The sequence below is a fragment of the Bacillus sp. NEAU-CP5 genome (genome assembly GCF_026420705.1).
Classification (GTDB): domain Bacteria; phylum Bacillota; class Bacilli; order Bacillales; family Bacillaceae; genus Bacillus; species Bacillus velezensis.
In genome coordinates this window covers 115,217-172,887 of the sequence record NZ_JAPMOV010000007.1, presented here as the reverse complement: position 1 = coordinate 172,887, position 57,671 = coordinate 115,217, and the positions used below count along the sequence as shown (strand labels likewise).

The following is a 57,671-nucleotide window of genomic DNA, read 5'->3' as shown; positions in this document are numbered from 1 at the left end:
GGCGAATGAATGTGTTTTCGGCGGCAGCGCTGGTTCATTGCCTTGCTTCAGCTGCGTATAAACGGACGTGAAGTCCTCCAGTAAAATCCGCCAAGATACACCATCCACGACTAAGTGATGGATTGCGAGAAGAAGGTGGTCTCCATCTTCAGCCCGGAAGAGCCCGGCCTTCAAGAGATGTCCTGTTTCCAGTGAAATACTGCTTTGAAGACGGTCTGCTTCCCTTTCGATACGGTCCTCATGGTCTTCAGCAGGTCCGTTCAGCTCAAAGACGTTCAGTTCAACAGACGCATCCTCAAGCCCTCTGTAATACGGTTTTTGTTCACGATAAATCATCCGGAGCGCATCATGGTGCACCGTCAGGACATGTAATGTTTTTTCTGTTATCTCCGGATCAAAGCCGTCTTTCGCGTGAAGCATGACGGATTGGTTCCAGTGGTGTTTGTCCGTGAAGTTTTTCTCAAAGAACCAGCGCTGTATCGGCGTTAACTCCGCTTTGCCTTCGACAGGTCCCTGGTCGGCCTGCTTGCCTTCCGTCCGCTCCACATAAGAGACGAGCTCTTCGATGGTCGGATGCTGGAAGAGATCTTTCATCTCTAGCTTGTAGCCGTGCTGGTTCAGACGGCTCGCCATTTGGATGCCTTTGATCGAGTCGCCGCCGAGCGTGAAGAAATTATCGCTTACGCCGATCTGGTCAAGACCGAGCACTTCCTGCCAAATGTCTGAAAGCAGCGTCTCCATCTCTGTTTCCGGCGCTTTGTAAGCGGCGCTTCCCGCTTCAATGTCCGGTTCCGGCAGGGCTTTTTTGTCAATCTTTCCGTTTGCGGTGACCGGAAGCTCGTCCATCTCCACCCAGAACGCCGGCACCATGTAGTCAGGCAGCGTGTCTTTCAGCGCGGCTTTGAGCGCTTCAATATCGTCCTGCTGAGGCGCGACATAGGCGCAAAGCGCGGTATTGCCCGCTTTGTCTTCCACGGCCGTCACCGCTGCGTCATGAACGTCCGCAAGCTGGGCGAGGCGGACTTCGATTTCTGAAAGCTCGATCCGGTAGCCCCGCACTTTGACCTGCTGGTCGATACGGCCGATGTATTCAATGCCGCACTGCGCGTTCCATTTGACGAGGTCGCCGGTCCGGTACATGCGCTCGCCGGGCACGAACGGATCTGCGGTAAACCGCTTCGCCGTTTCTTCTTCACGGTTCAGGTATCCGCGCGCAAGACCGCGGCCGGCCACACACAATTCACCGGCAATGCCTTCCGGCTGCACCTGATCGCCGTCGCCGAGAATATAAACTCTCGTATTGGCAATCGCCCGTCCGATCGAAAGCGATCCTTCCTCCGGATTGATGACGCCGCTTGTCGCGACGACGGTGTTTTCCGTCGGGCCGTAGTTGTTGACGATCGTGTACGGCTGTTTCACCGCCCGCTTCAGCTTGTCGCCGCCGACGAGAAGCATGCGGAGAGAGGTATTTTCCAGCTCCATAAATTGTTCGGCCAGCTGCGTCGGCAGGAAGGTGATGGTCACGCCGTTCTCCTCGAAATAGTGATTTAAGCGGGTGATATCCAGCCGGATCGCTTCGTCAATGACGTGAAGCTCCGCGCCGATGGTCCATGCCGGGAACATTTCCCAGATGGAGGCGTCAAAACCGAAGCCCGCGTATTTGGCGCTTTTATCATCCGCCGTCATGGCGAATGCGTCGTGATGCCAGAAGCACAGGTTCACCAGCGCATGGTGTTCGACCATGACACCCTTCGGCTGTCCGGTCGTTCCTGACGTGTAAATCATATAAGCGAGATGATCCGCCGTTGTTTCCGTCTGCGGGTTCGCTTCATCGTTTTCATCAAGCGGCAGGCTCAGAATGGAGCGTCCGCCGTCAAGCAGAATCGTTTCTCCGTTGTAGCTTTCCGGCACGTCCAGCGCTTCCTGTGTGAGAAGAAGCTTGGCGCCGCTGTCCTGCAGAATGTAGCTGATCCGCTCTTCCGGGTATTCGGGGTCAATCGGCACAAATGCCGCGCCCGCTTTCAGGACGCCGAGTACGCCCGCGGCCATTTCCAAGGACGGCTTCGTCAAAATGCCGACACGTTCGTCAGCCGTGACGCCGCAGTCCATGAGAATGCGCGCGATGCGGTTCGCCCTTGCGTTCAGCTCGCCGTACGTCCACTTCGCGCCGTTGTATGCCGCGGCCGGCCGGTTCGCGTAGCGGGCGGCCGTTTCCTCAAAGAGACGGTGAACTGTTTTGTCCCGCGGCACAGAAATTGTTTTTCCTTTCCATGCGTCAAGGAGGGCTTGTTTTTCTGTTTTATTCACCAATGAAAGCTCAGAAAGCTTCGCAGCCGGATTTTCCGCTGCTGCTTCTAACAGTTGAAGCCAGTAATGCTTCCATGTCTCTGCCGTTTCCGGTTTAAACAGCGCGGTGTTATATTCAAGCACAAACGTTAAGCCTTCGTCTGTGTCCTCAGCCGTCATTGTCAGGTCAAACTTGGCTGTTTTTCTGTCAAACGGATGGTGCTTCAGCTCAATTCCTTCCATGACCAGATCTTCCGCATTTGCATTTTGCATTGAAAATACCGCATCAAACAGCGGATTTCTGCTCGTATCACGCTGCACCTCAACCTTTTGCAGAAGGTCTTCAAGCGGATAATCCTGCGCGTCAAATGCATGTAAAGCGGTTTGTTTCACTTCTTTAAGATAGTCCGTGAACGTTTTGTCCGCTTCCGGATACGTACGAAGCGCGAGTGTATTCACAAAAACACCGATGACGTTTGCGAGATCCGCATGTGACCGTCCCGCAACCGGCGAACCGACAATGATGTCATGCTGTCCGCTCAGTTTTGAGAGAAAGGCGCTGTATGACGCCAGCAGCACCATGTACATGGTAGAATCCGTTTGTTTCGCAAGACTGCGAAGAGCCGACGTCTGTTCCCCAGTCAGAGAAAAGACCAGCTTGTCTCCTTCAAAGGTTTGCACGGCCGGACGGCTGTAATCAGCCGGCAGCGTCAATACCGGAAGCTCGCCGTCAAGCTCCCGAAGCCAATGCTCCTCCTGCTTGCGGTACTGCTCTGATTGAATAAATTTCTGCTGCCATACCGCATAGTCTTTATAATGAATCCGCAGCGGCTCAAGCATTTCGCCGCCATACAAGCGGGACAGTTCATCTATCAGCACGCCCACTGAAGCGCCGTCCGAAATGATATGGTGCATATCAAACAGCAGCAGGTGGTCATGTTCAGCCAGCTTGACCAGTCCCGTTCTGACGAGAGGAAGCTGATCCAGGCGGAACGGCCGGATAAAGCTCTGAATAATCCGTTCAGCATCTTCTTCAGAGGCTTCATAATATTCCATGTCGATATCAGCTTCCGCCCATATGCGCTGAACTGTTTCTCCATCCTTTATGTCAAATGTCGTTCTGAAGGCTTCATGGCGTTCTGTCAGCTGTTTCATGACGGATTTCAGCTTTTCTGCATCAAGCTTTCCTTTTAAGCGGAGCACAGACGGCATGTTATAGCTTGTTTCAGCGCCTTCCAGCTGCTGAAGCACGAACATCCGCTTCTGCGGTGAAGAAACCGGATACGTTTCCCGCTCGGCAGCCGGTGCGATGCTCACTGCCGTTTTCCGCTCAGCCCCTTCAATCAGCTGCGCCAGCCCCGCAGCGGTCGGAGAAGTGAACAGATCCTTTAAGGTAAGCTGCACGCCGAATGTCTTCTGGATAAGGGCCAGCAGTTTCATCCCCGCTAACGAGTGGCCCCCGATCTCAAAGAACTGATCATGGACGCCGACCCGCTCCATTTGCAGCACCTCAGCCCAAATATCCGCCAGTTTTTGTTCTGTTTCATTGCGCGGCGCCGTATATGACACGGCATTCGCTGCGGTCACATCCGGCATCGGCAGCGCCCGCCTGTCGATTTTTCCGTTCCCTGTAAGAGGCAGTTCATCCAATTGAATAAAGACGGACGGAATCATATAAGCCGGAAGATCCTTCGCCGTATGCTCCCTCAGCTCCCGGGAAGAGATTTCCCTGAGGCCGACAACATACGCGCAAAGAAGTTTGTCACCCGCGCCCTGATCCACAGCGAGCACAATGCATTCCTGAATCTGGTCATGACTTTGAAGCTGATGCTCAATTTCGCCAAGCTCAATCCGCTGACCGCGAATTTTCACCTGATGGTCGATACGTCCGATAAACTCGATATCGCCATTCGGAAGCCATCTGGCCAAGTCGCCCGTTTTATACATCCGTTCACCTTCCTTAAACGGATGCTTTACAAATTTTTCTTCCGTCAGTTCAGGACGGTTGTAGTAGCCTTCTACGAGACCTTCACCGCTGACGCACAGCTCTCCCGCGATACCCGCCGGCTGAATGCGTCCGGCTGAGTTCATGATGAAGACTTCCGTATTGCTGACCGGTTTCCCGATCGGAACGGAGAGCGTATCCTCTTCAATGACATCCACCGGATGGTATGTCGCAAACACCGTGCTTTCCGACGGACCGTACATATGAAGCAGTCTTCCTTTTCCGACTGCCGCCAGCGCCTTTTTGACATGTTCTACAGACGCTCTTTCGCCCCCGAACATAATTTTCCGAAGTGTCGTCAGACAAGACGGCTCCATATCAACAAGCAGGTGGAACAGGGCCGTCGTAATCATCAGAATGCTGACGTTCTCCCGTTTGATCACACGGGACAGACGTGACATATCCAGCACCGTATCTTTCGGGACGATCACAAGCTTTGCACCGTTTAACAGCGAACCGAACATATCAAACATAAAAGCGTCAAAGACGTAGTTTGACAGACCGAGCACTGTGTCCTCTTCAGAAACGGTCAAATAGTTCGTGTTCTTTACCGTCCGCAAAATGTTGGCATGTGTGACGATGTTTCCTTTCGGCGTTCCCGTCGTGCCAGATGTATAAGTGAGATTGGCAATCGTTTTGGAATCAAACGGCAATGCTGGATTGTGAGAGCCCTTTTCATAGCTCGCCTCATCATCAGCAAGCACAATGACGCCTTGAAAACCGGCCTTTTCCGCAAGCGGCTTGAGACTTTGCTGAGTCATAAGCACATTCGCCCCGCTGTCGCGGAAGAAATGCTGAATCCGCTGAACCGGATGCTCAGGATCAATCGGCACATAGGCGGACCCCGCTTTTAACACAGCCATAATGGAAACAATCATATCCATTGACCGTTCACACAGAACAGCCGCGGTTTTCCCGCCGCCTCCGACTGAAAGAATATGCCGCGCAAGCCTGTTGGCGCGTTCATTCAGCTGCTGATAAGACAGGGTTTCCCCTTCGAACTGAAGAGCCGTCCGGTCAGGGTTCTTTCGGGCCTGTTCTTCAAAGATCTGCACGATCGTTTGCTCTTTCGGGTACGCCGTGCGCTCCGGATTGAACCGCTGTAATTGAGTCAAAGCCTCCCGTTCAGAAAGCAGATCATATTCGCTGATTTTCACATCCGGCTGAGCTGCCGCGCTCTCCAGCAGACGGACATAGTGCGCAAGCATGCGATCCGCAGTTGAGCGCTTAAACAGCTTCGTGCAATAATCCAAATCAAGCGCAAGGCCTTCCGCTGTTTCCCGAGCCTGCATGGTCAGGTCGAATTTGGCGATATTGAAGTTTGTTTCATGAAGAGACAGCGTCAGATTACCGATCTCCGGAATACCGTCCGAAGCATTTTGCAGACTGAACATCGTATCAAATATCGGATGCCTGCTCATATCCCGGGGCACATTCAGCTCCTCGGTCAGCCACTCAAACGGATAGTCCTGGTGAGAAAACGCGTCCAGCACCTGCTTGCGCACATGACCTAACAAGCCGGCAAATGTCTGATCCTGCTTCACGGAGCTTCGCAGCGCAAGCGTGTTGACAAACATCCCGATAAGCCCCTCGGTATCAGAGTGATTTCTTCCCGCTGACGGTGTTCCCACGATGATGTCTTCCTGTCCCGAATACTTAGAAAGCAGCGTATAGTAAGCTGATAACAGCACCATGTAAAGGGTGGCTCCGTTTTTCTCGGCAAGCTTCTGCAGCCGTTCCCGCAGCATTTTCGGCAGCTTGGCGGACACGCGGTCACCTTCAAAGCTTTGCACCTGCGGCCGCGGATAATCAGGGAGCAGCTGAAGCACCGGCAGTTCGCCGCTGAAGACTTCTTTCCAGTACGCCCGCTCCTTCTTGTAGCCTTCTTTCGCCCGTTCCGCCTGCCATACGGCATAATCTTTATATTGAATGCGCAATTCAGGCAGCTGATTTCCGCCGTAGATGTCAGCCAGTTCCTTCAGCATGATGGAAATAGACACCCCGTCAGAAATCAGGTGATGCATATCAAACAGCAGCATATGGCGATTGTGATCGAGCGTTTGCAGGCCGATTCTGAACAGCGGCGCCTCAGATAAATCAAAACGGCGCACAAAGTCCTTCATGACCTGTTCATTCGTTCTTCCGCGCGCTTCGATCATTTCAATATGAAACGGAACATGTTCGTGAATCACCTGTCTCGGCGTGCCGTCCTCTGATTGAAACGATGTTCTGAGCGCCTCATGCCTGCTGATTAAGGCAGAAAATGCACGCTCAAGCTTTTCACGGTCTAAAGCGCCCTCAATCATGGCCGCAGCCGGCATGTTATATCCGACTCCCGCGTCTTCAAATTGGCTCGCGATATAAGTCCGCTGCTGAGCGAGCGAAAGCGGATAGCTCGCCTGCTTCTCAGCCGGCTCAATCGCACTGAATGCCGGTCCTTCGTTTCGGTTTTCCGCATAATCGGCAAGCGCTGCAATCGTCGGATGCTCAAACAAGTATTGCAGCGGAATTTCAACGCCCATTTGCTTATGAATTTTCGTCAGAAGCGTCATGGCCTTTAATGAATGACCGCCTGACTCGAAGAAATGATCATAAATGCCCGCCTTGTCCATTCCGAGGACTTCCTGCCAGATGACGGTGAGCGTTTCCTCCGTTTCATTTCTCGGCGCGGCATATTCGGACGAGCTGACAGCCTGCACATCAAGCGCAAACAGCTTTTTGCGGTCCGCCTTCCCGCTCGGCGTGAGCGGAATTTCGTCCGTTTTTGTAAAGTAAGCGGGCACCATGTAATCAGGAAGGTGCTTTGACACATACTCTCTGTACTCGGCAGGGTGAAACTCGGTTCCTTTTTCCTGAACGATATATGCGCAGACATCTAAGCTGCCCTGCTGATCCGGCCGTGCCAGCACGACGGCCTGCGCCGCGCCCGGAGCTTTTCTGAGCACCGTTTCAATTTCTCCCAGCTCAATGCGGTAGCCGCGGACTTTCACCTGATCATCTTCACGGCCGATATATTCGATCGTCCCATCCGGCAGCCAGCGCGCCATATCACCCGTGCGGTACATGCGGCCGCTTCCGTTAAACGGATCCTGCAAAAACTTCTCTGCGGTCAAATCCGGCAGATTTAAATAGCCGCGGCCTACACCGTCACCCGCGATATACAGCTCACCGGCCGTGCCGTCGGGTTGAAGCCGCTGGTGCTTATCCAATATATACAGACGGGCGTTGCCGAGCGGTTTTCCGATCGGAACGTACGCCGCCTGTTGATTCATTCCGTTATCGGCTGACACCTGATGCACGGACGCATCTACGCACGTTTCTGTCGGCCCGTAGACATTCGTCAGACGCGGCGCCCTGCCCGATTGATGAAAGAGCGTCATCAGCTGCTCGGCAACAGCCGCGGACAGGCCCTCTCCCCCAATGAGCATGTGGCGCAATTCAATTCCGCTGACATCTCCCGCCGCAACCATCATCTGCAGATGCGCAGGCGTTCCGTCAGTGGCTTCAATCCGGTTTTGACGATAATAGTCCAGCAGTGCCGAGCCATTCGTTACAGTCGTTTTCGGCACGATATAAAGCGTCTGTCCCAAAAGAAGCGATGCAAATATCTGTTTGACGGACGCATCAAAATGAAACGGAGCCAAAAGCGCCATTCTTAACGTCTGCTTACCGCATTGATAAATCTCCTGCTGCAGTGATTGCACCAGATGATGAACTTGTCGGTGCTCAATCATCACGCCTTTCGGCCGCCCCGTTGTACCTGACGTGTAGATGATGTAAGCCAGCCGGTCTGATTGTGTGCTGACACCGTCCGCAGCCGTTTCAAACTGAACAGCCTCGTCAAAATCAATCCGTTCGGCATCCGCTGCAGGCACCTGTATTCCGGCCTCTGTCAGAACAGCCTTCGCTCCGCTGTCCTCTAAAATGTACTGAATCCGATCCGCCGGAAAGTCAGGATCTATCGGCACATAGGCGCCGCCCGCTTTCAAAATTCCCAATATTGCCGCAATGACACGCTCAGAACGGCCAAGCACCACCGCGACAGGAGAATCGGCTGATATCCCGGCTTGAAGAAGGCGTCCGGCAATACGGCCTGATTGTTCATGCAATGTGCGATAGGACAATGTTCGGCCTTCATACACAACCGCGGGTTTGTCAGACAGTGACTTCACTTTCTCTTCAAACAGCCCCGGTATCGTCATCTCCTTGCGGTAATTCACCGGATTGCCGGAGGCCCGTTTCAGCAGCCGCTCTTTCTCGGATTCAGAAAGAAGAGTAAGTTCATCAATTATGCGATCAGGAGATGAAATCGCATCTTCAATCAGCGTGATCAAACGTTCAGAAACAGATTCAATCTCTTCCCCCTTGAAAATGTCGCTGCGATAGTCAAAATCAATCGTCAATTTCCCGGTGTCCCATCGTTCCTTCACATGAATCGAAATATCATTTGTACCGCTTCCGCTGAAAATAGGGTCTGTCAGGAAGGACAGATTCTCTTTTTTCTGCCACTGCATCACCTGGTACTCCAGAGCCACCGTAAACAATCTGCTCAGCGAACTTTTCGAAGCGCGCAAATCATTGACAAGCAGGTTATACGGATACTTTTGGTGGCGGAGAATTTTCATCAGATCCTTCATCCGGCCTTTAACGAATTCCAAGAACGACTGTCCTCCGTCAACGCTTGTCCGCACAGGCACCGTAGATACGAACATCCCGAGCATCTGCTTTTCTTTCGCATTCGTCCGGTTTCCCATAAACGTACCCGTGACAACGTCATCCCGGCCGGTCACTTTGTAGAGATAAGTGATCAGAGCTGACTGGAACAGAGATAGTACGCTGACTTTATGCTCCTCGCAGAATGAATGAATGCGGCCATATAAGTCGTGAGGAATTTCTTGAGAAAACCGTTTCGCATCAAGACCCGCATCTGCCCGGCTCCGTTTCAGGGACACAAGCTCCGGCACGGTCTCAAACTGCCCGTTCCAAAAGTCCCGATCCTTCTTAAACCGCTTCGACTGCACATATTCCTGCTCTGTCAGCACGTGCTCGATAAAAGAAGGAATCTCCGTCTGTTCCTCACTTGTCCCGCCTGAAAGCTCCAAATAAATATCAGTAATCGCATTGCCCAGAATCGTCATGGAAATCCCGTCTGAAATAATGTGATGCACATTAGCGTAAAACCAGACCTCATTTTCACTGATCGTGTGCACGGAAAAACGGAATAAATCCTGATCATATAACGCCAGAGGCTTGCCAGCTTCTTCACGCCCCCATTTTGACAGCTCGTCCGCAGAGCAGCCGGCTTGCCTGATATCCGTGTGCCCGATGGAGAGCGGACGGTATTCGCTCACATATTGAACGGGCTCCCCCTCATCATCAAGCCGCAGACGGATTCTCATCGACTCATACCGCCGGACGAATTCCTGTATCGCTTTCTCAACGTAATGAGCCTGTACGCCGTCTTCAGAAATGAGTTTCCCGAACCCCGCAAGATTTGAAATACTTGTGTTCGGATAGAATTTTTCTGTATACCAGATACGTTTTTGAGCATTTGTTAAAGGATAAAAAGTTATTTCCATATGTGTGCGCCTCCCCTTTTTAAGATATAGTTGTCAATTCTCCCTTAGAAACAGCCTCCCTCTATGTCCCTAACTCATTCTCAAGCCAAAAGAACCACTTACCTCAAAAACGATCCCGATTCAATCACCGCCGAAATCCGTCATCCGTTCACCCGCGCAGTCCGAAATACGGCATCAAATTTATGAGAAATCAAGACAAAAAGCCATTGATTGTAAGCACGAAAGGTTTACCTATTTCTGCATGTATTTCTATATATCTACTTACGTTCACTTTATATGAAAATATTGTTTTTATCACCGAAAAATGGGTGAAAAGTTTCATGCGGCACACCGAAAAAAATCCGACAAATCCAGAGGGTATTTTGCGGCATCCCGCAATTTATTTTCAAAAATATTATTTACGTAAAATTAAAAATCTTTAAACTATAATGAAAATCTGTCGAATATCCAGTTATGGCAGAAATAAAAAAAATTTACGTACGTAAGCTGACCCGGAAAAAACAGCGCAAGAACCGAAACAGACAGTCCGAATGTTCTCAATATGATTTCATTAAACCGCAAAAAAAGCACTCTATTTTATATAGAGCACTTCAAAAAGATTCCTTTATTGCAGTTTTATCAATGTTGATTAATTCCATATAATCTTTTCCCCACTTATACATGGCGTCCAGAATCGGCATAAGGCTTTCTCCTTGCGCCGTTAAAGAATACTCCACTTTCGGAGGGACGACAGGGTAAACTTCCCTGTGAACGATCAGATCCTGCTCCAGCTCCCTGAGCTGATTCACAAGAATTTTGTGCGTAATATCCGGAATTAAAGCTTTCAGCTCATTAAACCGCTTCGTCCCTTCTTTTCCCAAGTGCCACATAATCAGCATTTTCCACTTCCCGCCTATCACGGCAAGCGTCAATTCCTTTTCGCAATTAAACGTTTTCTCATCCATTCGGCTCACGGACAATTCTCCTTCCTCTTACTTTTTGTACGGTCATCATCTATTCATACACGCTTACTTTTTCACACAACTTTCATCAGTTTATACTACCACGCTGTTTTGCTGAAACAAAGCGCATTGCCTGCGGGGACAGTATCCTCAAAGTAACTATTAGACTTCAAAGTGCGTACTTCTCAACATGCGGGCCACTCTATAGAATGGAAATACATGAAAAAGAGGAGTGGATATAAAGTGGAATTACAGCTGGCATTAGACTTAGTAAATATCCCGGAAGCAATTGAACTTGTGAAAGAGGTCGAACAATATATAGATGTTGTAGAAATCGGTACTCCCGTTGTCATTAATGAAGGACTGAAAGCCGTGCAGGAAATGAAAACAACCTTTCCTCACTTGAAAGTGCTTGCCGATCTTAAAATCATGGATGCAGGCGGTTACGAGATTATGAAAGCGGCAGAAGCGGGAGCCGACATCATCACCGTTTTAGGAGCGACAGACGACTCAACGATCAAAGGGGCGGTTGCCGAAGCAAAAAAACAGCAGAAAAAAATCCTCGTCGACATGATTAACGTAAAAAACCTTGAAACACGGGCAAAAGAAATTGACCAGCTCGGTGTTGATTATATTTGTGTTCACACGGGTTATGATCTTCAAGCAGAAGGAAAAAATTCATTCGAGGAGCTGACGGCGATTAAAAAAGCGGTCAAGAGCGCTAAAACCGCAATTGCCGGAGGCATTAAACTTGATACGCTTCCTGAAGCCATCAAACAAAACCCAGATTTAATCATTGTCGGCGGAGGCATTACGGGAGCTGACAATAAAGCGGATACTGCTGCTAAAATGAAACAGCTGATCACACAAGGATCATGAAAACGACTGAATACTTACATGAAATACTAAATGAAATATCCCGCACCGCAGCATTAATATCCGACAGTGAAGCTGACAAGCTTGCGGATCAGATTTTATCGGCAGATCAAATCTTCACGTCCGGAGCGGGGCGTTCCGGCTTTATGGCTAAAGCGTTCGCCATGAGGATGATGCACATCGGTCTGAACGCTTACATCGTCGGTGAGACGCTTACCCCTCCCCTCCAAGAAGGCGGTCTCGTAATCATCGGCTCAGGCTCAGGCGAAACAAAAAGTCTGCTTCATACAGCTGAAAAAGCCAAAAGTCTTAACGGTATCGTCACTGCATTAACGATTAACCCCGGCTCAAGTCTCGGCAAACTTGCGGATCTTACAATAACGATTCCCGGCTCTCCTAAGGAAGAGACCGGCGGAGACAGAAAGACGATTCAGCCGATGGGTTCTTTATTCGAACAAACTCTTCTGCTGTTTTACGATGCGGTTATTCTAAAAATCATGGAGAAAAAAGAATTGAATTCAGCAGACATGTTTACAAAGCATGCGAATCTGGAATGATTTGCTGACGGCCTTTTTATCAGATGGCCGTCTTTTTATCGTCTTGTTGCGCACGGTCATACAGGCCAAGGTTTTCGGGTCGGACACTCGCAGACGAAGATATCCTGCCGGTGAGCTTATCGCTATAATAAGTCAATTGACGATACGGCCGCAACCGCTCATTCTGAATAGGGAAACGGCAAAAAACACTTTCTGATCGAATTTTTAATGAATAAAGTTGATTTGTGCGGATGGTTTTACAGATATTCAGCTGAATTGCGGCTGAGAAATATATTTTAACAGCTTTACAGCCGGCCGATTCTGCTTTATTCTTGGACCAGCTTAACAGCAATTTATAACTGGAGGTGATTGATACTCTTGAAAACATTAAAAGCACTGCTGCTTGTTCTTATCATCATTGCCGGAGCAGTCGCGGCCCTGATCAAGGGTGATCTTTTCTCAGATAACGAGCAGACCGTTCAGAAGAATGATTACGACAAGGTAATCCTATTTCCGTCCGATCGATATCCGGAAACAGCAAAGCATATTAAGGACGCGATAAAAGAAGGGCATTCCAGCATATGCACCATTGACAGAGACGGAGTACATAAGCGTCGTGAGCAATCTCTTAAACATGTACCTGTAAAAACGGGATACGATAGGGATGAATGGCCGATGGCGGTTTGTAAACAGGGCGGAAACAACGCCTCCGTAGAATATATTTCTCCGGCAGACAACCGCGGAGCCGGCTCATGGGTCGGACACCAGCTTACCAATGATCCCGACGGAACGAGAGTATTATTTAAAATTAAGTAAAAAACAGGAGGAACAGCGCATTGATTAAATCATGGAAACCGCAAGAACTGGCCATTTCTTATCATCAATTTACAATCTTCCAAAAAGATTCAGAACCGCCTGTTATCGATTGGACCGATGAAGCCATTGAAAAAGGATATGCGGAAGCTGACGGAGCTGTTTCATTTGAGGCAAGGAGAAATACGAGGGCATTTATCGTTCTCAGGCTTAACACAAGTGAACCGGTACCATCCTATGAGAAAAAAGCGACTGTTCCCTTTGAGGCTGTAAAAGATGGAATTGAGATTGAAAGCGTGATGTCAAAGCGGCTTTTCTTTCATATTCCGAAAGGCCGATACAGCCTTACCTGTTATTCAGTGCCTGCCGAAATATCCGATCTTCATGCGGATACGTATATTATTGATGCAGCCGCAATGTAAAAGAAACCCCTGAGAGAATCATATTTCTCTCAGGGAACTTTTATAAACTTTTACCGTTTGTTTCAATTACATTCCGGTACCAATAAAAACTTTTTTCCTGATCCGTTCAGAGCAATCCCGATAAAACAAAAAAGCATCCGGCTTGCCGGATGCTTAAGAATGATGATGCCGCTTTTCCAATTTATGAGGCGGAGGCTTCGGGACAAACCCATTTTGTTTCATCATGTTAAAGCGCCTGTCCATATGCTGTTTAATATGTTCTGCTTTTTCTTTCGGCAGGACCCCGTACTCGACATATTTGGATATGACATGTTTTCGTTTTTCGAGCACTTCTTTTTCAAGTGATTCAATTTCTTTTTTCTGCTGTTCCGTGAGTGACATTGTTGAAGGCATTTTTGTTCCGGCGGCGTGTGCCGGCATTGTGAAAACCATTGCTGTAATGAAAAACGCAGCTAAAGACAATGCAGCTTTTTTCATGATTCTTTCCTCCTTTAACGTTTGTTATATGTTTCTCCCTCATCCATTTTTTATGCAAAAAAAGAGCGAAATTATTCGCTCTTTTCAATCGATTCGTCCGGCAGCGCGTACGTGACATACGTTCCCGCTACAAAATCGTGGATTGACCGTTTGTCTTCTCTCATTCCGACCATGAATACGCTCACGATCACACCGATTCCAAACGTCACCCCATATATCAGGCCGCCTACAAGCACTCTCAAAATCATAGTGAGAAAGCCTACCTGAGTTCCATCTTTTTTGACGATGCGGATACCGCAGATCTTTTTGCCGATAACATAACCGTTCCAGTATACAGGGAGCAAAATACCATAAAGAGTCAAAATAATGCTGATCATTGCGCTCTCATTCGGATCTTTTCCTGTTGCCAGCATAAAAATAATCGCCAAAGGCACTGAAGTAATTAAATAGTCGAGTACCACGGCTCCCAATCTGATCCAAAATCCCGCCGGTCTGTAAATATTCATCGTGTTTCTCCTCGCTATGGCTTTAAAATCACTTTAATGTTGCCATCTTCTTTTTTGTCAAATATATCATATGCAGCAGGAGCTTCCGCAAGACTCATTTTGTGTGTAATGATGTCCGTCGGATCAATTTCATTTTGTTCGATCATTTGATACAGCATCGGCATCAGATGAATAACGGGTGCCTGGCCCATTTTTAAAGAAACGTTGCGTGTGAAAAAATCACCGAGCGGAAAGCCGTCCGCTTCAGAAATGTATGCGCCCGTGAGCTGCACGGTTCCGAACTTCTTAACGGCTTCTGATGCTGTAAGAATCGGACTGATCGTTCCGAACTGATTCGGTTTTTGCTCTGTTTTTTCTTTTGAAAGCGGCGTGCCGTCCATTCCGACACAATCAATCACTACATCCGCGCCCCCTGACGTTTGTTCATGCAGCAGTTTCCCGATCTCATCATGTTCTGAAAAATTGAAGGTCTCTGCTCCGTTTATGCGTCTCGCATGTTCAAGGCGATGCGGGACTTGATCGACTGCGATAACCCGCTTTGCTCCTTTTTTCCACGCGAATTTTTGCGCCATTAAGCCGATCGGACCTGATCCCAGAATCACGACTGTATCCCCTTTTTTCACTCCGCTGTGCTGGACGCTCCAAAAGGCGGTCGGCATGACATCTGACAGAAGCAGCACCTGCTCATCTTCAAGCTCACTGTCTGCCGGAACCAGAAAAGAAGAGAAATCAGCATAAGGAACACGTAAATATTCAGCCTGCCCGCCGGGATAATTACCGTTAAACTCCGAAAAACCGAATAAGCCGCCGGCATCTGTATGAGGGTTTGGATTTGATTCATCACACTGGCTTTCCATCTGATGCTTGCAATAATGACATTCTCCGCAGCCGATGTTAAAAGGAATCACGACCCGGTCGCCTTTTTTCAGCTTTTTGACTTGACTGCCCGTTTCTTCAACGATTCCCATCGGCTCATGCCCGACGATATAACCCGGATCGGCGGGTATTCCGTTTTTATATAAATGAAGGTCTGAACCGCATATCCCGGTTGCGGTGATTCGAACGATGACATCTCTCTCATCTTGAATGGCGGGTGCCGGGACTTCTTTCACTTCCATATGTTCTTTTCCTTGGTATGTCAGTGCTTTCACACTTGGTCAGCTCCTTTTTCATCACTCCTTCCCTTTTCACCTGCTTCTAAACTTGGCCGGTATGTTATTCGGCCCGCTGAATATCCCATTGAAAAGGATCTTCAAGCTGCGACCAATCGGAATCGAACTCAGACGGCGTGAGCAGGCACTGATCCAATTCCTTTGTAATGGCTGCTTCATCTAAATCTGTTCCGATAAACACCAGGTTCGTATGACGGTCTCCGAATTGGTCGTCCCAATCTTCCAAAATCTTCGGTTCCTGCTGTTTGATCTGCTCCTGCTCAAGTTTCGGCATTGCCGCCACCCAATAAGAAACAGGCTCAATCGAAACTGCCGGACCCGCCTGAGACATCAGCAGCGCAAGGCTGTTGCGGGTTGCGCACCAAGCAATTCCTTTTGCGCGCACAATGTTGTCAGGCATTGATTGATGCAGCCAGCTGTCAAAACGAACGGTATGAAACGGCAGACGCCGCGAGTACACAAACGAAGTGATGCCGTACTCTTCCGTTTCCGGAGTGTGCGCTTCATGACCTGCCGTCAGTTCCTTTATCCATCCTGCTGATGAACTCGCTTCCTCAAACTCAAATAAACCGGTATTCAATATGTATTCGGCGGGCACTTCTCCGCGGACGGACCGGATCAGTCTGGCACGGGGCTGTAATGCGCGAAGAACCGTTTCCAGCTGTTCAAGCTCTTTTTCGCCCACCATGTCGCATTTATTTAAAATGAGCACATCACAAAACTCGATTTGGTCAATTAATAAATCGGCAATCACCCGTTCATCCTCTTCTCCCGCCGCTTCCTTCCGGTCAAGAAGGCTGTCACCGGACTGGAAATCATGCCAGAAGCGGTTTGCATCCACCACGGTCACCATTGTGTCCAGCCTGCAGAAAGTTGTCAGATCAATGCCCATTTCTTCATCTATATAAGAAAATGTCTGGGCAACGGGAATCGGTTCGCTGATCCCTGTTGATTCAATCACTATATAATCAAATCTGCCGTCTTTCGCGAGTTTCTCAACTTCGACTAATAAATCTTCACGCAGCGTACAGCAGATACAGCCGTTAGATAATTCTACGAGTTTCTCATCCGTCCTTGACAAGCCGCCTCCCTGCTTCACCAAGCCCGCGTCTATATTTACTTCGCTCATGTCATTGACGATGACGGCAATTTTTAAACCGTTGCGGTTTTGTAAAATATGATTCAAAACGTTCGTCTTACCGGCACCAAGATAGCCGCTCAATACTGTAACCGGAATTTTTTTCATAAAATAGCCTCCTGACAAAATAGAATGATTACGATTTATATCCCGCACCTGCCTTATTTTCATCATGATGTACATTGTTATAAATCGTAATCGTTACTATTTATTCTGATATATTCTCCGTTTAAAATCAAGTGGAAAATAATCAATCATAAAAAAGACACGCTGTCATACGTGTCTTCCACCCAAACTTAAACATCCGCAGGACTGTTTTCAGTGCCATAGCTTTTTCTCCAAAAATAGCCTGCGGCCAGAACAAGCACAAATGCGAGCAATGCGATACATGAAAAAGAGATAAAACCGATCGCATAAGTTCCCGTCATCTGCTTCAATGATCCTAAAATATTCGGAAGGAAAAAACCCCCTATGCCGCCGGCTGCTCCGACGATCCCCGTCACCATTCCGATTTCTTTTGCAAAGTGCTGAGGGACAAGCTGAAATACCGCTCCGTTGCCCATACCGAGCGCCATCATTCCGATAAACAGCAGAACGACAACCGTTGAAAGCGGAGGCAGGCTGCTGACTCCCGCCATACACAGAGCCGCGATGACAAACAGTACAGCGAGAACTTTCGCACCTCCCGCACGGTCTGAAATCCAGCCTCCTGCAGGGCGAAAAAAACTGCCCGCTGCGACACATATTGTGACGAAATCACCGGCATGGATTTTTGACAATTGATATTGATCAACGAAAAAAATCGCCAAAAAACTTGATAATCCCACAAAACCTCCGAAAGTGACGCCGTACAGAAGACAGAAACACCATGTCTCCTTCTGCCTGAAAACGTGAAGGTAGTTTTTAAGCGGCTGCGGTGCGGGCTGTGCAGGAGAGTCCTTCGCCATGACGATAAACAGAATAAAAACGATCATCAACGGAAGAAGCGCAATTCCCATTACACTGTGCCACCCAAACTGTTCTGCAAGGCGGGGACCGAACAATGTCGCAAACAAAGTACCGCTGTTGCCGGCACCTGCTATCCCCATCGCAAGCCCCTGCAAGTGAGGCGGATACCATCGGCTCGCCATCGGAAGCGCAACAGCAAAACTTGCGCCCGCCACGCCCAGCAGAATGCCGATCGCATACAGCTCAGTCAAAGAACGGCCGCCGAATGCCCCCAAAAGCAGCGGGATCATCGTGATCAGCATCCCGATCACGGCTGTTTTCTTCGGCCCGATCCTGTCCGTTAACACACCTAAAATGATCCGAAACACAGATCCTGATAAGATCGGCAGAGCCACGACAAACCCTTTTTCAAAAGAAGATAACCCGAAATCCTGAGAAATATAAACGCCGAGCGCTCCCAGCATTACCCAAATCATAAAACTCACATCAAAATATAAGAAGGAACAGAGCAGAGTGAGCGGATGGCCGCTTGTTTTTAATTCCGACAGCTTCATAACATTCTCCTTTCCGGTCTTCTATCATTTCAAATTGCTGAATCAAGAATATATGACCGGCATTCACCGGAAAAGACATGTGTAAGATAATGCGACACATTTAATGCGTTAATCAGGCAATGTGCCATAATTTCTCATAGAGAAGCAATCTTACAGGCAGCTGCAAAGGAGGTTTGGCGAATGAAGAAACAACGATTAATTGCAGCAGGGAACGGAATGGCCGGAATCCACTGTATTGAACACATTTTAAAGATGAACCGTGACATGTTTGAGATTGTCATTTTCGGAAGCGAACCTCATCCCAATTACAATCGCATTCTCTTATCCTCCGTTTTACAAGGTGAGGTTTCGCTTGATGACATTACGCTGAATAGCTGCGAATGGTACAAAAAAAACGGAATTACGCTTTACACGGGAGAAACGGTTGTAGACATTGATACAGAACGGCAGGTTGTCACAACGGATCGAAAGCGCAGCATGACTTACGATCAAATCATCCTTGCAACGGGCTCCTCTCCTTATATTCTCCCCATACCCGGAGCAGAGAAAGAAGGCGTCTGCGGCTTTCGGACAATAGAGGACTGCCAATCCCTTATCAATGCGGCCGGCCGGTATCAAAAGGCGGCGGTCATCGGCGCCGGTTTATTAGGTCTTGAAGCGGCCGTCGGCTTACGGCAGCTCGGCATGGACGTCAGCGTCATTCACCACTCTTCCGCCATTATGCAAAAACAGCTTGATCAAACGGCATCCCATCTGCTGCAGAAAGAACTGGAGCGAAAAGGCTTAGTCTTTCTTTTAGAGAAAGACACGGCATCCATTACAGGAAACTCACGGGCGGAAGGCATCCGTTTCAAAGACGGTTCTTCCATAGAAGCAGACCTGATTGTCATGGCCGCCGGTGTGAGGCCCAATATCCGATTGGCTGCATCTGCCGGACTTTCAGTGAACCGAGGAATCATCGTCAATCAATTCATGCAGACGAACAAACCGAATGTGTATGCCGTCGGTGAATGCGCGGAGCATGACGGGATTGTATACGGATTGGCGGCGCCGCTTTATGAACAGGGAAAAGTGCTCGCGCAGCATCTATGCGGCGTCCCGTGCGAAGGGTTTCAAGGCTTTGCACAATCTGCAGCCTTAAAAATAGCCGGTATTGATGTATGGTCGGCAGGAAAGGTGCACGAGGATGAACACACAGCCGGCATTTTGTTCCATGATGAGCATGCAGGCATCTACAAAAAAGCGCTCTTTGAGGACGATAAACCGGCCGGCTTTATTTTATTCGGGGACACGCGGGGTAAACAGCGGCTTCTCGACAGTCTTGTGAAGCAAAGAGATATTTCCATCGTGAAAAAACAGCTCATGGAACCGGATCAAGGCGGTATATCCTTTGAATCCATGCCTTCCCATGAAACCATTTGCCAATGCAGCTCAGTGACCAAGGGCTCCATTGAAGAAGCGGTGAACAAATATGGCTTAAAAACCGCGGAGGAAGTAAAGCACATGACAAAAGCGTCCGGGTCTTGCGGAGGATGCAGGCCGCTCGTTGAAGACTTGCTGAAGTATATGGCGAGCGATGATTACACAAAACCCTCCCGCCAGCCTTCGTTTTGCGGCTGCACCGATTTGACGGAAGAAGAAGTCATCGCGGAACTTCGGCGCCGTCCGTTCACTGATGCCGCCGAGGTAATGAAAGAGATCGGCTGGAAAACAGAAAACGGCTGCCGCATTTGTATTCCGGCGCTTCACTATTACCTGGAAAGGACGCGGCCTGATTTTATGCAGTTCAATGAAATATCAGCAGAAGAGACATACACCCTGATTCCGCAAATGTACGGCGGACTGACAAGTGCGGCAGAGCTCAAAAACATCGCAGACGTCATCGAAGCATACGGCATCCCCGGCGTTTCGATGACTGACAGTCACCGGCTGAGGCTTTCCGGAATCAGGCCAAATGACCTTGCAAGCATCAGAAAAGCACTGAACATGCCGGTTTTCTCCCCCCGGCACCGCTGGACGATTCAAATCAGAGCATGTACGTGCGGACAGCATCGCTCCTTTCAAGAGCTGGCAAGCAGGATTGAACGAGATACCGACATGCTTGCCGTACCCGCTTATGTATCCGTCAGCTTGTCCTGTGAAAACAATTGCACCGATGCTTACATTCAGGATATCGGCGTGCTTCAGACACAAACTTGCTGGGAAGTTTATATCGGGGGCGTCCGCGGAAAACAAGCCCGCGCCGGCAGCCTTTTTTGTGTGACGAATAACGAAGACGGTACCGCCGCTATGATGAAAGGCCTTATTCAGTATTATCGCGAAACGGCTCACTACAACGAAGCGATTTACCAATGGGTTGACAGACTCGGCCTCGTCCATATCAGAGAAATGCTGTTTGAAGAAGATATGCGGACACAGCTTCTGAAAAATCTCCGTTCAGACATATCCCTGCTGCAAAACCTGTCTGCCGGGAAAACGCCATACGAAAGGATGAAGCTTTTTGACTGAACCGATGCTCCGTTATTTCCGTGACAAACTGCAAGATATTCAATCGGAAAAAACATATGAGACGCAATGCCCGTTCTGCAGCATGCAATGCAAAATGCAGCTTACGGAACAAACCTTCGCGGCACGAAAGAAATACACTGCAATCGGCATTGATAATCCGACGACACATGGCCGTTTATGTACAAAAGGCATGAATGCCCATCAGCATGCCGTGCACTCTTCCCGCATTACACGCCCCCTGCTTAAAAAAAACGGTGAATTTGTGCCTGTTTCTTGGGCTGAAGCGCTGAATCGCATAAAGGAACAAATCAATCTGATTCAAACCGAACACGGCAATGATGCGATGGCCGTCTACGGGAGCGCCTCAATTACAAATGAAGAGGCCTACCTGCTTGGAAAGTTCGCACGGGTCGGCTTACAGACGAAATACATCGATTACAACGGGCGGCTCTGTATGTCTGCCGCAGCAACGGCGGCCGGCCAGACATTCGGCGCGGACAGGGGCCTGACGAATCCATTATCGGACATTCCGCATACACGCGTCATCATCCTGGCAGGCACCAATATCGCGGAATGCCAGCCGACGATCATGCCGTATTTTGATAAAGCGAAAGAAAACGGGGCTTACATTATCGCCATTGATCCCCGGGAAACGGCGACGACCAAAATAGCCGATATTCACCTGAAAATCAAGCCCGGCACAGACGCCGCCCTGGCAAACGGACTCGTCAAAATCTGCATTGACGAACAGCTTACAGACAAAGACTTTATCCGCACACGCACAAACGGATTCGATAAGCTCAAACGGCATACCGACGCTTTGGATCTGAAAGAGATTTCCGAGCAGACAAGTGTTCCTTTGGAGCATATGCGAAAGGCCGCCGTGAAGTTTGCCAAGGAAACATCCGGCATGCTGTTTACAGCGCGGGGGATCGAACAGCAGACTGACGGTACCGCGGCGGTGAAAGCTTTCTTAAATATGGTGCTGATCACTGGAAAAATCGGCAAGCCCTTCTCAGGTTACGGGGCAATTACCGGTCAAGGCAACGGACAAGGCGCGAGAGAACACGGCCAAAAAGCGGATCAGCTTCCGGGCTACCGTTCTATCGAAATTGAAGAACACCGGGCGTATATTGCGAAGGTGTGGGGGATTCATCAGGATGAGCTGCCGCGAAAAGGCGTCTCAGCCTATGAAATGATAGAAAAAATAGATAGCGGCGACATCAAAGGACTGTTTCTCATGTGTTCCAATCCGGCTGTTTCCGGCCCAAATGCGAATTTCGTCAAACAAGCAATCAAGAAACTGAGATTCTTTGTCGCAGTTGATTTATTTATTTCTGAGACCGCGGCATTCGCAGATGTGATTTTACCCGCCTCCTCTTATTTGGAAGACGAAGGCACGATGACAAATGTAGAAGGCCGCGTGACATTAAGAGAAGCGAGCCGCACCTGCCCCGGAGAAGCGAAACATGATTGGCAGATTATCTGTGACATTGCCTCGGCTCTTGGTAAAGGGCATTATTTTCCCTATACGTCAGCGGAGGAAATCTTTAACGAACTGAGAGAAGCGAGCCGCGGCGGAATTGCTGATTACGCTGGCATCACCTATGACAGGCTCAGGCGGGAAGGCGGCATTCAGTGGCCATGTCCTGAAGCGGATCACCCCGGAACCGGGCGATTGTTTGAGCACTCATTTGCCCATCCCGATCACAGAGCTGAATTAAGCGTGATTCCAAATGAACCGGCCGTCCCGAAAGAGAAGCCGAGCGCCGGCTATCCGCTTTATTTAACCACGGGAAGGGTGATGTCTCACTACTTAACGGGTGTCCAAACGAGAAAAAGCTCCGCCCTGGCTGCAAGACATTTCGAATCCTTTGTGGAAATCCACCCAAAAACGGCGGCCGACTATCATATCGAAGACCGTGTTCTCGTGAAGATAGAATCCCCCCGGAGCAGCATCACGGTCCGGAGCAGATGGTCGGAGAACGTACGAAAAGACACATTGTTTGTCCCCATCCATTGGTCTGACACGCAAAACGTCAACGATTTAATTGGTGAAGCCTTGGATCCGGACTGTAAAATGCCCGGTTTTAAGATGTGCGCGGTACGAATCAGCCCTATATAATTTTTCATAAAATTTTTAGATTTTTTAGTATTTTTTGTTACATTTCATAACATGCACCTTAAATATTTGTTTTTGCTGTGCTACGCTAAAGAAAACATAGATAAGGAGCGGATCATCTGATGGGAAAAAAACAGCTAGTCCTTGTTGGAAATGGAATGGCCGGGGTAAGAGCGATTGAAGAAATACTGCGTGTTTCAAAAGACGAATTCGAGATTACAATATTCGGGGCCGAACCTCATCCCAACTATAACCGAATCCTTCTGTCAAAAGTGCTGCAAGGCGATACCGACATTCAAGACATTACATTAAACGATTGGAACTGGTACAAAGAAAACAACATCCAGCTGTATACCGGTGAAACAGTCATCAAAGTCGACACGGAAAACAAAACCGTCATCACCGATGCAGACAGAATCCAGCCTTACGATGAACTCATCCTGGCGACAGGCTCTGTCCCTTTTATCCTTCCGATTCCGGGCGCAGACAAACAAGGCGTCACGGCATTCCGGGACATAAAAGATACCGACACGATGCTCGCCGCGTCAAAACAATATAAAAAAGCAGCCGTCATCGGCGGAGGACTGCTAGGATTGGAAGCCGCACGCGGACTGCTGAATCTCGGCATGGACGTATCTGTGATCCACCTCGCCCCATTCCTGATGGAGCGCCAGCTTGACGCAGCGGCGGGACGCCTGCTGCAAAACGAATTAGAAAAACAAGGCATGACCTTTTTCCTTGAAAAGCAAACCGAAGAAATTCTCGGTACTGACCGTGTCGAAGGCGTACGCTTCAAAGACGGCACAAGCATCGAAGCTGACCTGGTCGTCATGGCGGTCGGCATCCGCCCGAATACACAGCTTGGCACAGAAAGCGGCATTCCGGTAAACCGCGGAATCATCGTCAATGATTATATGCAGACTGACATTCCGCACATTTACGCGGTCGGTGAATGTGCCGAGCACCGCGGAATTGCATACGGTCTTGTGGCGCCGCTCTATGAACAGGCGAAAGTGCTGGCCAAACATATTTGCGGCATTGACACAAAACCGTATGAAGGCTCCGTTCTCTCCACTCAATTAAAGGTATCAGGCGTCGAAGTCTTCTCTGCCGGTGACTTTAACGAATCAGAGGACAAAAAAGCGATTAAAGTGTTCGATGAACAGGACGGCATTTATAAAAAAATCGTCCTGAGGGGCAATCAAATTGTCGGCGCTGTTTTGTTCGGCGACAGCAGCGAGGGCGGCCGCCTGTTTTCTATGATTCAAAAAGAAGCCGATATCTCCGAAACTTCCAAAATATCAATCTTACAGCCTCTTGACCAGGAAGCAGGCGCAAGCATGACCGCGGCGATGAGCGACGATGAAATCATCTGCGGCTGCAATGGCGTTTCAAAAGGCGTGATTATTCAAGCCATTCAGGAAAAAGGCTGCACATCAACGGACGAAATCAAAGCATGCACCGGGGCATCCCGTTCCTGCGGAGGCTGTAAACCGCTCGTGGAAGACATTCTTCAATATACATTGGGCTCAGAATTTGACGCGTCCGCGCAAAAAGAAGCGATTTGCGGCTGCACATCACTGTCGAGAGATGAAGTCGTAGAAGAAATCAAAGCCAAAGGGCTGTCCCATACAAGAGAAATCATGAACGTGCTCGGCTGGAAAACGCCGGAGGGCTGCTCCAAATGCCGTCCTGCCCTCAACTACTACTTAGGCATGATTAATCCGGCTACATACGAGGATGACAGAACATCCCGTTTTGTGAACGAACGGATGCACGCCAATATTCAAAAAGACGGAACATACTCAGTCGTGCCCCGGATGTACGGCGGCGTGACCAACTCTCAGGATCTTCGCAAGATCGCCGATGTCGTCGACAAATATGAAATCCCGCTCGTTAAAATGACAGGCGGCCAGCGGATTGATCTCATCGGCGTCAAAAAAGAAGACCTGCCGAAAGTATGGGCCGAGCTTGATATGCCGTCAGGCTACGCGTACGGAAAAACACTCCGCACGGTAAAAACGTGCGTAGGCGAACAATTCTGCCGCTTCGGCACGCAAGACTCCATGGCACTGGGCATTGCGCTTGAGAAAAAATTCGAAGGGCTCAATACGCCTCATAAGGTTAAAATGGCCGTGTCCGCCTGCCCTCGGAACTGTGCGGAATCAGGCATTAAGGACCTTGGCGTTGTCGGCATCGACGGAGGCTGGGAGCTTTATGTCGGCGGAAACGGCGGAACCCATTTGCGCGCCGGTGATTTGCTGATGAAAGTAAAAACGAATGAAGAAGTCTTAGAATATGCGGGGGCTTACCTTCAGTACTACAGAGAAACGGCAAACTATCTGGAGCGGACATCCGCATGGCTTGAGCGCGTCGGTCTATCTCATGTCCAATCCGTATTAAACGATCCGGAAAAACGGCAGGAGCTCAACGACAGAATGAATGAGACACTCTCTGTCCACAAAGATCCGTGGCAATACTTCCTTAAAGATAAAAAAGCATCTAAAGATCTATTCGAAAATGTCGTCACGACTTCATAAAACAGTAAGGGGGAACGGACATGGTTAATAAAGATATGACAAAGGTTTGCATAGGCAAAGTAAACGAATTACCCGAGGAGTTAGGAAAAACCGTATATATAGAAGATAAAGAGCTTGCCGTATTTAAGCTTTCTGACGGGAGCGTCCGCGCCGTCGAAAATCGCTGTCCCCATAAAGGGGGCGTCCTGGCTGAAGGCATCGTCAGCGGAGAATACGTCTTCTGTCCGATGCATGACTGGAAAATCTCCTTAGAAGACGGAAAAGTCCAAGAGCCGGATCATGGCTGTGTCAAAACATACGAAACACTGATTGAAGGAGAGAATGTATACCTCCTGTATTGAGCAAAGACCGGATCACTTTTTCAAGTGGTCCTTCATTTTTTAAATTGCTGAAGGGATGACGCCATCATGAAAAACGGAATCGTATATTTTGTCGGTGCCGGACCAGGAGACCCGGGGCTGATCACCGTAAAAGGAAAACAGGCTCTGGAGAAAGCGGATATCATTTTGTATGACCGGCTCGCAAACCCAAAGTTTCTTGAATATGCCTCACCGGACTGCCGGTTCATTTATTGCGGAAAGCTGCCCGACCGTCATTTTATGAAACAGTCTGAGATAAATGCCCTGCTGATTGAAAAAGCGGCGGAGGGCTGCACCGTCGTCCGCTTGAAAGGCGGAGACCCAAGTGTGTTCGGCAGAGTCGGCGAAGAAGCGGAGGCGCTTCATCAGCACGGCATCCGCTACGAAATGGTGCCCGGCATCACCTCGGGAATCGCAGCGCCGCTGTATGCGGGAGTCCCCGTCACCCATCGTGATTTCGCTTCGTCCTTCGCGATGATCACCGCTCATGATACATCATTGCAAGGCAGGCCGAATCTCGACTGGGAAGGGCTTGCCCGAAGCGTTCAAACGCTTGTGTTTTACATGGGCGTTAAAAATCTGTCGTTTATATGCCGGCAGCTTATGGAGTACGGAAAATCCCCTTCCGTTCCCGTACTCGTCATTCAATGGGGGACGTGGGGGCGGCAGCGAAGCGTTAAAGGAACGCTTCAGGACATCCATGAAAAAGTTCAAAGCCAAAACATCACCAACCCTGCCATTATCGTCATCGGTGATATTGTCAATTTTCAAACACACAGCTGGTTTGAAAGCAAACCGTTCATCGGGCGGCATATCATGGTTGTCACTCATGGCGATGAAGAACATACATTGACAGACAAGCTGCGCGAGTATGGCGCCGATGTTATTGAATGGCCGAAGCGGATCGTTAAAAAAATGCCCGCAAACGAAAACATCCTGAAACAGATCAGCACCTTTGAACAACTATTTTTCACATCGCGCCTTGCGGTATGCGAATTCTTTGACACACTGGCTTTCAAACAGATCGACATCCGCCGGGTGACCGCAACCCTGAATGCAGCGACTGAGGCCGCAAAGACGGAACTGACAAAACGGGGCTTTCTCCTATCCGAATGTCAAATTGATTCTCCGCATTCACTCATCGTAGGAAGCCGTCAAGCAGCAGAAAACTTGTCAAACTCAAAATCATGCTCTTTTTATATCACCCATGAACATATCGCGGATGAGCGGTTCACTTCCATGATCGAACGCACGATCAGTGAGTCTCCTCTGCAAATGATTATCTGTACGGGCAAAGAATCCGCTCAGCATTTGATCAGCGCCGGAAAACAAATCGGCATATCACCGGATCCGTCAGCAAACCGCCCTCCCGTCATCTGCATGGGCGAAGACGTCCCCGCCGGCTGCGGGTTTACCGCCGTGAAAAATCAGGAACAGTTATTTGCGTTTATACGAAATGAAATGAAAGACATGCTCGTTCACAGCTGATACGCCGGAATGCTTTTCTGACCCCCAGGCTCAACATCGGGGGTCAGCCCTTTTTTATTGTGTCACCAATTTTTTATGGTGAGTCGAATACATCGCCATCTGATCCGCCTGCGGGTCCAAATATGCTTTGGCGCTGTTCACGGCGGTCGGCCCCTCCGTGAAACCGCCGGCAATCAATCTGAGCTTGCTTTCATAATGGGCGGCGTCACCGGCGACAAACACGCCCGGAAGATTCGTCCGCATATGTCTGTCAGCTTTAATCCTGCCTTCTTCAATCTCAAGCCCCCAGTCCTTCATCGGACCGAGATCAATTTTAAACCCGTGGTTGATAATGAGCTCATCAAGCTTGATGACTTCAGAAAGTCCGGACTCAGTTTGGCAAATGGTGACGCTCTCGATCCGTTCTCCGGTGCCGTTGAGATGCTTCAGTCGATACGGCGCAAGCACCCGCACGGAAGACCGCTTCATTTTCGCCACGCTGCTTTCCAAACCGCCGAACTCCTCCCTGCGGTGCAAGACGGTAACAGACGCCGCAATCGGTTCCAGCTCATTCGCCCAGTCAACCGCGGTATCTCCCCCTCCGGAAATCACGACATGCTTCCCCTGAAACGCATCAAGCTTCTCCACTTTATAATGAAGGTTCTTTCCCGAATAACGGCTCGCATCCGCGCTGTCAAGTTCATTGACCTCAAGCGTTCCCATGCCGACGGCCAAAATCACCGTGCGCGTATAGTGCTTTTCCCCTTTGGAACTTTCCAGCACAATGGTTCCGTCTTCCAGCCGTTCAAATCCGGTCACCCGCTGATTCAACACGATATCCGGCTTAAATGTCGCAGCCTGTTCCTTCAGCTGCCTAATAAGCTGTTCTCCGACAATCCCAGGTATTCCGCCGATATCACGGATGATTTTTTCAGGGAAAAACATAGACACTTTCCCTCCGAGCCGCGGCAAAAACTCGATCACTTTCGTTTTCAGCTCACGCATCCCGCAATAAAAAGCCGCAAACAGGCCGATCGGGCCTCCGCCTATAATCGTGACGTCATACACCTCATGATTTTCCGCCATCGTTCTGCCTCCCGTTTATATCTATACTTCAAACATTTTTAATTGAGAATCAATATCAATGAAAGTATAACACATATTGAGGAGCAGTGTTTATTCATTTCTCTCTTGCGGAAAAGGAGTGATTCAGAAGTGAGGTTAAGCGGGAAGGTATTAAAACTGAAACCAGTACGGCGACTGGTTTCTTTTTTATTTCTTTTTCATCAGCATGATATCGAGGTACAGCTGGCACCTTGTCCTGAAGTCGTTTAAATTAATTGATGTCATGTCAAGAATCTGTTTGATACGGTAGTTCAATGTGTTTTGATGAATAAAAAGCTGTTCTGCGGCTGGTTTTGTTTTGCAGTTATTGAGGAGATAGATTTCTAACGTTTTCAGCAGTTCGGTACTGCTTTCTCTGTCTTTGGCTTTTAATAACGCTAAATCATCGTTTACATATTCCAGTGAGGCGTTTTTTTCTTCGATGCTTTCAAGATAGCGGTAAATCCCGAGCTTACTGTATTCGTACGGGATATTTTCCTGGTTTCCGGTTATTTCTGCGGCCTTTATGACTTCAAGGGCCTCTATATAACTTTTGCCGAGCTTCAGGATGCTGCTGTATTCATTGCCGATTCCGATATAGATGGGAGTGGGGATCTTCTGAAAGTGAAAATGAGTCAGCAGTTTGTGGATAAATTCAGATGCTGCCGAAGTGCCGGAGCTTTTTTGCGAGAAGCTTGCGACGACGATGACAATATTGGAATCAATGGTTAAGACGTGACTGACTTTATCCCGCAAATTCAAGTACGATTTGATGTTTTCCTTCACATCTTCGACTGCCTCCCCATCCCCATTTGCGGCGTGCAGGACGACTACTGAAAAAACCGACGGCAGCACGGCGTTCATCTTTTCCGCTTCCCGCCTGAACTCCTTTTCAGAGGAGAATTGCTGAAAGATCGCCCGTTTCACCAGGTCTTCCGCTCTTTCTTCTTTTTCTTGTTTCAGCCGGTTCGTTTTATAGATGATTTTTCCGACATGAAATGAAGTTTCATATAAAAAATCGAGCTCCTCGTCCGTCAAGTTTCGGTCGAGCTCCTGAATCCAGATGTAGCCCATCACTTCCCCTTTATGTTTTGCGCTTACAACCACTCTCTGATTCAGTCCGATACTGTCTATTTTTTCGACACGGAACGGTTCAGGAACGGTTTTCAGCTTTTCGATCACCCCGTCCTTCAGAAACCTTTCAAAAATCTGCACGGGGCATTTTTTTGAAAATATCGTCTGCTGGTTGGCGGAGTCGAAGTGATTAATGTAATAAGAATTATAGGCAAGCAAAAAGAAATCCGCGCTTTCCAGAATAACGGGCTTCTGCAATTCATAACTGATGAAATCAATTAATTTATCAATGTCCGTAAATGAAAAAACTCTCTCTAAAAGCTCTTCCATACCTATTTCTCCTATGCTCTTTTTATCTTTATCATACTCTGCGGGGTGACTTTTTGTATAGAAAAAAATTCACCTATTCCCAAAACGGCATGATCCGAAAGCCTGTATCGTGAAAAGAGGAAAAAGGGCGGTCCCTTCTTCCTCTCGTTCCTTGCTTTTATTGAGAAAGTGTATCACGGTAATCATGAAACTGATCTGTGACATCTTTTGACGGAGCCTGTGTCAATAAGCTGACGACAAATACAGCGGCAAGGCTTACAGCAAAGCCCGGAATGATTTCGTACAAAAAGTCTGAAAGACCGGCATTCGCCCAAATGATTACGGTAATCGCTCCCGCAATCATGCCGGCGAGTGCCCCCCATTTCGTCATCCGTTTCCAAAATAAACTGAGCAGTACGACCGGCCCGAATGACGCGCCGAATCCCGCCCATGCATAGCTGACAAGACCAAGTATCGTGTTGTTTTTCTCCCAGGCGAGCACCAAAGCGATGATTGACACCGCAAGCACTGCCATTCTCCCCAGAAATACGAGTTCCTTATCAGAAGCCGAACGCCTGAACATGGACTTATACAAATCCTCCACTAAAGAACTGGACGTAACGAGCAGCTGAGACGAAATCGTACTCATAATGGCCGCTAAAATCGCAGAAATGAGAAAACCCGTAATAATCGGGTGGAACAGAATGTTGCCGAGCTGAATAAAAATGGTTTCCGGATCAGCCAGCTTCAGTCCGTGCTGGTGGTAATACGCGATTCCCGCAAGACCCGTAAACAGCGCGCCTAGTGCAGACAAAATCATCCATCCCATTCCGATCCGTCTGGCGCGTTTGATTTCTTTCACAGATGTGATCGCCATAAAGCGCACAATAATATGCGGCTGCCCGAAATAGCCGAGCCCCCACGCAAATAAAGAAATAATGCCGAGGACGGTCGTCCCTTTGAACATGTTAAACAGTTCCGGGTTGACGGAACGGATATCGGCAACGGTTTCCCCCGGGCCGCCCGTATGGAAAATCGTCACAATCGGCACGAGAATAAGCGCCACAAACATAATGATCCCTTGAACAAAGTCCGTCCAGCTTACCGCCAAAAAGCCTCCGAACAAGGTGTAGGCGACAACGACGCCTGTCACGACCCACAGTCCCGTGTGGTAATTCAACCCTAAAATGCTGTTGAATAAGACGCCTCCTGAGACCATGCCGGATGATACGTAAAATGTGAAAAAGACGAGAATAACAAGACCCGAAAACAGTCTGAGAAGCTTCGTATGGTCACCGAAACGGTTTTCAAGGAAACCCGGAATGGTGATGGAATTCCCCGCTTTTTCGGTATACGTTCTCAGCCTCGGCGCCACGAAAAGCCAGTTCGCCCACGCCCCGAGCACAAGCCCGAGCACAATCCAAGCGCCGCTTAATCCTGTCGAGAACATAGCACCCGGAAGCCCCATCAAGAGCCATCCGCTCATATCCGCCGCTCCCGCGCTGAGCGCTGTGACGGCAGGGCCTAAAGAACGCCCCCCGAGCATGTAATCCGTCAGATTTGACGTCCGTCTGTAGGCGAAATAACCGATAAACAGCATACCCGCCATATAAATACAAATGGAAATAATCAACTGAATGTTTGCTATGGCATTTCCTCCTCCGCTTTATATGTTTATGGTGAAATGGACACCCCCCGCGAGGAGGATGCCCATTCAGTCCCTCTTAAAACATTTCACTGATTGTTTTCGCCTGCATGTGGAGGGCCAAATAATCCGGGCCGCCCGCTTTTGAATCAGTGCCGGACATTTTGAAGCCGCCGAACGGATGGTAGCCGACAATCGCTCCCGTACAATTGCGGTTGAAGTACAGGTTGCCGACATGGAATTCCTGTTTCGCCCGTTCAATATGTTTGCGGTTATTTGTAATGACCGCGCCTGTCAAACCATATTCAGTATTGTTGGCCACTTCTAAAGCTTCATCAAAGTTTGACACTTTAGAAAACGCCACGACAGGCCCGAAAATTTCTTCCTGCATGAGTCTGGCTTTCGGATCAAGGTCAGCGAAGATCGTCGGCTTAATAAAGTAGCCTTTTGAATCATCTCCGGTGCCGCCGCTTACTAAACGGCCTTCTTCTTTTCCGATTTCAATGTAGCTCATGATCTTGTCGTAAGAACCTTGGTCGATGACAGGCCCCATATAAACATCTGCACTGTCAGGTTTAGCAGTTACTTTTGATTCCGTAATTTCAATGACACGCTCTAATACTTGATCATACACTTTTTCATGGACAACTGCACGTGAACCTGCAGAACATTTTTGTCCGGCAAAGCCGAATGCTGATGTAAAGATCGATTGAGCCGCTAATTCAATGTCCGCGTCCTCGTCGACAACAACCGTATCTTTACCGCCCATTTCAGCAATGACACGCTTTAAGTGCTGCTGGCCCGGCTGCACTTTCGCCGCGCGTTCGAAAATTCTCGTACCGACTTCACGTGATCCTGTAAATGTGATAAGGCTTGTTTTCGGATGGTCAACAAGATAATCGCCTACTTCTGCTCCGCTTCCCGGCACAAAGTTGACTACGCCTTTTGGCAATCCGGACTCTTCAAGCACCTCAACAAATTTTGCTGCAATAACAGGTGTAGCACTCGCAGGTTTTAGAACCACTGTGTTTCCAGTAACGATCGGCGCCACTGTTGTTCCTGCCATGATCGCAAACAAGAAGTTCCACGGCGGAATAACAACTGTCACTCCAGTCGGCGTGTACACATATTGGTTTTTCTCACCTTCACGGCTGTTGACCGGTTTGCCTTTTGCCAGTTCGATCATTTGGCGTGCATAATACTCCATGAAGTCAATCGCTTCAGCCGTATCTGCATCAGCTTCGTTCCAAGGTTTTCCCGCTTCCTTGACGAGCAGGGCGGAGAATTCGTGCTTTCTGCGGCGGACTTTGGCAGCTGCGCGGAACAAAACGGCCGCTCTTTCTTCAGGGGATGTGTATCTCCACTCTTCAAATGCTTTCGCAGCTGCCTCAATCGCCTGCTCAGCGTGCTCCTGGGACGCCTTTGACACTTTTCCGACGACTTCTTCTTTATCAGCCGGATTGATTGAAACGATTTTCGCTTCCGTCTCTACCTTTTCACCGTTGATGACGAGCGGATAATCTTTTCCCAGATATTCATTTACCGTCGCAAGCGCTTTCTTAAATTCTTCAACGTTCGATTGATCTTGGAAATTCGTGAATGGTTCGTGTTTATAAGGTGTAGTCATTGTCATCTCTCCCTTTTTTACTTCTTAGTCATTCCTTTAAAGGCGAATGCGATGTTTGAGGGGCGTTCGGCGAGCCGTCTCATGAAGTAGCCGTACCAGTCATCCCCGTAAGGCAGGTAGACTCTCATGCGGTATCCTTCCTCCACCAGGCTGAGCTGGGTTTGCGAGCGCATGCCGTACAGCATCTGAAACTCAAAACGGTCGTTTGGAATGCCGTGCTCTTTGGCAAGCTGTTTTGTAAACTCGATCATTTTGTCATCATGCGTGGCAACTGCCGTATAATGTCCTTTTAAAAGCTGTTTGCGGATGAGTCTTTTATAATTTTCATCGACGTCGCTTTTTTCAGGATAGGCCACCTTTTCCGATTCTTTATAGGCCCCTTTGACAAGCCGCAGAAACGGATTCAGCGGGCTGAGGTCATCCAGATCCTTCTCCGTTCTGTACAGATAAGCCTGCACTACGGTGCTTACGTATTCATACCGGCTCCGGAAGTCTTTAAAGATATCCAGCGTTTTCTGGCATCTCGTTTCGTCTTCCATGTCAATCGTCACCATGACTTTATGTTTTTCAGCCGTCTGGAGGATTTTCGTCATATTTTCATAGACAAGATCGAGATCTATATCAAGACCTAAAGACGTCATTTTTAATGACACTTGGGAATTCAGCTGTTCATCAGCGATTAAGGCGATGGTCTGCATGCACTCCTCGGTGCGTTCTTTCGCGACATCACCGCTGTTGACAAATTCCCCCAAATGATCGACAGTAACTGACAGCCCCTGGCTGTTCAAATGTCGGATTGTCGGGATAGAACTGCGGAAATCCATTCCTCCGATGATTTTGCCGGCTGCCACACGGCTTCCCCAGCTTCGCGCCATCTTATTGAGAAAGCTGCTCTTGGATAAAAATAAGAAAAAATCTCTTGTAATCACTTCCAACCTTAACACCCCGCAATCTAAGAAGTATTTGTATGAGTCTATTGTAAATGGACAAAACATCCTCTCACAATATTCTAAAAATACAAAGATTCTGATAAATTTTTGTGGTTTTACCACAATCAGCTTCTTAGATAGCAGGCGGATTATGCCGAAAAATGGCGGACGGAAATGACGGCAATCGTCAATTTCCGCCTTTTTACCCCCACGCCTCTTCGACGGTCTGAATTAATAGCTGATTCAGTTCCTCCGTTATGTCAGGTTTCGGCGTTTTGATCGTTTTGACATAGTGCCCGATGCGTTCTATTTCTTCTTCTATAAATGCATGAATGATCGTATTTCTCGGTTCCGGAGCCAGCTCCTGACCGCTTTTTTTCCTTGTAAGCAGTGTATTGATTTCAGAAATGAGCGCTTCATCCGTCAATAAGGCATCGGCCAGTACGGGAAATGACATCGGCGGTACGGAGCCGAACGTTTCAATCCATCTGCAGGCAAGGAGAGGACGCAGAACATAAAAATACTTTTTAATCTTCACTTCACTGCCCCGCAATTCCGTTTTTTCATTCCGTTTTGCCATATTGAGATAATGATAGATGCCGGCTTCAGGCGAAAAGGCGCGGTTTTTCAGTTTTCGAAGCTTTTCAGCCGCTGAGAAAGCTTCATAATAGATCATCTCAGAAGAGAGCCATTCCAAAAGAGGCGGATTTGATTTTTTATAAAGCCTAAGCGCTTTTCTCAGTTCCCAGCCGCTGATGTCAAGCATGTCATGAATCGGCTCTTCTATGACATCCCTATGCGGTTCGATCGAAAAGTACCATTCTTTTTTCGGCACATAGAGAAACCGTACATCGTAGTCGCTGTCGCTTGACGGAAATCCCCATGCGCGGCTCCCTGATTCTACGGCATAAAGCACCTTGACGCCGTGCTGTGCTTCAATTCGTTTTAATTCTTCGATGATCCTTTGTTCCATCTGTATCCGTCCTTTTCCGTGATGATTCCTGAAAAAAGCCCAAGTACTTGGGCTTTTCGCTGCCGTCAGCCTTTCAGATGCGCTTTCAGAAAGGCCAGCTTTTCCGTATGGAAAGAAGGTATGTATTCATGTCCGAAATACCGGTAAACCTTCAATTCTTTTTCCGTTTCCAGATGATTGTAAGCGGCAAACACCGTCGACGGCGGAGTCACGCGGTCAATCAGCCCGATGGACATGAGCACCGGAACTTTTACGCGGTCCGCCAGATTCATGATATCAAAATAGGCCAGTGTATTCATCGCGGCCTTCTCCGTTTCAGGGCTGCCGTTCTTTCTGAAAAAGGAGTTAATCTCAAGATACGGCTCATCAAGAGCGACATCAATGGCCCGCTCAAAATTGCTTAAATAAGGATAATCGGCCGCAACCGCTCTCGGAATGTCAGATAGTGCCGCCGCGGCGATTGAAAGTCCGCCTCCCTGGCTCCCGCCGATGACGGCGATCCTCGTTTCATCCACTTCCTCAAAGCCGCTGATGACTTCCAAAGCCCGGACGGCATCTAAGTACACGCCGCGGTAATAATATGTATCTTTATCTAAAATCCCTTTTGTCATCCAGCCGGGAACGTGTCCGTGCGGTGAGACGCCTGTATCTGTGCTGCTGTGCTGACCGCGGACAAGCATGCCGAACGCGGCATATCCGTGTAGCGCCCAATTTACGATGTCATGTATATCCCCGTCATAGCTCGCGTTATAGCCGTGATATTTCACGATAGCCGGATGCGGTCCTTGCCGGTCGGGAACGGCGTACCATCCCTCAATTTCCGCCTTGCCGAAGCTTCGGTATGTCAGCCGGAATACTTTCACGCCGTCAGCCGGGTAGCTTTCAGCCTTCAATTCAGGCTTTGCCTCTTCCTTTGCAAGCTCATGTAATGATGATGCCCAAAAATCCGAAAAGTCATGAGGAGCGGTTTTATTTGGTTTATAGGTTTGCAGTTGGTCGAGCGGCAAGTCGTATAATTGCATATCCGATTATTCTCCTTTGTTTTATAAGATTTAATTTTCTGACTCTATCTTAACACGATTTTACACTCATTTTCTAAACATTTTAATAAACGTTTGTTTAAAAACAAAAAAGCCGTGCGCTCACAGCGTCACGGCTCTTTTTACATCGGCTGATACAGGTCCCAGCCGATTTTTAACGTTTCTACGATATAATCGGCTATTTCTTCTGGTTCCAGATTATCCGTCGCCACTTTTGAATTATGTTTATCATAGATGCTTTGGCGCTCGTTAAAGAGCTGCTGCATTTCATCCATGGAACGGTTATGCAGAACGGGACGGCTTTCAATCAGCAGATCAGCCCGCTGCTTCCAATTCTCCCATGATAAATCAAGATGGAGCACGAGACAGTTTTCAAGGCAGCACTGTCTGATTTCCTCTTGTTTAAACGAACCGCCCCCAAGTGACACGATCTTGAATTTCGTATTGCGGCAGATATCTAATATATAATCCTTTTCGGTCTGACGGAAAAAGGCTTCACCTTTTTTCTCAAACATTTCAGGGATGGACATCTTGAAATCTTTCTCAATCTGCAGATCAATATCAATGAAGTCTCTGTATAATTTCTTAGCGACCAGCTGGCCGATTGTTGTCTTTCCGACACCCATGAATCCGATCAGTACGATATTTCTTTCTCTTACGGGAATGGCACGTTTTGCGTTCATCTTCGGCGAAATCCTCCTAAGAAATGAAAAAGTTATGTTTATTATATGATAACTCAATATTGAAATATAGAGATAATGCAATGAAAGAAAACCCATCCTTTATTAAGAAGAGATGAGTTTTTCTTTCTATCGGAGCGTAATGCGTTCCACCTTTCCGACAATGAAAATATAAGAAAATGCCCCGATAAATGCGACAGCGCCGACAAACAGAATCGCTCCATTATATGAACCGGTCGCAGAAACGATAAACCCGATGATAAGCGGGGTGATAATACCGGCCATATTGGCGAAGAAGTTAAACACGCCTCCTGCCAATCCGATTGTCTCGCTTGGCGCCACCTCACTCAGCATCGTCCAGGATATATTGGACATGCCCTGCGCAAAAGAAGCAATGGATAAGATCGTCAAAACCGCAGGAGCAGATTCCGTAACATTCGCGAGCACGATGGAGCCTGTCAGCAGAAGACCGAGGATGACGGGCGTTTTCCGGGCAACGTTTACCGACACGCCCCGTTTCATCATGCCGTCAGACCAAAATCCGCCGAACAATACGCCGAAAAAAGCGGCGATATACGGGATTGATGCGGCGAAGCCGACTTTTAAGAAAGCCATGTGCTTTGCCTCCGCCAGATAAGTCGGAAACCATGTCAAAAAGAAGAACAGCGTGGAGGCTACGGCGAATTGGCCGATATACAATCCGACAAGCTTGCGGTATTTTAGAAGCTGGACGAAATCCGCCCACGATATCCTGCCGGCTGAATCAGACACCTCAGTCAGTCCGCCGCCTTCTTTAATATAATCAAGCTCCTCACGATTCACTTTCCGATACCCGTTCGGCTCGTGATACATTTTAAACCAGAAAATGGAGAAAACAATTCCGAGCACCCCTGAGGAAATAAATACGGCGCGCCAGTCAAATGCCGTTAACACCCAGAATAAAACCGGTGTGGCAAACGCCAGCCCGACATATTCCCCCGCCGTATAAACACCCGTCGCAAAGGCGCGTTCCCGCCTTGGAAACCATGTCGTGACAATCCGGTTGTTTGCCGGAAACGCCGGCGATTCAGCTATGCCGATGAGCAGGCGGCAGCCGAATAGAAACCCGAAACTTGTCGCAAAAGCTTGTACTCCGGTAAAAACCGACCACACAAATAAAGAAATTCCGTATGTCCGTTTTGACCCGAATTTATCCAAAATGAGCCCGCCTGGAATCTGCATCCCCGTATAGGTCCAGCTGAACGCAGAAAAAACGATGCCCAAAAGCGCGGGGCTTATGTTCAGCGAATGTTGAATTGATGGGCCGACAATAGATACACTGGCTCGGTCTATATAATTAATCGCAGTGATAAAAAACAAAAGAACCAATATCACATAACGAGCGCGAGTCGGTTTATTGCGGACGGGACTGAAGGCCCTCAGCTCCGTTTCTTTTTTCAATGGCTTCTCCCCCCTTACTCGAATGAAATTAATTGTACAACACTTCGGTTAATTATTTAATACTTTGACGCAAAAAAGCGTTAAACAATTTGTGTGCCGCACTGACCTGATGCAGACACACCCCGCTTATAAAAAAGTGTCTGCCCTTTTCACCTGTTTATCCGTATCGCACCCGGGGAAAAAGTACACATATGATAGACAGTTACGGGAGGATTACCGATGAAACTGAGTTTTTGCACGACAGGATTTAAGAAAAAGCATATTTTCGACATCATTTCTTTCGCGAAGGAGCACTCCTTTGAGGGAATCGAACTGTGGTACGGACACGCTAAACAATATATAGAGGAAATCGGCCCGCTCGACAGGCTTTATCAGCAGCTTCAGGAGGAAGGCATCAGGGTGCCTGCCGTCAGTTTGTACACTGACTTCGCCACTCAGGATGAAAGGCAGGCGTTAAAGGATGTTCAAAGGGCATTAAGCGCGGCACGACAGCTGCACAGTCCCTTGATCAGAGTCTTTGCCGGCAATCTTCCTTCGCACCGGACGTCACCGGAAAAGTGGCAACGTGCGGTTGATCAATTTCAGCAGGCGGCACGGCTCGCAGATGACTATGAAGTCGATATCGGGCTTGAGATTCATTACGATACGTACGCGGATACACCGGAGGCGGCGCTGGCATTTTTGGAGGATGTCGGACATCCGCGGGTCCGCACCATTTTTGACGGCTCCAACCTACATGTCAATCACGTTGACCAAATGTCCGCTTTGGAAAAACTGTATCATACCGTCAGCCACATTCATCTGAAAAACTATCACTGGAATTTTGACAACTGGTATCTCAGCAAGCCGGTATCCGTTCTGCAAGGGGATTTACGGCAGGAACCCTTTCTGAAAGAACTGATGAACAGGCAATACGGCGGATTCGTATCACTCGAATACTTCGGTCATCATGCTGAAGAGCATATCAAAGAATCACTGAATGAGATCAGGCACTGCTTTAAGAAATAAAAAACATCCCCTCTGAAGGGATGTTTTTTCAAATTAAGAAAAAAATTTTAGAAATACAGAAGGAATTTTATGGATAATCATCTAATTATTAACACTGTAACACATTTCATTTGAAAAGGGAGTGCTCGAAATGAAATTCAAAAAAGTGTTAACCGGTTCTGCGTTGTCTCTTGCCTTACTGATGTCTGCCGCTCCTGCCTTTGCCGCATCACCAACAGCATCCGCATCCGCGGAAAATAGTCCAATCTCAACGAAAGCAGATGCCGGCATTAATGCCATCAAACTCGTTCAAAGCCCTAACGGCAACTTCGCTGCTTCTTTCGTTTTAGATGGAACAAAATGGATTTTCAAAAGCAAATACTATGACAGCAGCAAAGGGTATTGGGTAGGGATTTATGAAAGTGTAGATAAATAAAAATGAGATAAACAAAAAACCTCCCTTTCAAAAGGGAGGTTTTTTATTCTATTTCCACCAATCATCAAACATCGATGCCGGCACCTGGCGCTTATGCTCCGTACTGAGGTAGCGTTTTTCCAGCGCCTCAATCACTTTGGAAGAAACATCCTTGCCTTCTAAATAATCATCAATGTCATTGTATGTGATGCCGAGTTCGGTCTCATCAGTCTGCTGCGGTTTTTCATCAAGCAGATCGGCCGTCGGTAATTTCAAATACAGGCGCTCCGGCGCACCGAGCTCTTCTAATAAACGTCTGCCCTGGCGTTTCGTTAATCCGGTCAGCGGCAGCAGATCAGCGCCGCCGTCACCGTATTTCGTGAAGAAACCGGTCACCGCCTCGGCCGCATGGTCGGTTCCGATGACAAGCAGCCCCTCTTGTCCGCCGATGGCATATTGAGCGATCATTCTCATTCTGGCTTTTACATTTCCTTTGTTAAAGTCAGACAGCTGATCGCCCGTGTCTTTTTTGTACTGATCGGCGAACGCGCTGACAGCGGACTTAATATCAAATGTCCACGATTTATCAGGTTTAATGAATTTGAGCGCCAATTGGGCGTCATCCTCATCCTGCTGTGTGCCGTGCGGAAGACGGACGGCGATAAATTCAGCGTTTCCGCCTTCTTCTCTGATGCTTTCAGCCGCCAATTGGGCGAGGCGTCCCGCAAGCGTGGAATCCTGCCCCCCGCTGATGCCGAGCACAAAGCCTTTGGCACCTGTTTTTTTCAAATATTGTTTCAGAAAGTTCACTCTGTCCTCAATTTCTTGTTTCGGATCAATTGAGGGCTTTACATGGAGATCATTCATAATTTGTTTCTGGATGCTCATCCCAATCACTCCTCCTGCATTGTTTCTTTATGATCCATTTCCCGTTCATGCTGAAAATGAATCATGCCACTATGTACGACTCTCTGTTAAATATAGCACAGGTGCAGATTTTAAGTGAATCAAATACACCGGGATCAGCTGATTTCCACCCGCAGCGCCGTGATGCTGTCTCCGTTGCATTTTCCTTTTTCAATCGGACAGGATGAAAACGCGACGACGAGATCCATTTCCGCACGGAGCCGTACATAATCACCCGCGTCAGAAAGAGGCGTTTCGACTGATAAGTTCCCCTTCTCATCGAGCACCGTGTTCATAAAGATGGCAAATGGGTAATGCATATGCGGCCGCGGCACCCCGAACGGTTCAAGCGCCCCGCTCATATTGTCATAGCACGTATCCTGGAGCTCGTCTTTATGCTTTCCGTATAAAAGCCTGTTCATATCCGGACGGCAGGCGGGAAGCAGCAGGTCATGCTTGCCGACTGTATCCTCAATCAGCGTCAGCATCGGCTTGTATAAATTCGAATAAATATGATCACCCGTTTTTACATGAATGGACTGGTTGGCATCAATCGTCGCGCCCTGATCAAGATGTTCATAAAAGTCCTTGGCATGATACGCCGTAAAATCAGCCACCTGCTGCCCTTCCACATCGACTACTTTTATAATCTGCCCTTTGTGAACCTTCAGGCCGAGCCCTTTTTTCGGCGGTACAATAAATTGCTGTGTCATCAGACTGCTCCTTTTTTTCTTCTATTATGAACTTCGGCCGTTTGTTTCATGTAAAGCAATTTATTGGATGTATATTCCCCTTCTGACGGCCGCAATCTAAGCTTTGATAAAGGGGTTGAACTTCATGGGTAAATCACAGGACCAGCCTAAAGGAAATCTCGCTTGGTGGCAGCTCTCCTTAATCGGCGTCGGCTGCACAATCGGGACGGGCTTTTTTCTCGGGTCCAGCATCGCTATTGTCAAAAGCGGATATTCCGCGCTGATCTCATTTCTTATTGCCGGGCTTGGCACCTATTTTGTCTTTGAGCAGCTCGCGAAGCTTTCGGCCAAACAGCCCGAAAAGGGGTCTTTTTGCGCTTATGCGAGAAAGGCTTTCGGCACTTGGGCCGGTTTCAGCAACGGATGGGTGTACTGGTCGTCCGAGATGCTGATCACTGGAAGCCAGCTGACAGCGATCTCGCTTTTTACGAAGCATTGGTTTCCGAATGTGCCGCTGTGGATTTTCGCCTCCATCTATGCGGTGCTCGGTCTCTTGATTATATTTACGGGGCTGTCCGTTTTTCAAAAAACGGAAAATGTGCTCGCTGTTGTCAAGACGGCGGCGATTTTTATGTTTATCGTCATCGCCATATTGGCGCTGTGCGGTATATTTTCTCATAAACCGGATGTGCAGGTGCCGAACGAATCAAAGGATTTGTTCCCGCACGGAGCGATGGGGTTATGGACGGGATTGATTTATGCGTTTTACGCCTTCGGAGGAATTGAAGTCTTGGGGCTGATGACCGTGCATTTGAAAAAGCCGGAGGAAGCCTCAAAATCAGGCCGGCTGATGCTTGCCGTTCTTGCGGTGATTTACGTCATTTCTCTCGGCCTGGCGCTGCTGTTAGTGCCGCTGGGCAAATTCACCGAACAGGACAGCCCGTTTATTACATCGCTGAAGGGTTTTCATTTAGATATCATTCTTGATATTTTTAACGGGATTTTTATTATTGCGGGATTTTCCACGCTCGTCGCCTCGCTGTTTGCCGTGACGACATTGCTTTGTACAATGGCCGATGACGGGGATGCGCCGAAATGCTTCAGATTAAAGGAAAACAAAAAAATCTGCTGGCCTGCGCTCGGATTGACGTTTGCCGGACTCATCGTCTCCATCATCCTGTCATTGGTGCTGCCGAAAAATATATATGAACACATGACAACCGCGGCGGGCCTGATGCTTCTTTATACGTGGCTGTTCATTTTGTTCTCGGGCAAGAAACTGCTTGAAACGACAAAGATGGGAACCGTACAGATTGTTATCGCCCTTGTGCTGATTGTCGCGGCCGTCTCCGGGACGCTGTTTGAGAAATCGAGCCGGCCCGGTTTTCTGGTCAGCCTTTGTTTTCTCGCCGTCATTGCGATCGTGACATGGATCGTACAAAAAAAGCAGGGACACAGCCCTGCCGGATCATAGCTTATTTCGTCGGTTTAAACAGTCTCTTCAAATAAGAAAAGGGACACTTTGACACTTGCGTCTCATCATCACGGAGGAAATATTGCTTCCATTCTAAATTGTCTTTTCCTCCGTACCACCCCAATCGGGGATGAAGAGGGGCTTCATCATACGCCTCTAAGCGTTTTCTGATCAGCCGGCTCATGTTTCGTCCGAACGCGGTTGAATCATTTAATCCTTCGAAAACCCATCTCGGCTGAAACGCCAGCATAAAAAACGGGAAGCTTCTGCTTTGTCTCGCTTCATGCGCAGGCGTCGCGCACAGAATAAAATACGGCTCGCCGTCAAAGCAGAACTCCCATTTATAATGTTCAGGGTCTTCCGGCATGTCTTCCGGCCAGTCATTCGGGTCGCAGCCGCTCAGCCGGTTTAAAAAAGACCAGAACAGCTCTTCATACGCCTCAACGGAATAATGCTCAGCTAAATCCTCAGGCGTATCAAAAATCACAAGCAGCGACGCGTATCTTCCGGTATCCCTTGAGATCTTTCCGTACTCGGACAGCAGCATCCCCACTTCCTCCGGGGTTCCCTCTTCGCGGGGATCACCCGCAAAAGATATCCGGAGCTGATCTGTCAAAAATCCCTGACGTCCGGGAATGCACGGAAACGTATCCGCTTTATCGCCTATTTTTTCTGATAGAAGCTCAAAAGCGATTCTCTGCCAATTTGGCAGATCCAACAACTTTTCCTCAAGGCAACTTTTTGTGTACAGCCCGCTTGTCATCGGCCCACCTCCAGTATCGTCATGATACGTTATGACGGAGATAGGCGATGGGTGACTCTTCTATTTATGAGATGAGCATTTGAATCCCCTGCCATCCGAAATAAAACCCGAAAACGATCAAAGACACACCCGCCGCTCCCGTCAGCCAGCGGAGCGCTTTTTCATGAAGGAGATTTCTGAAAGTGCTCGCGGCGACCGCCATGCAGAAATCCCAGATCAAAATGCCGAGAAGAATGCCGGAGCTGTAAATCAAAAGCTGATTTGCATCGAAGGATTCAGCGGTTTTAGCGAGGATGCTGCCGTATATGCCGAGCCAGAATAAAATGCTCAGCGGATTGGAAAGAGAAATAAAAAATCCCGCGCCGAATGTTTTGTAAAAAGCCGGTTTTCCTTTTCCGCTTCTGACATTCATGGCTTCCCTTATATTTTTTAACGTTTCGACTCCCGTATAGGTCAGCACAAAAAAACCGAAGAGCCACAAAAACGTTTTAACGAAAGGCGCCGTCAAAAATTGAGACAGCCCGAAATAGATCAGAATCATATACAGCCCGTCCGCGGCCATGGCGCCAAGACCGAAAATCCATGCATGCCAAAAGCCGTTTTTGATGCCTTTGTCAATTTGCGCCGCATTGACCGGTCCGACAGGTGCTGACAATGACAGCCCGAGAACGATGTAGCTTAAAAAGATGTTCATTGGCTTCCCCCTCATTCATGCAACTTGTACAAGTTATTCATGAATGGGCCGTGCTATGATATATTATTTTAATTTCTCAAGCTCGTCTTCCATCATGTCCGTCGCTTTTCCTAAAAAATCGAATATCAGCCGCAGTTCTTCTTCTTTATATTGTCGGCAAAGGCTGATCGTGGACTGGGATAAGGAGCTGAACAATTGCTTCACATTCGCCTTTCCGGCTGTCAGCGGCACGATAATCACCCGACGTTTGTCTTCGGGGTCTTTTTTCCTCATGACATATCCCGCTTTTTCGAGCCGGTCAATGAGCGCCGTTACCGAACCTGTGCTGAGGCCGGTTTTTTTCCCAAGCTCGCCTGCGGTCATCGGGCCTGCTTCATTTAAGATATCAGCTGATTTTAAATCGGTCGGAAACAGACCGAGAGATTGAGCGGCCGCCTGATGAAAAAGGATCGTCCTTGTGGCCATCTTCCGGAATAACTGTATCGCGGTTTCCTCCGTCTCGCTTCTGGTATTTCTTGTTGACAACTGACAGGCCTCCCTATAAAATCAATTTATCTTGACGATCAAGATAATTTTCGGCAAATCTAATATGATCATAGCAAATTTAATGATCAAAAGTAAGTATGGGAGGAAAAAGCATGGAACAAACAGCCGCGAAGGACGCCTCGACGAAGTTTGTCGTCATCGGTCTTTTGCTGGGCATTTTAATGTCGGCTATGGATAATACAATCGTTGCCACTGCGATGGGAAATATCGTGGCGGACCTCGGAAGTTTCGATAAGTTCGCGTGGGTGACGGCATCATACATGGTAGCCGTTATGGCCGGTATGCCGATTTACGGAAAACTGTCCGATATGTACGGACGCAAACGTTTCTTTTTATTCGGTCTTATTCTTTTCTTAATCGGATCCGCGTTATGCGGAATCGCCCAAACAATGGATCAGCTCATTATTTACCGCGTCATTCAGGGAATCGGCGGAGGCGCGCTGATGCCGATCGCCTTCACGATCATTTTTGATTTATTTCCGCCGGAAAAACGCGGAAAAATGTCGGGCATGTTCGGTGCCGTTTTCGGCCTGTCCAGCGTTCTCGGGCCGCTTTTAGGCGCGCTCATTACCGACTCCATCAGCTGGCACTGGGTGTTTTACATCAACGTGCCGATCGGTATTTTATCATTGTTTTTCATTCTTCGTTATTATAAAGAATCCCTTGAACACAAGAAGCAGAAAATCGACTGGGCCGGCGCAATCACGCTGGTGGTTTCCATTGTCGGTCTGATGTTCGCTCTTGAGCTCGGCGGAAAAACATATGATTGGAACTCCGTGCAGATCATCGGTCTGTTCGCTGTGTTCGCCGTGTTCTTTATCGCCTTTTTTATTGTGGAAAGAAAAGCGGAAGAACCGATTATCTCATTTTGGATGTTTAAAAACCGTTTATTTGCCACGGCACAGATTCTGGCGTTCCTTTACGGAGCCACGTTCGTCATCCTAGCGGTGTTTATCCCGATCTTCGTTCAGGCTGTGTACGGAAGCACCGCGACAAGCGCAGGCTTTATTTTGACGCCGATGATGATCGGTTCTGTTATCGGAAGTATGATCGGCGGAATTTTCCAGACGAAAGTGCGGTTCCGCAGTTTAATGCTGATTTCCGTGGTCGCTTTCTTTATCGGAATGCTGCTGCTTTCCAATATGACACCGGATACGGCGCGTACGATGCTGACGGTATTCATGCTGATCTCAGGATTCGGCGTCGGCTTCAACTTCTCACTGCTGCCGGCTGCGTCCATGAACGATCTGGAGCCGCGTTACCGCGGAAGCGCCAACTCAACAAACTCGTTTTTGAGATCATTCGGTATGACGCTCGGTGTGACGATTTTCGGAACCATCCAGACGAATGTGTTTACCAATAAGCTCACAGATTCATTCAGCGGCATGAAAGGAGCGGGCGGCGCGATGCAGAACATCGGAAATCCGCAGGACATTTTCCAGGCCGGCACGCGCGCTCATATTCCGCCGCACATTCTGGATCGCATTATTGACGCCATGTCGCAAAGCATCACATATGTATTTACGCTTGCGCTGGCGCCGATCGTCATTGCGGCCGTTACCATTTTGTTTATGGGAAAAGCGAGAGTAAAAACCTCTCAGGAAATGGCGAAAAAAGCGAATTAAAAAAAAGCAGTACATGGCGTTTGTCATGTACTGCTTTTTTATTTACCCAGCGAAATGCGGAGCGAGAATATCTTTCAGCACGTTTGCGCTGCGGCTGAATTGAGCCTGTTCTGTTTCATTCAGCTCAAGTTCCGTCACACCTGCGATGCCGTTCCGATTGATGACGGCCGGAACGCCGATAAAGACGTCGTTTACACCGTATTGGCCGTCCAGATATGTGCTGACGGTTAAAATGCTGTTTTCATTACGCAAAATCGCTTTTGTGATGCGGGCGAGGCTCATCGCCACTCCGTAATATGTCGCGCCTTTTTTCTCGATAATATGGTAGGCCGCGTTTTTCACATCATCAACGATCTGATCCAGCTCGTCCTGTTTGTAAGCTGCATTTTTCTCCAGCAATTGCTGCACCGGCACTCCGCCGATATTGGCGTGACTCCATACAGGAAGTTCGGTATCGCCGTGCTCGCCGATAATGTGGGCGTGTACGTTTTGCGGAGCGGCTCCGAAGTATTCGCTCAGCATATAACGGAATCGCGCAGAATCCAGTGTCGTGCCGCTGCCGATGACGCGTTCTTTCGGCAAGCCGCTGAATGTCCAAGTCGCATAAGTGAGAATGTCGACCGGGTTTGTGGCAACGAGGAAGATGCCGTCAAATCCGCTTGCCATTACTTCACCGACAATACTTTTAAAAATGGCGAGATTTTTTTCGACCAGCTCAAGTCTCGTTTCGCCCGGTTTTTGATTGGCCCCTGCACAGATGCACACGATATCGGCATCCTTGCAATCCTCATATGTGCCGTAAGACGTTTTGACCGGATGAGGCGCAAATGCCTTTCCGTGATTTAAATCCATGACATCTCCCATGGCTTTTTCTCTATTTACATCAATGATCACAAGCTCATCTGTGATCCCTTGGTTAATTAACGCAAATGCATAACTGCTTCCAACAAAACCTGCTCCGATTAATGCTACTTTGTTCACTCGTTCGTTCATCATGTATGCTCATCCTCCAGTGTTTCGTGGTGTCTGTTTTTATCTTGTGAAGTATTTCACATTTATATTGTGCAATACTTCACAAACTTTTGCAAGAGAAAAGTTTGATTTTTGGACAAAAAAATATCGATGATGGTTTCCAGATTGTTGACAACATCCTAAAACGGAACCGTTTTAGGATGTTGTCATCTTTTCAGCGTGATTGAAGATGCGCTGTCCCTTTCCCAGAAGCGAGGGTTTGCCGGCACGCTGATGTGATGATGGCCCTATCCATTAATGCGGAAGATAACCGTTTAAACCGGAGTTGTTATACAAACCATTCTGCACATAATCAAAGCCGGGCTGGTTCTGTCCGGGCACTTGGGCGCTGCCATTGTTAAAAATCACTTTGGCGTTGGCCGTATCCGCATTCTCAGGCAGCGTCAGCGTGTACATTCCATCTGCATTCTTAGTCATGGCTTTCCCCGGCCACGATCCGGTTAATTCTATGGCCCTGCCTCCATCATGTTTATAGATATAAGCATTTACCTGGCCCCAATGGTCCGGATTTTGATAGCCAATGATGTTGGTTTGGGACGGGTCTTTTTTGACAAACGTGTATTCTTGGGTTCTCGCTGCACCCTCGCCGTTCGTTCCGGTTAATTTAATGTTGTATGTCGTGCCGATTGGATCTTCTTTCCCGATCGTTAATCGGTCTCCATCCTTAAATGCTGTCTCCTGACCATTATTGATTTGGTAAACGGCTTTTGTTGTTTTCGCATTTGCACGCAGGGTGACCGTCAGCTGATCATTGAAAGAATGGACTGCCTCTGTTTGGTAATTCTCAAGAAAGACATGAGGCGCATTCCCAATATCATCAGAATAAAGAACAGCCGCGGATCTGGCATTGATCGTACCTGTCAGTTTGCCGTTCGCTACTTGAAATGAACCGGCGCCGGCCCTATTATCATACCTGCCGTCAGGTAATTTCGTTGAAGTATTGATGGTGACAGAAGACGATCCTGCATTTGCCAGCACAACGCCTTTTGAGCCGCGCTGATTCATAAATATTTGATTGTTCCCATTCGGATTCGAGAGTTCCTCGGGCTGCCCGGCCATTTCATTGTGAAATTGATTGACCGCAGTGATCGCCTGATCTTTAAATAAGGCGCTCCCGCGATCTCCTATTTGACTTTTTCCGGGAAATCTTACACCATTTCCTCCACCCTCAGGTCTGGAAAAGAAAAGAGGCGTGCTTCCTGAGCGGGAACCAATCACTGCCCAGCCTAAACGAATATCGTCATCACTCATCCATGTGGACTCTTCATCATCATTGGCATACGTATCATGTGATTCCACCCATGTGACTAACTTGTCCGCAGACACGTCAGATGCATAATGGGAGATATTCGACACACTCAGATTACGGTTCTTTAAAGCGGATCTGATGGAATGCCCGTAGTTAGAAGCCGTCACATTCATATAATTCGCATAAGCAGTATCTCTGGACGCGCTGTCTTGCAGGATTTCTCCGTATTGGAACTCCGCCGATGTATTTGTGATATTCGGCCAAAATTGGCTGCCGTAATTCCCATCATCCGGAAGCTCTATATGCTTGGCGGCATCATAGCGGAACCCATCTGCTCCGTCATTCAATGCTCTTTCCAAGAAACGTTTCAGATAGGCCTGCACCTCAGTGTTCTGTGTATTCCAATCATACAGCCCAAGCAATGAATTTTGAGTGACGTCCCATCGATCCGACCAATTTTTAATTTGTGTGTTTCCGTGGGTCCAGTTTGGAATACGCTTAATCTCGTCAGAAATCGCGGCATAATCGCTGGTGGTATGATTGATAACCGCATCAACAATGACTTTTACGCCATATTTTTCCGCGGCTGCACACATGTCCTTAAATTCTTGTTCAGTGCCTAAGTAACGGTTGCCGATTTGGTACGATGTCGGCTGATACAGCCAGTACCAGTTCCTCATGCTTTTATCTCCTTGGTTCCCTTCCTTTACTTGGTTAATCGGAGACGTCTGAATGGCTGCATAGCCCGCATCACGAATCTCTTTCATATTTTGTGTTAACGTATTGAACGACCAATTCCAAGCATGAAGGATGGTCCCGTTTTTGACCGATGACGCGGCCACCTCATTCGATTTGTTTGCAGTTTCAGCGTTTGCAGCCGCCGGGCCTGACAAAACCAAATGAAACAGCAATAAAAATCCGGCGAATAACGGCAGTAAAGAGGTTTTGAATCGTTTTTCAAACATTTTTGACACTCCTTATTTCATTTTGGAAGACTGACTGCGGAGTCAAAAATTCCTCTTACTCTTTCTTCAGCTCCTTTCAACTGTTGTGAAGACTGGAGAATTCTGTTAACGCTTACATTTCAACTTATCACACTCTCTCTATCAAAGCAACGCGGCAGAGTGAATTCAAATCTATATTCCTATCAATTAAAAAGACCTCCCGCTTTCAAACAAAAAAAGAAACCACCTGTCAAGATGATTTCTTTTTTATTTCTTTTATCGCTCTTCTGTAAGACAGCTTCACAATGACATACCGAAGCAGAAACAGAATGCCTCCGCAGACGATAAAAAGAAAGATCATTTTCAGCCAAGCAAAGAATGTATGGGGAAACCCCCTGTCGTACATCGTAATCGCCGCTACCGCAAAAGTGACCGCAATTGAATCTATCCGCTGCTGCTTCACCCGCTTTTGCAGTTCTTCTTTGGTGTCTATTCTCGGCATGAGCATTCCCGACGCTCCCGCCCTGATACAATAATAAACAATTATAATGAAGAAAACCGCCAAGCTACCGGCCCATTCCCTAAACGGACAGTTCAGAACAATTCCGCGTACGATGATGTCAAGCAAAGACAGTGTGCCCACAAGCATTCCGACTTCTGACCAAATCATTCGTTCTTTCTCTTTCACACTCTCACTCTTTCCATTCACGTTTGAAAGTCTGTTCCGACGCTGATTCATGACTTCCTCCCGTACTATTAAGAATGGCTTACAACTCCCATTATATCTTGCCGATTCATAATGATAAACCGAAATATCATTGACAAAAATGTTAATAAGGGCCCCAATTGATCAGGACGCCTATGCAAATAAACACAAGGCCGATGACAAACCAAATCAGCGCCAGCGGAATCATGAAGCGAAGCCACTTTACGTACGGAATGCCGCTGGCAGCCAGTACGGCCATCAGCACGCCGGAAGTCGGATTGACACAGTTTACGACGCCTTCCCCAAGCATAACCGCTTCAACCGCGACCTGTCTCGTGATACCCATCAGATCGGCAAGCGGCGCCAAGATCGGAATAAATACGACCGCCTCCCCTGAGCCCGATGAAATCAGAAAATGAAGCAGGGCGCTGGAAATATACATTCCGATGGCGCCTGCCATCGGGCTGAAACCGTGCAGCAGTGACGCAAGTCCATTGACTACCGTATCAAGCAGCTTTCCATGTTCCAGGATAACGGAAATGCTTCTCGCCATTCCGACGATCAGCGCGCCGTAAACGAGCCCCTGACAGCCTGTAATAAACGTTTTTGCAATATCATTTGCCGCCATTCCCGCAATCAGGCCTGACACGATTGAGATAAAAATGAACACGGCGGCCATCTCTGAATCAGACCAATCAAGAGTAAGCGCGCCGTATAAAAAGCCTGCAAGCGACAAAGCCGCGACAGCCAGAATCAATTTATGGCGGACGGTAAACGGGACATGCTTGTCCTCCGGCTCAGAAACCTGCGGGAGTGAACCTGCCGCCGGAAACCAATCGTTCCCCAGCAGACTGGCGTCCTTTGCTTTTCTGAGTTTTCTCGTATACCGATAAATATATAAAATAGATGATAACAGAAAACAAATGTAGACGGCAATCCGCAGGCCGATACCGGAAAACAGCGGCAGCTCCGCGATGCTTTGTGATAACCCGAGCGGTGAAGGTGATAAAATCGTCGCGTTAAACCCGGCATAGCAGCCGATATAAATGACGGCCGCTCCGGCCACGGCGTCCCATTTCAGCGAGCGGGCGACGATCAGGCCGATCGGAATAAAACCGATCACGGAATTAACGACAATACCGGTTGTGCCGAGGATCGAAAATAGAGATCCGACAATCGCAATAAACAGCAGCTGTTTTGTGCGGAACGTACTGATGACATTACTGATCAATCCATTGATGGCGCCCGTTTTCTCCAAAATCGCAATGGTGCCGCCCGTAAACAGGATTAAAAAAATAATCGGCGCGGAACTTGTCATCCCTTCCTGAATCGCGGTAAAAAAAGCGATCGGGCTGACAGGAGACTGGTCTAAAGAATGATAGCTTCCCGGGACGGCGGACGTCACACTGCCCTTTGTCACCCTGTCAAATTCCCCCGCGGGAACGATGTACGACGCTATCGCGCATAGTAAAGCGACAATGAACAGCAGCACATAAGCATCAGGCATCACAAACAATTTCTTCTTTTTCAATACAGGTTCGGCCTTCGGCACAGCCATACCATCACCATCCCGCTTTAAATTTATAAACTATTCAGAAAATAAAGATATGTGCTATATTATATACAGACCGATTGCCTGTTTTCAATATCAAAAATAAAAAACAGACAGCTTTTGAAGGAGGACTTACGGCATGAACAGACTCACAGCGCATGAAAAGCAAGTCATTATGGATATTTTTGACCACCTGCACGCCAATCCCGAAGTAAGCTGGAAAGAATATCAAACAACTGAATATCTGACTGAAAAACTGAAAGAGGCCGGCTGCCGGACCCGCACGTTTGATGATTGTACCGGGGTTGTCGGCGAAATCGGAGAAGGCTCGCCCGTTGTGGCTGTCCGGGCGGATATTGACGCGCTGTGGCAGGAAGTGGACGGTGTCTTTCAGGCGAACCATTCATGCGGACATGATTCACATATGACGATGGCGCTCGGCACGATGATGCTTTTAAAGAGTCAGCCGAAACTTCCGAAGGGCACCATCCGCTTTATTTTTCAGCCGGCGGAAGAAAAAGGCGGCGGAGCGCTGAAAATGATTGAAAAAGGCGTACTGGATGATGTTGACTTCTTATACGGCGTGCACGTGCGCCCCGTACAGGAAACGGCAAACGGCCGATGCGCACCGTCTATTCTGCATGGCTCAAGCCAGCATATAGAAGGACTGATTATCGGAGAAGAAGCCCACGGCGCGAGACCGCATCTCGGCCTTAACAGTATCGAAATCGCCGCTCTTCTCGTCCAAAAACTCAGCTTCATTCATCTTGATCCCGGCATCCCGCATTCCGTGAAGATGACAAAGCTTCAGGCAGGCGGAGAGAGTTCCAATATCATTCCGGGAAAAGCATCGTTCAGCCTTGATCTCCGCGCACAAACCAATGCCGCCATGGAGAAATTAACCGCCGAAACCGAAAGAGTCTGTGAGGCGGCGGCTGCCGCATTCGGCGCAAAGATCGAACTGCAAAAAGAACACAGCCTCCCGGCAGCCGAGCGAAACAAGGAGGCGGAAGCCATCATGGCATCTGCGATCAGCAGCATTCTCGGAGAAGAACATCTGGATGAACCTCTTGTGACAACCGGTGGAGAGGATTTTCATTTTTACGGGGTAAAGGTGCCGAACTTGAAAACGACGATGCTCGGTCTGGGGTGCGGTCTGCGCCCGGGACTTCACCATCCCGATATGACATTTGACCGAAGCGCCATCTTTACAGGTGTGGAAATATTAACGACCGCCGTCCTTAAATCGTTTGAAACATAAAAAAGCAGCCCGTTACAGGGCTGCTTTTCCTCATTACTTCTTCAAATCTTCAATTGAATTGACGTTTTTCATGTACTGAGGAACGACCAGACCCATCTTGACGCCTGTCAGACTCGTTCCTACATCTTCATATTTGCCTTTATATTTAGACGCATATGCCTTATGGGTATTCGGAAGCCAAGCAGACAATGACGCATCCGCGCTGCCTGTCGCAATCGCAGTCCACATCGGTCCTGCCTCCACTTGCGTCAGCTTCACGTCATAACCGAGGTCTTGAAATACTTTTCCGATTACATTCGTACTTGCGATTTCACTGTCCCATGCCACATAAGCCAGGTTAATTTTATCACCTTTGACTTTATGGGCGCCTTTTGTCCATTGAGCCACTTGGTCTTTGTGTTTTTTCACATATTCAGCTGCGGCTTTGGCCGGATTTTCGCCTTCCTCAACGGCAATCATGACTTCTCCCATATCGTCCTGCGTCCATTTAAACTGGCTGAGAACTTTGGCCGCGTTAGGCTGTTCCTTACTGAAGCCGGTTCTTGTAATCGTATGAATCTGCTCGGCAGTTCCGTACGTTTTTTTCGGATCATCAAGGAACTTCAGCTTGTATCTGGAGAACATCCAGTGCGGCGTCCAGCCCGTTACAATGATCGGCTTTTTCCGGTCATATGATTTCTTCAATGTCGCCGTCATGGCAGCACTTGACGCCGTGACGACATTCCAGTCTTTCAATCCGTAATCCTTCACGGCCTCATCCGTCAGGGCCATGATCCCCGATCCCGGATCAATACCGATAATGGTTTTGTTCACCTGGTCCGCAGCCGTTGCCTTACCATCAGTCTGCGAACCGCAGGCAGCCAAAGAAAGAGCCAGCGCAGCGGTAACGCCGACACCGATGATTTTCTTAAGCATCAGGCATTCCCCCTGCTCTTCTTCTTCACTTTAATGTTTTGCGTGATACGGTCGAGTGTAATCGCTACGATAACGATCGCGATACCAGCTTCCACTCCGACACCGGTTTTCAACTGAGTCACGGCGCTGTATACTTCAGAACCGAGGCCCGGCGCACCGACCATGGCCGCGATAACGACCATTGACAAAGCAAGCATGATGCTTTGGTTAATACCGGCAAGAATTGTTTTTGTGGCAAGCGGAAGCTGCACCTTGAACAGACGCTGAGACGTCGTTGAACCGAATGCTTCCGTCGCTTCAATCAGATCAGCCGGAACCTGTTTAATACCGAGAACCGTCATGCGGATCGTCGGAGGCATCGCGAAAATAACAGATGCCACGACGCCTGGCACAACCCCGATATTAAAGAAGAAAATGGCAGGCAGCAGATATACGAAAGCCGGCATGGTCTGCATTAAATCCAGAATCGGTGTAACAATGCGGCGGACCGTTTCTTTCTGAGACGCCCAAATGCCGATCGGAACCCCGATAATAATGGAAATCAAAACAGATGTGACGACAAGCGCCAACGTTTGCAGCATCGGCGACCAATAACCCAAATAATCAATAACAAGGAATCCGATTAACGTAAAGAGTGCAATTCCTCTCGTACTGATCCACCAAGCGAGAGCTGCAAAAATAACAGTCAATAAAATAGACGGGATGAAACCCAAACCGCTCACAATCGCGTTTACGAAAGCGGCCAAACCGTTTGAGATTCCGTCAAAGAAACCTCCGAACGTCATGGTAAGCCAGTCAACAAACCGGTCAACGATATCTGCTAACGGAATTCTAGGCAATCTGTCCATTTACTTCACCCCCTGAACAGAAGAATCCTGAGCTTGTTCAGCAGAATCTTCAACATTTATATAATCGTTATTTCCTGAAAGCGCGCCGATTAATGCGCCTTTTACGACAATGCCTTTCATGCGGTCCTTATCGTCCGTGACGGCGATCGGAATATTCGCATCAGACACGACATCGAAAATTTCCGTCAAGTACGTGCTTTCGTTTACAGTCGTAAATTCAGTATTTAGAATATCCTGAAGCGATAAGTCGGATTCCACCGCTTTTTTCGCATCCGCCGCGTGAATGACGCCGAGAAGCTGTTTCTGTTTATCAACGGCGTAAATAGAAGAAATACCGAGATTCTTCATGAGCTGCAGCGCTACACGAGGCCCTTTGTCAATCCGCACGGTTTCAGCGCGCTTCATGATGTGGCCCGCTGTCAGAACTTTGGATAAATCAACGTCCTCAACGAATTTCTCAACGTATTCATTGGACGGGCTCATCAGAATTTCTTCAGGCGTCCCGATCTGAACGATGTTACCGTCTTTCATCAGCACGATTCTGTCGCCGATGCGCAATGCTTCATCAAGATCGTGCGTGATGAAGATGATCGTCTTGCCGACAGAGTCATGCAGATCTAAAAGCTCATCCTGCATATCTTTGCGGATCAGCGGATCAAGCGCACTGAAAGCTTCATCCATCAGAAGAATGTCAGGATCATTCGTCAATGCGCGCGCAAGTCCGACACGCTGCTGCATTCCTCCGCTGAGCTGATCAGGAAATTGGTGTTCAAAGCCTTCAAGACCGACAAGTTTAAGCGAATCAAGCGCTTTTTGCTCACGCTCTTTTTTGTCGACGCCTTGAAGCTCTAAACCGTATTCCGTATTTTCAAGAATCGTTCTGTGCGGAAACAGCGCAAATTTCTGAAAGACCATGCTGATTTTTTTCCGGCGCACTTCCCGGAGCTGGTCTTTTGACATATTTGTTATCATGTCACCATCAATGTAAATATTTCCGGCAGTCGGTTCAATAAGCCGGTTTAACAGCCGAACTAAAGTTGATTTACCGCTCCCCGATAGACCCATGATGACAAATATCTCCCCATCATATACATCAAAGTTTGCTTGATTGACACCAACGGTTGATCCGGTCGCTTTCAGGATCTCTTTTTTGTTTTTTCCGCTGGACAGCATCTGAATGGCTTTTTTTGTCTGTTTTCCGAAAACCTTAGATACATTTTCGACTTTTATCTTAATTGGTTTCTCATCCAAATTCATATTTTCCCTCCATAATAAGCAATCTTTAATACCGTAACACGTTTGTAATAAGTCAAACAAACATCATAATCCCTTTTTATATTGTATCATTACTTTAAAAACATCCCTGTGTCTTATTTTCCTCTGGTATGCTTCTAAATACTCTCTAATCCTCCTTATTGAGGATAAATTATAAAGGAAATCGGGCTTTTATCAGGCTTGAGAACGTTTCCATCGAATGTGCTGCAAACTGATTTCCTATCCTTTTTTTACAAATAAAAGAATTTTTTTGCGACATTGTCCCGGAAAAAGAAGTTTTCGCCTCCTGAAAATAAGGAATATTAAGGAAAAATATAGGTCTGTCAACAGACAGCTCACTAAAAAAGCACCCCAAAAGGGTGCTCATTGCGCAAGCTCTGTCTGTTTCGTTTCTTTTCCGAGAATAAGAATGGTGATGACGGCAATCAGGATGGCCGCACAAAAGACGGCGAAAATCACTGTAAACGAAACGTTCCGGGCTGCAAGCGATCCGACGAGAAGCGGACCGAAAATGCCGCCGACTCTGCCGACGGCCGCCGTTGTTCCGGAACCGGTCGCTCGGATCGCCGCAGGATACTGCTCCGGTGTATAGGCGTAAAGCACGCCCCATGCGCCGAGATTGAAGAAGGACAGCAGCATGCCCGTTGTGAGCAGCATGGCCAATGAATCCGCGGCACCGAAGAAATAAGCGCTGCCCGCCGTTCCGAGCAAATAGATGACTAAGATGGTCTTCCGCCCCGCTTTTTCGATCAGCCACGCCGCAGAGAAATATCCAGGAAGCTGGGCAAGTGTCATCAGAAGGACGTATTCGAAGCTCTCAATCATGCTGTAGCCTTTCATCAGCATCACGCTCGGCAGCCATAAAAACATGCCGTAATATGAAAAGACGACGCAGAACCAAACGACAGACAGCAGCACCGTCGGCCGAATATACGGTTTCGTCCAGACACTTCCCGCCTGCCCGCGTATGCTTTTTTTCTGCGGCAATGCCTGATGCGCCGGTGATTCCGGAAGGCTTTTCCGCAAGTACAGCGCATAAAACGCGGCCAGCGCCGTTAAGAGCAGCGCGGCCTGCCAGCCGAATGACGGTATGACAAAGTAGGAAATCACCGCCGCAAGAAGCCAGCCCGCGGCCCAAAAGCTCTCAAGCAGCACGATGATCCGTCCCCGCTTTTCAGGAGGGGACGCTTCTGACACGAGCGTTGAGGCGACAGGCAGTTCCCCGCCAAGCCCCATTCCGATCAGAAAACGCAATATGAGAAAAACCGTCAATCCCGTTGCGAAAGCGGATATGCCGCTTCCGACAGAAAAGAATAACAGCGTGATCATAAACACTTTTTTCCGGCCGATCCTGTCGGCCAGCATTCCGAATACAAAGGCGCCCGCTGCCATACCGATGGAATTGACGCTTCCGATCCATTTCATTTGATCGGGCGTTAAATTCCAATCAGTGTGAAGCGCGGCGATAATAAACGATAAAATTCCGACATCCATCGCATCAAACAGCCAGCCCATTCCGGCAATCGCCAGAAGTTTTCGCGGAGTGACGGCAGGTTGTTTGTTCATAAGCAGCACCTCAAATCGAAAATGATTACCGTATAAGTTTACACCTGTCTTTACACATTGTCATTATCTTTTTTCGCAAAAAAATCCCGCTTGCCGTAAGCAAGCGGGGTGTGTGTTAATTCTTTAAAACTGCGTTTTTAATATTATCCTG

43 protein-coding genes and 1 pseudogene (2 of these 44 running past the window's edge) are annotated in these 57,671 nt (G+C 48.3%); 14 read left to right on the top strand and 30 right to left on the bottom strand.

All coding sequences use genetic code 11. The features are described from left to right. Window positions 1-9,870: the 5' portion of a surfactin non-ribosomal peptide synthetase SrfAA gene (gene srfAA, locus OTK50_RS18890; protein ID WP_224224025.1), read on the bottom strand. 885 nt of this gene lie to the left of the window's left edge; the window shows 9,870 of its 10,755 coding nt (coding positions 1-9,870); it begins with the start codon at window positions 9,868-9,870; its stop codon lies off the left edge, out of view. A 590-nt stretch (window positions 9,871-10,460) separates the two neighbouring features. After that, on the bottom strand, window positions 10,461-10,823 hold the full coding sequence (locus OTK50_RS18885; RefSeq protein ID WP_007409352.1) for a winged helix-turn-helix transcriptional regulator: 363 nt from the start codon (window positions 10,821-10,823) through the stop codon (window positions 10,461-10,463). Window positions 10,824-11,054: 231 nt separating this feature from the next. Here OTK50_RS18885 and hxlA point away from each other — a divergent pair, with 231 nt between their 5' ends. The 4 genes from hxlA (at window position 11,055) to comJ (ending at window position 13,458) form a co-directional block, all read left to right on the top strand. Next, window positions 11,055-11,690, top strand: a complete 636-nt coding sequence (hxlA, locus tag OTK50_RS18880; RefSeq protein ID WP_221664223.1) for a 3-hexulose-6-phosphate synthase — start codon at window positions 11,055-11,057, stop codon at window positions 11,688-11,690. Beyond that, window positions 11,687-12,244, top strand: coding sequence for a 6-phospho-3-hexuloisomerase (gene hxlB / locus OTK50_RS18875; RefSeq protein ID WP_038456922.1), 558 nt, complete (start codon window positions 11,687-11,689; stop codon window positions 12,242-12,244). Before hxlA ends, hxlB begins: the two co-directional genes overlap by 4 nt. A 357-nt stretch (window positions 12,245-12,601) precedes the next feature. After that, window positions 12,602-13,039 carry a NucA/NucB deoxyribonuclease domain-containing protein gene (locus tag OTK50_RS18870; RefSeq protein WP_038456921.1) on the top strand — a complete coding sequence of 146 codons (438 nt, stop codon included), beginning with the start codon at window positions 12,602-12,604 and terminating at the stop codon, window positions 13,037-13,039. 20 nt (window positions 13,040-13,059) lie between these two features. Next, window positions 13,060-13,458: a competence protein ComJ gene (comJ, locus tag OTK50_RS18865; protein WP_007609299.1), complete on the top strand. Its 399-nt coding sequence runs from the start codon at window positions 13,060-13,062 to the stop codon at window positions 13,456-13,458. Window positions 13,459-13,611: 153 nt separating this feature from the next. Here comJ and OTK50_RS18860 read toward each other — a convergent pair whose 3' ends face one another. The 5 genes from OTK50_RS18860 to OTK50_RS18840 form a co-directional block, all read right to left on the bottom strand. Beyond that, on the bottom strand, window positions 13,612-13,890 hold the full coding sequence (locus OTK50_RS18860; protein ID WP_263612330.1) for a YckD family protein: 279 nt from the start codon (window positions 13,888-13,890) through the stop codon (window positions 13,612-13,614). A 116-nt stretch (window positions 13,891-14,006) separates the two neighbouring features. Further along, complete coding sequence (locus tag OTK50_RS18855) at window positions 14,007-14,441, bottom strand: RDD family protein (RefSeq protein WP_224224024.1); 435 nt, start codon at window positions 14,439-14,441, stop codon at window positions 14,007-14,009. A 14-nt stretch (window positions 14,442-14,455) separates the two neighbouring features. Then, window positions 14,456-15,592 carry a zinc-dependent alcohol dehydrogenase gene (locus tag OTK50_RS18850; protein ID WP_007609290.1) on the bottom strand — a complete coding sequence of 379 codons (1,137 nt, stop codon included), beginning with the start codon at window positions 15,590-15,592 and terminating at the stop codon, window positions 14,456-14,458. A gap of 64 nt (window positions 15,593-15,656) precedes the next feature. Continuing rightward, window positions 15,657-16,859: a GTP-binding protein gene (locus tag OTK50_RS18845; protein ID WP_224224023.1), complete on the bottom strand. Its 1,203-nt coding sequence runs from the start codon at window positions 16,857-16,859 to the stop codon at window positions 15,657-15,659. Window positions 16,860-17,047: 188 nt separating this feature from the next. Next, window positions 17,048-18,253 carry an MFS transporter gene (locus OTK50_RS18840; RefSeq protein WP_224224022.1) on the bottom strand — a complete coding sequence of 402 codons (1,206 nt, stop codon included), beginning with the start codon at window positions 18,251-18,253 and terminating at the stop codon, window positions 17,048-17,050. A 180-nt stretch (window positions 18,254-18,433) separates the two neighbouring features. Between OTK50_RS18840 and nirB the strand changes: the two genes are divergently transcribed. The 5 genes from nirB (at window position 18,434) to cobA (ending at window position 27,270) form a co-directional block, all read left to right on the top strand. Next, the gene (gene nirB / locus OTK50_RS18835; protein ID WP_224224021.1) at window positions 18,434-20,761 is read left to right on the top strand and encodes a nitrite reductase large subunit NirB; all 2,328 of its coding nucleotides are present in this window, start codon (window positions 18,434-18,436) and stop codon (window positions 20,759-20,761) included. Further along, window positions 20,754-22,886: an assimilatory nitrate reductase catalytic subunit NasC gene (gene nasC, locus OTK50_RS18830; RefSeq protein WP_224224020.1), complete on the top strand. Its 2,133-nt coding sequence runs from the start codon at window positions 20,754-20,756 to the stop codon at window positions 22,884-22,886. Before nirB ends, nasC begins: the two co-directional genes overlap by 8 nt. 119 nt (window positions 22,887-23,005) lie before the next feature. Next, window positions 23,006-25,423 carry an NADPH-nitrite reductase gene (nasD, locus tag OTK50_RS18825; protein ID WP_224224019.1) on the top strand — a complete coding sequence of 806 codons (2,418 nt, stop codon included), beginning with the start codon at window positions 23,006-23,008 and terminating at the stop codon, window positions 25,421-25,423. 20 nt (window positions 25,424-25,443) lie between these two features. Beyond that, the gene (gene nirD, locus OTK50_RS18820; protein ID WP_007409365.1) at window positions 25,444-25,764 is read left to right on the top strand and encodes a nitrite reductase small subunit NirD; all 321 of its coding nucleotides are present in this window, start codon (window positions 25,444-25,446) and stop codon (window positions 25,762-25,764) included. Window positions 25,765-25,830: 66 nt separating this feature from the next. Continuing rightward, the gene (cobA, locus tag OTK50_RS18815; protein WP_130571633.1) at window positions 25,831-27,270 is read left to right on the top strand and encodes a uroporphyrinogen-III C-methyltransferase; all 1,440 of its coding nucleotides are present in this window, start codon (window positions 25,831-25,833) and stop codon (window positions 27,268-27,270) included. Window positions 27,271-27,324: 54 nt separating this feature from the next. On the opposite strand, the gene OTK50_RS18810 is transcribed toward cobA, so the two are convergent. The 9 genes from OTK50_RS18810 to OTK50_RS18770 all read right to left on the bottom strand — a co-directional run bounded on the left by OTK50_RS18810 (window position 27,325) and on the right by OTK50_RS18770 (window position 38,070). Next, window positions 27,325-28,335, bottom strand: a complete 1,011-nt coding sequence (locus OTK50_RS18810; protein WP_224224018.1) for an NAD(P)/FAD-dependent oxidoreductase — start codon at window positions 28,333-28,335, stop codon at window positions 27,325-27,327. A gap of 186 nt (window positions 28,336-28,521) precedes the next feature. Then, a complete protein-coding gene (locus OTK50_RS18805; protein WP_045206681.1) occupies window positions 28,522-29,757 on the bottom strand; it encodes a PucR family transcriptional regulator in 1,236 nt (411 codons plus the stop codon). A gap of 157 nt (window positions 29,758-29,914) precedes the next feature. Further along, window positions 29,915-31,369: a sodium/proline symporter PutP gene (gene putP / locus OTK50_RS18800; RefSeq protein WP_007609276.1), complete on the bottom strand. Its 1,455-nt coding sequence runs from the start codon at window positions 31,367-31,369 to the stop codon at window positions 29,915-29,917. A gap of 91 nt (window positions 31,370-31,460) precedes the next feature. Further along, the gene (gene pruA, locus OTK50_RS18795) at window positions 31,461-33,008 is read right to left on the bottom strand and encodes an L-glutamate gamma-semialdehyde dehydrogenase (protein ID WP_011996302.1); all 1,548 of its coding nucleotides are present in this window, start codon (window positions 33,006-33,008) and stop codon (window positions 31,461-31,463) included. 17 nt (window positions 33,009-33,025) lie between these two features. Continuing rightward, complete coding sequence (locus OTK50_RS18790; protein ID WP_087920787.1) at window positions 33,026-33,937, bottom strand: proline dehydrogenase family protein; 912 nt, start codon at window positions 33,935-33,937, stop codon at window positions 33,026-33,028. 202 nt (window positions 33,938-34,139) lie between these two features. Beyond that, the gene (locus tag OTK50_RS18785; protein WP_045206678.1) at window positions 34,140-34,910 is read right to left on the bottom strand and encodes a nucleotidyltransferase domain-containing protein; all 771 of its coding nucleotides are present in this window, start codon (window positions 34,908-34,910) and stop codon (window positions 34,140-34,142) included. A 65-nt stretch (window positions 34,911-34,975) separates the two neighbouring features. Further along, window positions 34,976-35,932, bottom strand: coding sequence for a cephalosporin C deacetylase (gene cah / locus OTK50_RS18780; RefSeq protein WP_045206676.1), 957 nt, complete (start codon window positions 35,930-35,932; stop codon window positions 34,976-34,978). Window positions 35,933-36,072: 140 nt separating this feature from the next. Next, the gene (locus OTK50_RS18775) at window positions 36,073-36,633 is read right to left on the bottom strand and encodes a shikimate kinase (protein WP_032872779.1); all 561 of its coding nucleotides are present in this window, start codon (window positions 36,631-36,633) and stop codon (window positions 36,073-36,075) included. A 126-nt stretch (window positions 36,634-36,759) separates the two neighbouring features. Next, window positions 36,760-38,070: an MFS transporter gene (locus OTK50_RS18770; RefSeq protein ID WP_266122000.1), complete on the bottom strand. Its 1,311-nt coding sequence runs from the start codon at window positions 38,068-38,070 to the stop codon at window positions 36,760-36,762. 219 nt (window positions 38,071-38,289) lie between these two features. Here OTK50_RS18770 and OTK50_RS18765 point away from each other — a divergent pair, with 219 nt between their 5' ends. Both OTK50_RS18765 and OTK50_RS18760 read left to right on the top strand, forming a co-directional pair. Next, complete coding sequence (locus OTK50_RS18765) at window positions 38,290-39,078, top strand: sugar phosphate isomerase/epimerase family protein (protein ID WP_020955290.1); 789 nt, start codon at window positions 38,290-38,292, stop codon at window positions 39,076-39,078. A 130-nt stretch (window positions 39,079-39,208) separates the two neighbouring features. Next, window positions 39,209-39,493: an antimicrobial peptide LCI gene (locus OTK50_RS18760; protein WP_007409062.1), complete on the top strand. Its 285-nt coding sequence runs from the start codon at window positions 39,209-39,211 to the stop codon at window positions 39,491-39,493. Between the two features lie 48 nt (window positions 39,494-39,541). On the opposite strand, the gene nadE is transcribed toward OTK50_RS18760, so the two are convergent. Then, window positions 39,542-40,360, bottom strand: a complete 819-nt coding sequence (nadE, locus tag OTK50_RS18755; RefSeq protein WP_094032907.1) for an ammonia-dependent NAD(+) synthetase — start codon at window positions 40,358-40,360, stop codon at window positions 39,542-39,544. A gap of 134 nt (window positions 40,361-40,494) precedes the next feature. Continuing rightward, a complete protein-coding gene (locus tag OTK50_RS18750; protein ID WP_011996295.1) occupies window positions 40,495-41,091 on the bottom strand; it encodes a DUF1989 domain-containing protein in 597 nt (198 codons plus the stop codon). A gap of 124 nt (window positions 41,092-41,215) precedes the next feature. Here OTK50_RS18750 and OTK50_RS18745 point away from each other — a divergent pair, with 124 nt between their 5' ends. After that, window positions 41,216-42,544 carry an amino acid permease gene (locus tag OTK50_RS18745; protein ID WP_007409059.1) on the top strand — a complete coding sequence of 443 codons (1,329 nt, stop codon included), beginning with the start codon at window positions 41,216-41,218 and terminating at the stop codon, window positions 42,542-42,544. 1 nt (window position 42,545) lies between these two features. Here the strand turns inward: OTK50_RS18745 and OTK50_RS18740 are convergent, their stop codons facing one another. From OTK50_RS18740 to OTK50_RS18730, 3 genes are all read right to left on the bottom strand, one after another. After that, window positions 42,546-43,307 carry a YqcI/YcgG family protein gene (locus OTK50_RS18740; protein ID WP_020955288.1) on the bottom strand — a complete coding sequence of 254 codons (762 nt, stop codon included), beginning with the start codon at window positions 43,305-43,307 and terminating at the stop codon, window positions 42,546-42,548. 64 nt (window positions 43,308-43,371) lie between these two features. Next, a complete protein-coding gene (locus tag OTK50_RS18735) occupies window positions 43,372-44,001 on the bottom strand; it encodes a LysE family translocator (RefSeq protein ID WP_007409057.1) in 630 nt (209 codons plus the stop codon). Between the two features lie 63 nt (window positions 44,002-44,064). Continuing rightward, a complete protein-coding gene (locus tag OTK50_RS18730; RefSeq protein ID WP_003156626.1) occupies window positions 44,065-44,526 on the bottom strand; it encodes a MarR family transcriptional regulator in 462 nt (153 codons plus the stop codon). A 113-nt stretch (window positions 44,527-44,639) separates the two neighbouring features. On the opposite strand from OTK50_RS18730, the gene OTK50_RS18725 reads away from it, so the two are divergent. Then, the gene (locus tag OTK50_RS18725) at window positions 44,640-46,172 is read left to right on the top strand and encodes an MDR family MFS transporter (protein ID WP_266121999.1); all 1,533 of its coding nucleotides are present in this window, start codon (window positions 44,640-44,642) and stop codon (window positions 46,170-46,172) included. A 42-nt stretch (window positions 46,173-46,214) separates the two neighbouring features. On the opposite strand, the gene OTK50_RS18720 is transcribed toward OTK50_RS18725, so the two are convergent. From OTK50_RS18720 to OTK50_RS18705, 4 genes and pseudogenes are all read right to left on the bottom strand, one after another. Continuing rightward, window positions 46,215-47,168, bottom strand: a complete 954-nt coding sequence (locus OTK50_RS18720; RefSeq protein ID WP_266121998.1) for an L-lactate dehydrogenase — start codon at window positions 47,166-47,168, stop codon at window positions 46,215-46,217. 270 nt (window positions 47,169-47,438) lie between these two features. Beyond that, window positions 47,439-49,418, bottom strand: a complete 1,980-nt coding sequence (gene amyE / locus OTK50_RS18715; RefSeq protein ID WP_224224014.1) for an alpha-amylase — start codon at window positions 49,416-49,418, stop codon at window positions 47,439-47,441. Window positions 49,419-49,650: 232 nt separating this feature from the next. Then, window positions 49,651-50,136: pseudogene (locus OTK50_RS18710) on the bottom strand (DUF6773 family protein); the annotation flags it as partial. A 91-nt stretch (window positions 50,137-50,227) separates the two neighbouring features. Next, a complete protein-coding gene (locus tag OTK50_RS18705; RefSeq protein ID WP_174737841.1) occupies window positions 50,228-51,661 on the bottom strand; it encodes a YfcC family protein in 1,434 nt (477 codons plus the stop codon). Between the two features lie 133 nt (window positions 51,662-51,794). Between OTK50_RS18705 and OTK50_RS18700 the strand changes: the two genes are divergently transcribed. Next, entirely contained in the window at window positions 51,795-52,916 is a 1,122-nt protein-coding gene (locus OTK50_RS18700; RefSeq protein WP_224224012.1) for a M20 peptidase aminoacylase family protein, read from the top strand. A gap of 33 nt (window positions 52,917-52,949) precedes the next feature. On the opposite strand, the gene OTK50_RS18695 is transcribed toward OTK50_RS18700, so the two are convergent. The 5 genes from OTK50_RS18695 to OTK50_RS18675 form a co-directional block, all read right to left on the bottom strand. After that, a complete protein-coding gene (locus OTK50_RS18695) occupies window positions 52,950-53,831 on the bottom strand; it encodes a glycine betaine ABC transporter substrate-binding protein (protein ID WP_032872764.1) in 882 nt (293 codons plus the stop codon). Continuing rightward, complete coding sequence (gene opuAB / locus OTK50_RS18690) at window positions 53,831-54,679, bottom strand: glycine/proline betaine ABC transporter permease subunit OpuAB (protein ID WP_003156639.1); 849 nt, start codon at window positions 54,677-54,679, stop codon at window positions 53,831-53,833. The genes OTK50_RS18695 and opuAB overlap by 1 nt, the downstream gene beginning before the upstream one ends. Further along, a complete protein-coding gene (gene opuAA / locus OTK50_RS18685) occupies window positions 54,680-55,936 on the bottom strand; it encodes a glycine/proline betaine ABC transporter ATP-binding protein OpuAA (RefSeq protein ID WP_015416756.1) in 1,257 nt (418 codons plus the stop codon). Between the two features lie 381 nt (window positions 55,937-56,317). Beyond that, window positions 56,318-57,520 carry an MFS transporter gene (locus OTK50_RS18680; protein WP_224224011.1) on the bottom strand — a complete coding sequence of 401 codons (1,203 nt, stop codon included), beginning with the start codon at window positions 57,518-57,520 and terminating at the stop codon, window positions 56,318-56,320. A gap of 115 nt (window positions 57,521-57,635) precedes the next feature. After that, window positions 57,636-57,671: the 3' portion of a toxic anion resistance protein gene (locus OTK50_RS18675; protein ID WP_044802724.1), read on the bottom strand. Its footprint extends 1,053 nt past the window's final position; 36 of the gene's 1,089 nt are visible here — the last part of the coding sequence; its start codon lies beyond the right edge, outside the window; the stop codon is at window positions 57,636-57,638.

Coding starts and splice junctions, on each gene's coding strand:
- OTK50_RS18775 (WP_032872779.1), bottom strand. CDS start 36,633: ATGAACGCAAAACGTGCCATTCCCGTAAGAGAAAGAAATATCGTACTG.
- OTK50_RS18860 (WP_263612330.1), bottom strand. CDS start 13,890: ATGGTTTTCACAATGCCGGCACACGCCGCCGGAACAAAAATGCCTTCA.
- OTK50_RS18760 (WP_007409062.1), top strand. CDS start 39,209: ATGAAATTCAAAAAAGTGTTAACCGGTTCTGCGTTGTCTCTTGCCTTA.
- opuAA (WP_015416756.1), bottom strand. CDS start 55,936: ATGAATTTGGATGAGAAACCAATTAAGATAAAAGTCGAAAATGTATCT.
- pruA (WP_011996302.1), bottom strand. CDS start 33,008: ATGACTACACCTTATAAACACGAACCATTCACGAATTTCCAAGATCAA.
- OTK50_RS18680 (WP_224224011.1), bottom strand. CDS start 57,520: ATGAACAAACAACCTGCCGTCACTCCGCGAAAACTTCTGGCGATTGCC.
- OTK50_RS18750 (WP_011996295.1), bottom strand. CDS start 41,091: ATGACACAGCAATTTATTGTACCGCCGAAAAAAGGGCTCGGCCTGAAG.
- opuAB (WP_003156639.1), bottom strand. CDS start 54,679: ATGGACAGATTGCCTAGAATTCCGTTAGCAGATATCGTTGACCGGTTT.
- OTK50_RS18810 (WP_224224018.1), bottom strand. CDS start 28,335: ATGGCGGAAAATCATGAGGTGTATGACGTCACGATTATAGGCGGAGGC.
- OTK50_RS18700 (WP_224224012.1), top strand. CDS start 51,795: ATGAACAGACTCACAGCGCATGAAAAGCAAGTCATTATGGATATTTTT.
- hxlB (WP_038456922.1), top strand. CDS start 11,687: ATGAAAACGACTGAATACTTACATGAAATACTAAATGAAATATCCCGC.
- OTK50_RS18740 (WP_020955288.1), bottom strand. CDS start 43,307: ATGACAAGCGGGCTGTACACAAAAAGTTGCCTTGAGGAAAAGTTGTTG.
- OTK50_RS18720 (WP_266121998.1), bottom strand. CDS start 47,168: ATGATGAACGAACGAGTGAACAAAGTAGCATTAATCGGAGCAGGTTTT.
- nasD (WP_224224019.1), top strand. CDS start 23,006: ATGGGAAAAAAACAGCTAGTCCTTGTTGGAAATGGAATGGCCGGGGTA.
- OTK50_RS18695 (WP_032872764.1), bottom strand. CDS start 53,831: ATGCTTAAGAAAATCATCGGTGTCGGCGTTACCGCTGCGCTGGCTCTT.
- OTK50_RS18855 (WP_224224024.1), bottom strand. CDS start 14,441: ATGAATATTTACAGACCGGCGGGATTTTGGATCAGATTGGGAGCCGTG.
- OTK50_RS18805 (WP_045206681.1), bottom strand. CDS start 29,757: ATGGAAGAGCTTTTAGAGAGAGTTTTTTCATTTACGGACATTGATAAA.
- cobA (WP_130571633.1), top strand. CDS start 25,831: ATGAAAAACGGAATCGTATATTTTGTCGGTGCCGGACCAGGAGACCCG.
- OTK50_RS18725 (WP_266121999.1), top strand. CDS start 44,640: ATGGAACAAACAGCCGCGAAGGACGCCTCGACGAAGTTTGTCGTCATC.
- OTK50_RS18705 (WP_174737841.1), bottom strand. CDS start 51,661: ATGGCTGTGCCGAAGGCCGAACCTGTATTGAAAAAGAAGAAATTGTTT.
- nirD (WP_007409365.1), top strand. CDS start 25,444: ATGGTTAATAAAGATATGACAAAGGTTTGCATAGGCAAAGTAAACGAA.
- OTK50_RS18785 (WP_045206678.1), bottom strand. CDS start 34,910: ATGGAACAAAGGATCATCGAAGAATTAAAACGAATTGAAGCACAGCAC.
- cah (WP_045206676.1), bottom strand. CDS start 35,932: ATGCAATTATACGACTTGCCGCTCGACCAACTGCAAACCTATAAACCA.
- OTK50_RS18745 (WP_007409059.1), top strand. CDS start 41,216: ATGGGTAAATCACAGGACCAGCCTAAAGGAAATCTCGCTTGGTGGCAG.
- OTK50_RS18735 (WP_007409057.1), bottom strand. CDS start 44,001: ATGAACATCTTTTTAAGCTACATCGTTCTCGGGCTGTCATTGTCAGCA.
- OTK50_RS18845 (WP_224224023.1), bottom strand. CDS start 16,859: ATGAAAAAAATTCCGGTTACAGTATTGAGCGGCTATCTTGGTGCCGGT.
- nirB (WP_224224021.1), top strand. CDS start 18,434: ATGAAGAAACAACGATTAATTGCAGCAGGGAACGGAATGGCCGGAATC.
- OTK50_RS18765 (WP_020955290.1), top strand. CDS start 38,290: ATGAAACTGAGTTTTTGCACGACAGGATTTAAGAAAAAGCATATTTTC.
- nadE (WP_094032907.1), bottom strand. CDS start 40,360: ATGAGCATCCAGAAACAAATTATGAATGATCTCCATGTAAAGCCCTCA.
- amyE (WP_224224014.1), bottom strand. CDS start 49,418: ATGTTTGAAAAACGATTCAAAACCTCTTTACTGCCGTTATTCGCCGGA.
- OTK50_RS18840 (WP_224224022.1), bottom strand. CDS start 18,253: ATGAAGCTGTCGGAATTAAAAACAAGCGGCCATCCGCTCACTCTGCTC.